General features: G+C 72.6%; 48 protein-coding genes, 1 rRNA gene and 2 pseudogenes (1 of these 51 running past the window's edge). 24 read left to right on the top strand and 27 right to left on the bottom strand.

What is annotated here, in order from left to right; all coding sequences use genetic code 11:
* Both ACWH4W_RS02775 and ACWH4W_RS02780 read right to left on the bottom strand, forming a co-directional pair.
* Positions 1–200: ribosomal RNA gene (locus tag ACWH4W_RS02775) — 16S ribosomal RNA — on the bottom strand (it extends 1,330 nt beyond the left edge of the window).
* A 555-nt stretch (positions 201–755) separates the two neighbouring features.
* Positions 756–1,763 (bottom strand): stage II sporulation protein M, encoded by a 1,008-nt coding sequence (locus ACWH4W_RS02780; protein WP_473074258.1) that lies wholly within the window; start codon positions 1,761–1,763, stop codon positions 756–758.
* 149 nt (positions 1,764–1,912) lie between these two features.
* Between ACWH4W_RS02780 and ACWH4W_RS02785 the strand changes: the two genes are divergently transcribed.
* On the top strand, positions 1,913–2,860 hold the full coding sequence (locus ACWH4W_RS02785; RefSeq protein ID WP_473074259.1) for an RDD family protein: 948 nt from the start codon (positions 1,913–1,915) through the stop codon (positions 2,858–2,860).
* A 20-nt stretch (positions 2,861–2,880) separates the two neighbouring features.
* On the opposite strand, the gene ACWH4W_RS02790 is transcribed toward ACWH4W_RS02785, so the two are convergent.
* From ACWH4W_RS02790 to ACWH4W_RS02830, 9 genes and pseudogenes are all read right to left on the bottom strand, one after another.
* Positions 2,881–3,495 (bottom strand): hypothetical protein, encoded by a 615-nt coding sequence (locus tag ACWH4W_RS02790; protein ID WP_473074260.1) that lies wholly within the window; start codon positions 3,493–3,495, stop codon positions 2,881–2,883.
* 110 nt (positions 3,496–3,605) lie between these two features.
* Positions 3,606–5,063 (bottom strand): adenosylhomocysteinase, encoded by a 1,458-nt coding sequence (gene ahcY, locus ACWH4W_RS02795; protein ID WP_473074261.1) that lies wholly within the window; start codon positions 5,061–5,063, stop codon positions 3,606–3,608.
* 297 nt (positions 5,064–5,360) lie between these two features.
* On the bottom strand, positions 5,361–6,341 hold the full coding sequence (locus ACWH4W_RS02800) for a cation diffusion facilitator family transporter (protein WP_473074262.1): 981 nt from the start codon (positions 6,339–6,341) through the stop codon (positions 5,361–5,363).
* 143 nt (positions 6,342–6,484) lie between these two features.
* On the bottom strand, positions 6,485–7,636 hold the full coding sequence (manA, locus tag ACWH4W_RS02805; protein ID WP_473074263.1) for a mannose-6-phosphate isomerase, class I: 1,152 nt from the start codon (positions 7,634–7,636) through the stop codon (positions 6,485–6,487).
* 83 nt (positions 7,637–7,719) lie between these two features.
* A complete protein-coding gene (locus ACWH4W_RS02810; RefSeq protein WP_473074264.1) occupies positions 7,720–8,850 on the bottom strand; it encodes an SIS domain-containing protein in 1,131 nt (376 codons plus the stop codon).
* 64 nt (positions 8,851–8,914) lie between these two features.
* Entirely contained in the window at positions 8,915–9,085 is a 171-nt protein-coding gene (locus tag ACWH4W_RS02815) for a Trm112 family protein (RefSeq protein ID WP_473074265.1), read from the bottom strand.
* A gap of 115 nt (positions 9,086–9,200) precedes the next feature.
* Positions 9,201–10,565 (bottom strand): phosphomannomutase/phosphoglucomutase, encoded by a 1,365-nt coding sequence (locus ACWH4W_RS02820; protein WP_473074266.1) that lies wholly within the window; start codon positions 10,563–10,565, stop codon positions 9,201–9,203.
* Between the two features lie 173 nt (positions 10,566–10,738).
* Positions 10,739–10,969 (bottom strand): annotated as a pseudogene (locus ACWH4W_RS02825) (L-lactate permease); the annotation flags it as partial.
* A 248-nt stretch (positions 10,970–11,217) separates the two neighbouring features.
* On the bottom strand, positions 11,218–11,640 hold the full coding sequence (locus tag ACWH4W_RS02830; RefSeq protein WP_006134663.1) for a DUF3499 domain-containing protein: 423 nt from the start codon (positions 11,638–11,640) through the stop codon (positions 11,218–11,220).
* Positions 11,641–11,992: 352 nt separating this feature from the next.
* Between ACWH4W_RS02830 and ACWH4W_RS02835 the strand changes: the two genes are divergently transcribed.
* Positions 11,993–12,373 carry a metallopeptidase family protein gene (locus tag ACWH4W_RS02835; RefSeq protein WP_473074267.1) on the top strand — a complete coding sequence of 127 codons (381 nt, stop codon included), beginning with the start codon at positions 11,993–11,995 and terminating at the stop codon, positions 12,371–12,373.
* A 19-nt stretch (positions 12,374–12,392) separates the two neighbouring features.
* Here ACWH4W_RS02835 and ACWH4W_RS02840 read toward each other — a convergent pair whose 3' ends face one another.
* The 3 genes from ACWH4W_RS02840 to ACWH4W_RS02850 form a co-directional block, all read right to left on the bottom strand.
* Positions 12,393–13,985 (bottom strand): DUF5719 family protein, encoded by a 1,593-nt coding sequence (locus ACWH4W_RS02840; protein ID WP_473074268.1) that lies wholly within the window; start codon positions 13,983–13,985, stop codon positions 12,393–12,395.
* Positions 13,982–17,692: a glycosyltransferase family 2 protein gene (locus ACWH4W_RS02845; protein WP_473074269.1), complete on the bottom strand. Its 3,711-nt coding sequence runs from the start codon at positions 17,690–17,692 to the stop codon at positions 13,982–13,984. The genes ACWH4W_RS02840 and ACWH4W_RS02845 overlap by 4 nt, the downstream gene beginning before the upstream one ends.
* A 210-nt stretch (positions 17,693–17,902) precedes the next feature.
* The gene (locus tag ACWH4W_RS02850; RefSeq protein WP_006134669.1) at positions 17,903–18,166 is read right to left on the bottom strand and encodes a WhiB family transcriptional regulator; all 264 of its coding nucleotides are present in this window, start codon (positions 18,164–18,166) and stop codon (positions 17,903–17,905) included.
* A gap of 724 nt (positions 18,167–18,890) precedes the next feature.
* Here ACWH4W_RS02850 and ACWH4W_RS02855 point away from each other — a divergent pair.
* From ACWH4W_RS02855 to ACWH4W_RS02870, 4 genes are read left to right on the top strand one after another with little or no spacing between them, the layout of a single operon-like run.
* The gene (locus ACWH4W_RS02855) at positions 18,891–19,466 is read left to right on the top strand and encodes a cysteine dioxygenase (RefSeq protein ID WP_473074270.1); all 576 of its coding nucleotides are present in this window, start codon (positions 18,891–18,893) and stop codon (positions 19,464–19,466) included.
* Between the two features lie 41 nt (positions 19,467–19,507).
* Positions 19,508–20,467 (top strand): 2-phospho-L-lactate transferase, encoded by a 960-nt coding sequence (cofD, locus tag ACWH4W_RS02860; RefSeq protein WP_473074271.1) that lies wholly within the window; start codon positions 19,508–19,510, stop codon positions 20,465–20,467.
* Positions 20,464–21,771: a coenzyme F420-0:L-glutamate ligase gene (locus ACWH4W_RS02865; protein ID WP_473074272.1), complete on the top strand. Its 1,308-nt coding sequence runs from the start codon at positions 20,464–20,466 to the stop codon at positions 21,769–21,771. The genes cofD and ACWH4W_RS02865 overlap by 4 nt, the downstream gene beginning before the upstream one ends.
* A gap of 51 nt (positions 21,772–21,822) precedes the next feature.
* Complete coding sequence (locus tag ACWH4W_RS02870; RefSeq protein ID WP_473074273.1) at positions 21,823–22,803, top strand: DNA-3-methyladenine glycosylase family protein; 981 nt, start codon at positions 21,823–21,825, stop codon at positions 22,801–22,803.
* Between the two features lie 455 nt (positions 22,804–23,258).
* Here the strand turns inward: ACWH4W_RS02870 and manB are convergent, their stop codons facing one another.
* Entirely contained in the window at positions 23,259–24,341 is a 1,083-nt protein-coding gene (gene manB / locus ACWH4W_RS02875; protein WP_473074274.1) for a mannose-1-phosphate guanylyltransferase, read from the bottom strand.
* Positions 24,342–24,460: 119 nt separating this feature from the next.
* The gene (locus ACWH4W_RS02880; RefSeq protein WP_473074275.1) at positions 24,461–25,990 is read right to left on the bottom strand and encodes a peptidoglycan recognition protein family protein; all 1,530 of its coding nucleotides are present in this window, start codon (positions 25,988–25,990) and stop codon (positions 24,461–24,463) included.
* A gap of 140 nt (positions 25,991–26,130) precedes the next feature.
* Between ACWH4W_RS02880 and ACWH4W_RS02885 the strand changes: the two genes are divergently transcribed.
* The 5 genes from ACWH4W_RS02885 to ACWH4W_RS02905 all read left to right on the top strand — a co-directional run bounded on the left by ACWH4W_RS02885 (position 26,131) and on the right by ACWH4W_RS02905 (position 33,798).
* A complete protein-coding gene (locus ACWH4W_RS02885; RefSeq protein ID WP_473074276.1) occupies positions 26,131–26,892 on the top strand; it encodes a TIGR03089 family protein in 762 nt (253 codons plus the stop codon).
* A 221-nt stretch (positions 26,893–27,113) separates the two neighbouring features.
* Complete coding sequence (locus ACWH4W_RS02890; RefSeq protein ID WP_473074277.1) at positions 27,114–28,322, top strand: LCP family protein; 1,209 nt, start codon at positions 27,114–27,116, stop codon at positions 28,320–28,322.
* A 242-nt stretch (positions 28,323–28,564) separates the two neighbouring features.
* Positions 28,565–30,358 carry an LCP family protein gene (locus ACWH4W_RS02895; protein ID WP_473074278.1) on the top strand — a complete coding sequence of 598 codons (1,794 nt, stop codon included), beginning with the start codon at positions 28,565–28,567 and terminating at the stop codon, positions 30,356–30,358.
* Between the two features lie 82 nt (positions 30,359–30,440).
* On the top strand, positions 30,441–32,078 hold the full coding sequence (locus ACWH4W_RS02900; RefSeq protein WP_473074279.1) for an LCP family protein: 1,638 nt from the start codon (positions 30,441–30,443) through the stop codon (positions 32,076–32,078).
* 145 nt (positions 32,079–32,223) lie between these two features.
* Entirely contained in the window at positions 32,224–33,798 is a 1,575-nt protein-coding gene (locus ACWH4W_RS02905; protein WP_473074280.1) for an LCP family protein, read from the top strand.
* 66 nt (positions 33,799–33,864) lie between these two features.
* Here the strand turns inward: ACWH4W_RS02905 and ACWH4W_RS02910 are convergent, their stop codons facing one another.
* A complete protein-coding gene (locus ACWH4W_RS02910) occupies positions 33,865–34,905 on the bottom strand; it encodes a glycosyltransferase family 2 protein (protein WP_473074281.1) in 1,041 nt (346 codons plus the stop codon).
* Positions 34,906–35,033: 128 nt separating this feature from the next.
* Here ACWH4W_RS02910 and ACWH4W_RS02915 point away from each other — a divergent pair, with 128 nt between their 5' ends.
* Positions 35,034–36,479, top strand: coding sequence for an LCP family protein (locus ACWH4W_RS02915; RefSeq protein WP_473074282.1), 1,446 nt, complete (start codon positions 35,034–35,036; stop codon positions 36,477–36,479).
* Positions 36,480–36,524: 45 nt separating this feature from the next.
* Here ACWH4W_RS02915 and ACWH4W_RS02920 read toward each other — a convergent pair whose 3' ends face one another.
* On the bottom strand, positions 36,525–37,082 hold the full coding sequence (locus ACWH4W_RS02920) for an acyl-CoA thioesterase (RefSeq protein WP_473074283.1): 558 nt from the start codon (positions 37,080–37,082) through the stop codon (positions 36,525–36,527).
* Between the two features lie 118 nt (positions 37,083–37,200).
* Here ACWH4W_RS02920 and ACWH4W_RS02925 point away from each other — a divergent pair, with 118 nt between their 5' ends.
* Positions 37,201–38,460, top strand: coding sequence for an LCP family protein (locus ACWH4W_RS02925; protein ID WP_473074284.1), 1,260 nt, complete (start codon positions 37,201–37,203; stop codon positions 38,458–38,460).
* A gap of 68 nt (positions 38,461–38,528) precedes the next feature.
* Here the strand turns inward: ACWH4W_RS02925 and ACWH4W_RS02930 are convergent, their stop codons facing one another.
* On the bottom strand, positions 38,529–38,894 hold the full coding sequence (locus ACWH4W_RS02930; RefSeq protein WP_473074285.1) for a four-helix bundle copper-binding protein: 366 nt from the start codon (positions 38,892–38,894) through the stop codon (positions 38,529–38,531).
* 179 nt (positions 38,895–39,073) lie between these two features.
* On the opposite strand from ACWH4W_RS02930, the gene ACWH4W_RS02935 reads away from it, so the two are divergent.
* From ACWH4W_RS02935 to ACWH4W_RS02955, 5 genes and pseudogenes are all read left to right on the top strand, one after another.
* The gene (locus ACWH4W_RS02935; protein ID WP_473074286.1) at positions 39,074–40,237 is read left to right on the top strand and encodes a phospholipase D-like domain-containing protein; all 1,164 of its coding nucleotides are present in this window, start codon (positions 39,074–39,076) and stop codon (positions 40,235–40,237) included.
* A 67-nt stretch (positions 40,238–40,304) separates the two neighbouring features.
* Positions 40,305–40,645: pseudogene (locus ACWH4W_RS02940) on the top strand (dihydrofolate reductase family protein); the annotation flags it as partial.
* A gap of 598 nt (positions 40,646–41,243) precedes the next feature.
* On the top strand, positions 41,244–41,435 hold the full coding sequence (locus tag ACWH4W_RS02945; protein ID WP_473074287.1) for a hypothetical protein: 192 nt from the start codon (positions 41,244–41,246) through the stop codon (positions 41,433–41,435).
* A complete protein-coding gene (locus ACWH4W_RS02950; protein WP_473074288.1) occupies positions 41,419–41,943 on the top strand; it encodes a DUF6879 family protein in 525 nt (174 codons plus the stop codon). The genes ACWH4W_RS02945 and ACWH4W_RS02950 overlap by 17 nt, the downstream gene beginning before the upstream one ends.
* Positions 41,940–42,770, top strand: a complete 831-nt coding sequence (locus ACWH4W_RS02955; protein ID WP_473074289.1) for a helix-turn-helix domain-containing protein — start codon at positions 41,940–41,942, stop codon at positions 42,768–42,770. The genes ACWH4W_RS02950 and ACWH4W_RS02955 overlap by 4 nt, the downstream gene beginning before the upstream one ends.
* Positions 42,771–43,040: 270 nt before the next feature.
* Here the strand turns inward: ACWH4W_RS02955 and istB are convergent, their stop codons facing one another.
* Positions 43,041–43,838, bottom strand: a complete 798-nt coding sequence (gene istB, locus ACWH4W_RS02960) for an IS21-like element helper ATPase IstB (protein ID WP_473074290.1) — start codon at positions 43,836–43,838, stop codon at positions 43,041–43,043.
* Positions 43,835–45,085, bottom strand: a complete 1,251-nt coding sequence (istA, locus tag ACWH4W_RS02965) for an IS21 family transposase (RefSeq protein ID WP_473074291.1) — start codon at positions 45,083–45,085, stop codon at positions 43,835–43,837. Before istA ends, istB begins: the two co-directional genes overlap by 4 nt.
* Before the next feature lie 424 nt (positions 45,086–45,509).
* Here istA and ACWH4W_RS02970 point away from each other — a divergent pair, with 424 nt between their 5' ends.
* From ACWH4W_RS02970 to ACWH4W_RS02980, 3 genes are all read left to right on the top strand, one after another.
* Positions 45,510–45,734 carry a DUF397 domain-containing protein gene (locus ACWH4W_RS02970; RefSeq protein WP_086169829.1) on the top strand — a complete coding sequence of 75 codons (225 nt, stop codon included), beginning with the start codon at positions 45,510–45,512 and terminating at the stop codon, positions 45,732–45,734.
* Between the two features lie 91 nt (positions 45,735–45,825).
* A complete protein-coding gene (locus tag ACWH4W_RS02975; protein ID WP_473074292.1) occupies positions 45,826–46,296 on the top strand; it encodes a hypothetical protein in 471 nt (156 codons plus the stop codon).
* A gap of 932 nt (positions 46,297–47,228) precedes the next feature.
* Complete coding sequence (locus ACWH4W_RS02980) at positions 47,229–47,795, top strand: tyrosine-type recombinase/integrase (protein ID WP_473077395.1); 567 nt, start codon at positions 47,229–47,231, stop codon at positions 47,793–47,795.
* Between the two features lie 199 nt (positions 47,796–47,994).
* On the opposite strand, the gene ACWH4W_RS02985 is transcribed toward ACWH4W_RS02980, so the two are convergent.
* A complete protein-coding gene (locus ACWH4W_RS02985) occupies positions 47,995–49,152 on the bottom strand; it encodes an acyl-CoA dehydrogenase (RefSeq protein ID WP_473074293.1) in 1,158 nt (385 codons plus the stop codon).
* 194 nt (positions 49,153–49,346) lie between these two features.
* Here ACWH4W_RS02985 and ACWH4W_RS02990 point away from each other — a divergent pair, with 194 nt between their 5' ends.
* Positions 49,347–50,690 (top strand): UDP-glucose dehydrogenase family protein, encoded by a 1,344-nt coding sequence (locus ACWH4W_RS02990; protein WP_473074294.1) that lies wholly within the window; start codon positions 49,347–49,349, stop codon positions 50,688–50,690.
* A gap of 111 nt (positions 50,691–50,801) precedes the next feature.
* On the opposite strand, the gene ACWH4W_RS02995 is transcribed toward ACWH4W_RS02990, so the two are convergent.
* Positions 50,802–51,308, bottom strand: a complete 507-nt coding sequence (locus ACWH4W_RS02995; RefSeq protein WP_473074295.1) for a CGNR zinc finger domain-containing protein — start codon at positions 51,306–51,308, stop codon at positions 50,802–50,804.
* 108 nt (positions 51,309–51,416) lie between these two features.
* Here ACWH4W_RS02995 and ACWH4W_RS03000 point away from each other — a divergent pair, with 108 nt between their 5' ends.
* Positions 51,417–51,776 carry a VOC family protein gene (locus ACWH4W_RS03000; protein WP_473074296.1) on the top strand — a complete coding sequence of 120 codons (360 nt, stop codon included), beginning with the start codon at positions 51,417–51,419 and terminating at the stop codon, positions 51,774–51,776.
* Positions 51,777–51,791: 15 nt separating this feature from the next.
* Positions 51,792–52,184, top strand: a complete 393-nt coding sequence (locus tag ACWH4W_RS03005) for a VOC family protein (protein ID WP_473074297.1) — start codon at positions 51,792–51,794, stop codon at positions 52,182–52,184.
* A gap of 272 nt (positions 52,185–52,456) precedes the next feature.
* Here the strand turns inward: ACWH4W_RS03005 and ACWH4W_RS03010 are convergent, their stop codons facing one another.
* The 4 genes from ACWH4W_RS03010 to ACWH4W_RS03025 form a co-directional block, all read right to left on the bottom strand.
* Complete coding sequence (locus ACWH4W_RS03010) at positions 52,457–53,584, bottom strand: dipeptidase (RefSeq protein WP_473074298.1); 1,128 nt, start codon at positions 53,582–53,584, stop codon at positions 52,457–52,459.
* A 121-nt stretch (positions 53,585–53,705) separates the two neighbouring features.
* On the bottom strand, positions 53,706–54,884 hold the full coding sequence (locus ACWH4W_RS03015; protein ID WP_473074299.1) for a dipeptidase: 1,179 nt from the start codon (positions 54,882–54,884) through the stop codon (positions 53,706–53,708).
* A gap of 5 nt (positions 54,885–54,889) precedes the next feature.
* On the bottom strand, positions 54,890–55,390 hold the full coding sequence (purE, locus tag ACWH4W_RS03020; RefSeq protein WP_473074300.1) for a 5-(carboxyamino)imidazole ribonucleotide mutase: 501 nt from the start codon (positions 55,388–55,390) through the stop codon (positions 54,890–54,892).
* Between the two features lie 77 nt (positions 55,391–55,467).
* Entirely contained in the window at positions 55,468–56,610 is a 1,143-nt protein-coding gene (locus tag ACWH4W_RS03025) for a 5-(carboxyamino)imidazole ribonucleotide synthase (protein ID WP_473074301.1), read from the bottom strand.
* Positions 56,611–56,614: the final 4 nt, after the last annotated feature.

Here is a 56,614-nt window from a genome sequence, read left to right on the forward strand (position 1 = left end):
TCACCAAGGATGCCCAAGATGATCAGTATCCGGTATTAGACCCCGTTTCCAGGGCTTGTCCCAGAGTGCAGGGCAGATTGCCCACGTGTTACTCACCCGTTCGCCACTAATCCCCTCCCGAAGGAGGTTCATCGTTCGACTTGCATGTGTTAAGCACGCCGCCAGCGTTCGTCCTGAGCCAGGATCAAACTCTCCGTGAATGTTTACCCGTGATCGGGTGCACACATCACGAGAGCGGAACATCGGGAGGAATAGTCCCGACGTTCACAGCGTCCTCGCTGTGTTTTCTTCAAAGGAACCTCGACCATCCGGCAGGACCGGACGGACGGGGTATCAACATATCTGGCGTTGACTTTTGGCACGCTGTTGAGTTCTCAAGGAACGGACGCTTCCTTCGTACTCACCCTCTCGGGCTTTCCTCCGGGCGCTTCCCTTCGGTGTCTCCGACTCTATCAGATCTTTCCGATCCGATTTCCTCGGTGCTTTCCAGGTCGACGCTTTCGCGCTTTCCTTTCCGGCGGTTCCGACTTTATCAGAACTTTCGAGGCGGATTGACCGGCCTTCGATTTCCGACTTGTCGGGGGTGCTTCCGCGGAATCCGTGTCCCGGCGGGAAGCCAGTAGATGTTCACTGTCGCCTTCCGGGTCAGAACCCATCTCCAGGCAACTGTTCTAATCTACCTCCCCACCGGCACCGTGTCAACGGCTCCCGTGGGGCGAAGAGGAGACTAGCAGCTCACCGGAGCCGGTCGCACATCAGGCGGCCATGGGCACGTCGGCGCTGCGTTCGGACGCCTCGAGGTCGCCGGTGGCGCCGGCGCGGGCGGCCCGTCCGCCCAGGATGTAGACGTACGCCAGGAAGGCCAGCTCGGCGACGACGCCGATGGTGATGCGGGCCCAGGTGGGCAGGCCGGACGGGGTGACGAAGCCTTCGATGGCGCCGGAGACGAAGAGCACCAGGGCGAGGCCGATCGCCATGGCGAGGGCGGCCCGGCCCTCCTCGGCGAGCGCGGTCCGCCGGGTGCGCGGGCCGGGGTCGATGACGGTCCAGCCGAGTCGGAGTCCCGTGCCCGCGGCGACGAAGACCGCGGTGAGTTCCAGCAGACCGTGCGGGATGACCAGGCCGAGGAAGGTGTCGAGGCGTCCGGCGGAGGACATCAGGCCGAAGCCGACGCCCAGGTTGAGCATGTTCTGGAACAGGATCCACAGCACCGGCAGGCCGAGGAAGACGCCGAGGATCAGGCACAGGGCCGCGGCCCACGCGTTGTTCGTCCACACCTGGGCGGCAAAGGAGGTCGCCGGGTTGCTGGAGTAGTACGTCTCGTACTGACCGCCGGGGCGGGTCATCTCGCGGAGTTCCGCGGGCGCCGCTATGGAGGCCTGGACCTCGGGGCTGGTGCCTATCCACCAGCCGAACGCGGCGGCCACGGCGGTGGAGATCAGCGCCGTCGGCACCCACCAGTGACGCGCGCGGTAGACGGCGGCGGGGAAGCCGTGGGTCAGGAAGTGCGTGACATCGCGCCAGGACGCCCGGCGGGTGCCCGTCACCGCGCTGCGCGCGCGGGCGACCAGCTGGCTGAGCCGGCCGGTGAGCTGGGGGTCGGGGGCGGCCGACTGGATCACCGAGAGGTGGGTGGCGGCGCGCTGGTAGAGGGCGACGAGTTCGTCGGCCTCCGCGCCGCTGAGCCGGCGGCGTCGCCTGAGCAGGGCGTCGAGGCGGTCCCACTCCGCGCGGTGGGCGGAGACGAAGACGTCGAGGTCCATCGGTGTGCCTGCTCCTCGGCTGTTCGTCGGCGGTCACGCGGACCGCTGGAAGGGCGAGTGTGCTGTCCGGCTGCTCGTACTGCGGTGCGATGTGCCCTCAGCTTGGCAGACTGGCGGTGTCCGGGGCAGACCAGGGAAGGGCGGCGGGCGTGAGTGAGCTGGTGACGGGTGAGGCGGTGGCGTTGGAGCTGCGCCCCGCGAAGCTGCCCAGCAGGGGTCTGGCGGTGCTGCTGGATCTGGTGGCGGCCGTGACCGTGTACATCCTGGTGACCCTCGGGCTGGTGGCGGCGACGGCTTCGCTGGACGAGGCGGCGCAGACGGCGGTGTCGATCGCGACGTTCGTCCTGGTGCTGGCGGGCGGGCCCATCCTGGTCGAGACGCTGACGCACGGGCGGTCGCTCGGGAAACTGGCATGCGGGCTGCGGGTGGTGCGGGACGACGGGGGGCCGATCCGGTTCCGGCACGCGCTGGTGCGGGGGCTGCTCGGAGTGATCGAGATCCTGATGACGTTCGGGGTGGTGGCTTGCGTCGCCTCGCTGGTGTCGGCGCGCGGCCGGCGGCTGGGGGACGTGTTCGCGGGGACGCTGGTGGTGCGGGAGCGGGTGCCGGCCGGACAGGGCGGTCTCGTGCCGCCGCCCCCGCCGTGGCTGGCGGGACGTTTCTCCGGGCTCGATCTGTCCGCGGTGCCCGATGGGCTGTGGCTCGCCGTCCGTCAGTACCTGACGCGGATGCGGCAGCTCGATCCGCAGGTCGGCTGGTCGATGGCGGAGCGGCTGGCCTCGGACGTGGCGGGGCGCACCGGGGCGCCGGTGCCTCCGGGGGTGCCGCCCGCGATGTATCTGGCGGCGGTGCTGCAGGAGCGGCAGGCGCGGGAGGCGCGGCGGACGTTCGGCAGTGGGGGCGTTCCGGCTGCTCCCGCTCCCACCGGTGCGGGCGTGCCGGTGCCGCCGCCCGTCGGGGCGCCCGCCGCCGTGCCTCCGGCGGTTCCGCCGGTCGCGCCGCCCGCGAGCACCGAGGCTCCCCGGCCGACCGGAGCGGGCGGCGGTGCGGGCGGGTCGGCCGAGCGGCCCGCCACGGGGTTCGTGCCGCCCGCGTGACCGCCGTCGTCGGCGCTGCCTCAGCCGAGGTCCGACGGCGGTGAGTCCAGGTCCTCCAGCTCGACCCCGGGCGCCGACAGAACGACGTCGCCGGCCAGGTGCACGGTGTGCTGTTCGCCCGTGTCCAGGGCCGTGACCTGGTACGCGTCCACGATCAGGGGGCCGTTGTCAGTGGCGTGTGTTTCTCTGTCGGCCAGTGCCCAGGACTGGTCCACGGTGCGGGGGGCGAGGACCGGGTCGGTGAAGGCGACGAGGCGTACGCGGGTGGCCGCGGCGGAGGGGGTGAGGCGCAGGAGGCGGGCGGTGGCGACGAGGAAGGCGGGGGACGAGCCGGTGAAGGCGTGGGCGCGCACATTTCCTTCGGTGGCGTGGGTCCCGGTGGGGTCGGTGCGCACCCAGGTGACGCCGTCGAGGGCGGCGCCGCGGACCTGCCAGCTCGCGGCGTGCAGTTCGAGGCGGAGCGGGCGGCCGAGGGCGTCGAGGGTGAGGTCGACCGAGCCCAGGTGATCGCCGGCGGGGGCGGTCAGCTGGGAGACGTAGCGCCAGCCGGAGGGTCCGGGGGCGCAGTGGAAGTGTTCTTCGGCGAGGGGGGTGTGATCGTGCGGATCGTGGAGCGCATAGCGGCCGCGGGGCATGGGGGTCCTGGGTCGTGAGGGGCTGGGCCGGTCGCCGGTCCGCCAACGGGGCAGGCCCCCGACACGGGGGTGCGGGGGCCTGCCTCGGTGCTCGGTGAGGAGCGGTCGGCTCAGTAGCGGTAGTGGTCGGGCTTGAACGGGCCCTCGACCTTCACGCCGATGTACTCGGCCTGGTCCGGGCGGAGCGTGGTGAGCTTGACGCCGAGGGCGTCGAGGTGGAGGCGGGCGACCTTCTCGTCGAGGTGCTTGGGCAGCACGTAGACGCCGGTGGGGTACTCGTCGGGCTTGGTGAACAGCTCGATCTGGGCCAGGGTCTGGTCCGCGAAGGAGTTGGACATCACGAACGAGGGGTGGCCGGTGGCGTTGCCCAGGTTCAGCAGGCGGCCCTCGGACAGCACGATGATCTTCTTGCCGTCGGGGAAGGTCCAGGTGTGGACCTGCGGCTTGATCTCGTCCTTGACGATGCCGGGGATCCTGGCGAGGCCGGCCATGTCGATCTCGTTGTCGAAGTGGCCGATGTTGCCGACGATGGCCTGGTGCTTCATCCGGGCCATGTCCGAGGCCATGATGATGTCCTTGTTGCCGGTCGTGGTGATGAAGATGTCGGCCGTCTCCACCACCTCGTCCAGCGTGGTCACCTGGTAGCCGTCCATCGCCGCCTGCAGGGCGCAGATCGGGTCGATCTCGGTGACGATCACCCGGGCGCCCTGGCCGCGCAGCGACTCCGCGCAGCCCTTGCCCACGTCGCCGTAACCGCACACGACCGCGGTCTTGCCGCCGATCAGGACGTCCGTGGCACGGTTGATGCCGTCGACCAGGGAGTGGCGGCAGCCGTACTTGTTGTCGAACTTCGACTTCGTCACGGCGTCGTTCACGTTGATCGCCGGGAAGAGCAGCGTGCCGTCGCGCTGCATCTCGTACAGGCGGTGGACACCCGTCGTGGTCTCCTCCGTCACCCCGCGGATCTCGGAGGACAGCCGGGTCCACTTCTGCGGGTTCTCGGCGAGGGTGCGGTTGAGCAGTTCCAGGATGACCCGGTGCTCGTCGGACTCGGCGGTGTCCGGGGAGGGCGCCTTGCCGTCCTTCTCGTACTCCACGCCCTTGTGGACCAGGAGCGTGGCGTCACCGCCGTCGTCGAGGATCATGTTCGGGCCGCCGGTGGGGCTGTCCGGCCAGGTCAGCGCCTGCTCGGTGCACCACCAGTACTCGTCGAGCGTCTCGCCCTTCCAGGCGAAGACGGGCACGCCCTGCGGGTTGTCGGGCGTGCCGTTCGGACCGACGGCGATGGCGGCCGCGGCGTGGTCCTGGGTGGAGAAGATGTTGCAGGACGCCCAGCGGACCCGCGCGCCGAGCGCGACCAGGGTCTCGATGAGGACGGCGGTCTGCACGGTCATGTGCAGGGAGCCGGTGATCCGGGCGCCGGCCAGGGGCTGGGCGTCGGCGTACTCCCTGCGGATCGCCATCAGGCCGGGCATCTCGTGCTCGGCGAGGGTGATCTCCTTGCGGCCGAACTCGGCCAGGGAGAGGTCGGCGACCTTGAAGTCCTGTCGGTTGTCGACAGTCGTCATTGCGAGCTGCTCCTCGGAGTTGGGTCGAGGTGGGTACGGCTGGTCTGCGCGGCGGCGGACACAGGGGTGCCCGAGGAGGGCACAGGCATGCCCGCGTACGCGCAGCGCAGTCCGTCGGAGGCCCTCTCTCCCTCGGCCGGTCCGCGGGGGGACCGCCCGACCGCCATCAGCAGCGACGTCTGGCTCCGTCCCAAGCTACACCGACCGGCCGGGCGGTCCCCAGTCCGGCCGCGAACACATCAGGCCGTTCTGGTGCCGCGGTGCGGTCCCGGAACGGCCTGACGGCGGGATCGGGGGTCAGTGCCCGGCGTCCGGCTGGGCGGGGCCACCGGGCGTGGCCTCGAGGTCGGGCCCCTTGGCGGCCGCGGCCTCGCTGAAGATGTCGGGCTCGAGGTAGATCACCCGGGCGATCGGGACGGCCTCGCGGATGCGGACCTCGGCGGCGTCGATGGCGGCGGCGATCTGCGCAGCGGTGTCGTCGTGCCGGACGGCGATCTTCGCGGCGACCAGCAGCTCCTCGGGGCCGAGGTGGAGGGTGCGCATGTGGATGATGCGGGTGACGGTGTCGCCGTCGACGACGGCGGCCTCGATCCTGCGGGTCTCCTCGGCGCCCGCGGCCTCGCCCAGCAGCAGCGACTTGGTCTCGACGGCGAGCACCAGGGCGATCAGGATGAGCAGGACGCCGATGCAGAGGGTGCCGATGCCGTCCCAGACGCTGTCGCCGGTGGCGAGCGCCAGGCCGACGCCGCCGAGGGCCAGGACCAGACCGACGAGCGCGCCGAGGTCCTCCAGCAGGACGACCGGCAGTTCGGGCGCCTTGGAGTGGCGGACGAACTCCTTCCAGGAGCGCTTCCCGCGCAGGGCGTTGGACTCCTGGACGGCCGTGCGGAAGGAGAAGCTCTCGACGATGATCGCGAAGACCAGGACGCCGACCGGCCAGTACCAGTGCTCCAGCTCGTGCGGGTGCTTGATCTTCTCGTAGCCCTCGTAGAGGGCGAACATGCCGCCGACCGAGAAGAGCACGATGGAGACGAGGAAGGCGTAGATGTACCGCTCGCGGCCGTAGCCGAAGGGGTGTTCCGGAGTCGCGCGGCGCTGGGCCCTCTTGCCGCCGACCAGCAGCAGCGCCTGGTTGCCGGAGTCGGCGAGCGAGTGCACGGACTCGGCGAGCATGGACGAGGAGCCGCTGAAGACGAACGCCACGAACTTCGCTACCGCGATCGCGAGGTTGGCGGCGAGTGCCGCGACGATCGCCTTGGTGCCCCCTGAAGCGCTCATGTGTTTCGCGTTGTCCCTTCGTACGCCGTGTGGGTCCTGGGCGGGCGTGTGCGCACGCCGCCGGACGTGGCCCGTGCTATGACGGGGGGCCATTGTTGCAGCCCCGGCCGGCGACGGCGCGTCAGATGCTCGTCACGGCCCGTTCAGAGCACGACGGTGGCCCGGAAGACGGTTCCGGTACCCGAGACCTGGGCCTTCTCACCCGCGGGGACGAAGACGGAGTGTCCGGGCGTCAGGTCGTGCTCGCCGGCCCGGACGGCGCCGGCGGTGCAGAGCAGGATCTGCGGGGCGCCCCGGGTGAGGTCACGGGCGGGGGCGCCCTCGGCGAGCACGTAGCGGGAGAGCCGGAACTCGTCGGTGGGGGTCTCGTAGACCTCCTCGCCGTCCGGGCCGGCCTCGGGGCGCAGTACGCCGGGGTCGGCGGCCTCGAAGCGGACGATGCGCAGCAGTTCGGGGACGTCGACGTGTTTGGGGGTGAGGCCGCAGCGCAGGACGTTGTCGGAGTTGGCCATGATCTCGACGCCGAGGCCGTCGAGGTAGGCGTGCGGGACGCCGGCGCCGAGGTACAGCGCCTCGCCGGGCTGGAGCCGGACGTGGTTGAGGAGCATCGCGGCGATGACGCCGGGGTCGCCCGGGTAGTGGTGGGCGATGCCGGCGTAGGGCGCGTAGGGGCCCCCGAGGCGGTCGCACGCGGCGGCCGTCTCCGCGACGGTGCGGGCCATCTCCTCGGGGTCGGCGGTGAGGACGGCGGTGAGCACCTCGCGCAGCGCCGCCTCCTCGGGGTGGGCGTGCAGCAGGTCGGCGTACGGCTTGAGGGAGTCCACGCCGAGGCCGGCGAGGAGTCCGGCGGCGCGCCGCGGGTGGCGGAAGCCGCACAGGCCGTCGAACTCGGTGAGGGCGCAGATCAGTTCGGGCTTGTGGTTGGCGTCCTTGTAGGTGCGGTGCGGGGCGGTGACGGGGACGCCGCGGCGCTCCTCGTCCTCGTAACCCGCCTGTGCCTGGGCCAGGTCGGGGTGGACCTGGAGGGACAGCGGGGAGCCCGCGGCGAGGAGTTTGAGCAGGAACGGCAGGCGGGGGCCGAACCTGGCGACCGCGGCGGCGCCGAGCTCGCGCTCCGGGTCGGCGTCGATGACCTCGGCGAGGGTGCCCCGGCCGGTGCGCGAGGGCGCGCCGGGGTGTGCTCCCATCCACATCTCCGCCTGGGGTTCGCCGGTCGGCTCGGTGCCGAGCAGCCGCGGGAGGGCGGTGGTGGAGCCCCAGGCGTAGGGGCGGACGGTGTTGTCGAGGCGGTCCATGGGGCTCTTCGCGTTCCTTCTGCCGGTGCTCGTGCGGGCGCGCCGGGCCGGGCGCCCGCGCGGGGGTCAGGGGGCCTCGGGCATCATCGGGGTGCCGAGGCGAGCGCCAGGTAAACGGCGGCGAAATCGGTGACGGCGATCAGTTCCGCGAGGGTCTCCAGTTCGCCGCCCTCCTCCGGTTCCAGCTCGCTGACGGGCGTGTCGTGGGTGAGGGCCAGCTCGCGGGCGGCGGGGGCGGCGGTGAGGCCGCCGAGGGGCCGGTCGCGGAGCAGCACCACGCGTGCGTGCAGGGCGGGCGGCTCCTCCACGCGGTCGCGGAAGAAGTCGTCCGGGTCGGCGCCTGCGGCGAGCGGGCCGGCGAGCAGGGCGCTGTGCGCGGCGAGGGCCTCGGGCAGTTCGGCGACGACGGCGGGGGTGCCGGACAGTTCGGCGAGCGCGGCGGCGAACCGCCGGCCGGCCGGTCCGGCCGAGACGCCCTCGGTCCACACGACGGGCAGCGCGTCGGCGAGTTCGGCGGCGAGGGTCTTGGCCGCGTTGCTGTAGGTGGCGACGGCGGGTCCGCAGCGTTCGGCGACGGCGTCGAGGCGGTCGGCGACCTTCTGCAGGGCGTCCGGCGGCGCGGTGAGCAGGCCGGTGCGGTCCAGCAGGGCGAGCAGTGGGGTGAGCAGCGCCCACAGCACTCCGGGCGCGGAGGCGGCGAGGGGTTCGTCGTGGTCGTAGGGCGCGACGGCCATGGGGACGAACAGGCCGTGGCTGCCGGCGACGGACTCGGCGAGCGGGGTGCCGGCGGGGGCGACGGCGACGACGGTGAGGCCGCGGCGGTACGCCTGCTCGCAGAGCAGGGACAGGCCCGGCTCGGTGCCGTCCGGGGTGGCGATCAGCAGCAGGTCCACGGAGCCGGCCCAGCCGGGCAGTTCCCAGCGCAGGGCGCCCGCGGCGGGTGCGACGCCGGTGGGGGCGAGGCGGGTGACCGGGCTGCCGGCGCCGGCCAGGGTGCCGAGCAGGTCGGCGGTCTGGGTGGCGGCGGCGCCGGGTCCGGCGATGAGCACGGCGCGGGGGCGGCCGTCGGGCTTCAGGTCGCCCACCCCCGCCTCGGCGGCGTGCCGTACCGCGGTGCGCACGCGGGCTCCGGCCTCGGCGGCGCCGCGGAGCAGGGCGCGGTGGTCGGCCTCGGCGAGGCCCTCCGGTGAGTCGAGCAGCGATTCGTCGAGCATGGGCGACAGGCTCCGATCGGCGGGGCGTCGGCGGTACGCGGGGGCTCCGGGGGCGCGGCCTCGGTCACTGCGGGCGGCGGGCCTCGTCGACGAGGAGGACGGGGATGCCGTCGCGGACCGGGTAGGCGAGTCCGCAGTCCTGGCCGGTGCAGACCAGCTCGGTGTCCCGCTCCTCGAGGGGGGAGCGGCAGGCCGGGCAGGCCAGGATCTCCAGGAGGCCGGCTTCGAGAGGCATGAGGGTCCCTTCGCTGGTGGATGTGCTGGTCAGGGTACCGCCGGTGGGGGCCGCGCGGCGGGTCCGGGGCGGTCCGCCCGGGCACCCGCCGCCCCGGCCGTCGCGGCGTGCTCGACTACGCCCTGATCAGGGCGAGGGCCTCGTCGCGGACCCGGACCATCGTGGCCTCGTCGCGGGCCTCGGCGTTCAGCCGGAGCAGCGGTTCGGTGTTGCTGGGGCGGACGTTGAACCACCAGTCGGCGCCGGAGACGGTGAGGCCGTCCAGGTCGTCGAGGGTGACGCCGTCGCGGCCCTCGTAGGCGGCCCGGATCGCGGCGAGGCGGGCGGCCTGGTCGTCGACGGTGGAGTTGATCTCGCCGGAGCCGGCGTAGCGGTCGTACTGGGCCACCAGCGCGGACAGCGTGCCCTGCTGTTCGCCGAGCGCGGCGAGGACGTGCAGGGCGGCCAGCATGCCGGTGTCGGCGTTCCAGAAGTCGCGGAAGTAGTAGTGGGCGGAGTGCTCGCCGCCGAAGATGGCGCCGGTCCTGGCCATCTCCGCCTTGATGAAGGAGTGGCCCACGCGGGTGCGCTCGGGGGTGCCGCCGTTCTCCCGGACGACCTCGGGCACCGAGCGGGAGGTGATCAGGTTGTGGATGACGGTGCCCTTGCCGCCGTTGCGGGCGAGTTCGCGGGAGGCGACCAGGGCGGTGACGGCGGAGGGGGAGACCGGTTCGCCGCGCTCGTCGACGACGAAGCAGCGGTCGGCGTCGCCGTCGAAGGCGAGGCCGAGGTCGGCGCCCTCCTCGCGGACCCGCTTCTGCAGGTCGACGAGGTTGGCCGGGTCGAGCGGGTTGGCCTCGTGGTTGGGGAAGGTGCCGTCGAGCTCGAAGTACATCGGGACGAGGGTGAGCGGCAGTCCGGCGAGGACGGTCGGGACGGTGTGGCCGCCCATGCCGTTGCCCGCGTCGACGACGGCCTTCAGCGGGCGGATGCCGGTGAGGTCGACGAGCGAGCGCAGGTGGGCCGCGTAGTCGTCGAGGGTGTCGCGGCGGGTGACGGTGCCGGGGGCGGCCGCCGGTTCCGGGGCGCCGGTGGCGCTCCACCCCTCGACGAGGGCGCGGATGTCGGCGAGGCCGCTGTCCTGGCCGACGGGGGCGGCGCCCGCCCGGCACAGCTTGATGCCGTTGTACCGCGCCGGGTTGTGCGAGGCGGTGAACATCGCGCCCGGCAGGTCCAGCGCGCCCGAGGCGTAGTAGAGCTGGTCGGTGGAGCACAGGCCGATCTCGATGACGTCGGCCCCCTGGCCGGCCGCGCCGCGGGCGAAGGCGGCGGACAGGCCGGGTGACGAGGGGCGCATGTCGTGGCCGGTGACGACGGCGGTCGCGGCGGTCACCCGGACGAAGGCGGCGCCGAAGAGCTCGGCGAGCGACTCGTCCCACTGGTCGGGGACGACCCCGCGCACGTCGTACGCCTTCACGATCTGCGAGAGATCAGCAGCCACGGCCAGCCCTTCCGGAGTCCTGTCGGTCACCACAAACTACCCGCAGGGGGTGACGCGCCGGTGGGGTGGCCGGGCGGAGCGCGGCCGCCCGGCCCGGTCAGGGCGGCATCCGGCCGGGCACCGCCGTGCTCCGCCCCGTCGCGAGGAGGCGCGAGCAGCGGGCCGGGGGGGTCCAGGGCAGCACCCTGCGCGGCCGTGGTGAGGTTCTGCGGCGGGATCATCGTGCCGAGCACGCCGCCGGAGCCGTTGGCGGCGGCGAGCAGGCCGGGCGAGAGGCCGGACTGCCGGGCGGCGGGGGCCTGGAGGGCGCCGAAGAGGGCGCCGGCGGAGGTGGTGGGGGTGTCGGAGCCGGACACGGCGACGCCGGACCGGTCCGGCACCGGGGACAGGAAGGCGAGGTTCGCGAGGTCGCCTTCCTCCGGACGCCGCCGCGCAGCACCGGCACGATCAGCAGCGGCAGGGTCGCCACCAGGGCGGAGAGGCCGAGCGCTCCGGCGACGGGTTCCCGTCCCTGGGCGTACACGAGCGCCTCCCGGATTCCGCCGTGCGAAAGCGACGTCCCGCGGGTCACCGAAGTGGTCGCGTCCACGCCAAGCGGGCGTCGAGGGGCGCGCGGTGCGGGGATGTGACGGGCCGGCCGGAGCGGACGGCCTCAGTTGTCCGGGGAGCGCAGCACCCGCAGGTGCCCGCGACGGGCGACCTCCATCGGGTCGGCGCCACGCGCTCCGCCGCCGGCTCCGGCCGCCCGCTCCTGGGGGCGGGCCGCCTCACGCACGGCGTTGGCGAGCGCTTCCAGGTCGTCCCCGCTGGGCTGCGCCGGGGCGGACCCGTCGAGCAGGCGGACGACCTCCCAGCCGCGCGGCGCGGTGAGGCGCTCGGAGTGCTCGGCGCACAGGTCGTAGCAGTGGGGTTCGGCGTAGGTGGCGAGCGGGCCGAGGACCGCGGTCGAGTCGGCGTAGACGTACGTGAGCGTCGCGACGGCGGGACGGCCGCAGGCGGTGCGCGAACAGCGACGTACAGGGCTCACGACGTTGGACGGTACCGCACTCTTGAGCGGGCCGCGACGACTCTCCACCAGGTCACTCCCCCGTGTCGGGGTGTGAAACGCCCCACATACCCCAGGAAGCACACCTCTGTGACCAGGCGGGACGCCCGACCGGCGGCTTTCGGCCGGTTCTGATTCCGGTCACCGGTCGGCATAAACACCGTCAAATGCCTTGAGCACTTCGATCCAGGAGAGATACGGAATCGAGTCCAACCTTGGCTGGAATGGTCAGGTTGTGACATGACGTGCGGGTCGGCCGGAAGCCGCGTGGGTGTACGGCGGCGCGACGGCACGACGACTACCCTTCGCAGTGATGGACAGCCCCGTGACCCCTCGCTCCGCAGGCCCCGGGCCCCGCCACCGTGACCGCCACGGCCGGGGCATGCGCGGCCCGATCGCACCACCCCAGGTGCCGCTGGCCGCCAGCCGCGCGGAGACGTTCGCGGACCTGGTGCAGGACTCGGTGGAGCGGCTGGAGCGGCGCTGGCCGCAGCTCGCCGACATCGATTTCCTGGTGCAGGACGTCCCCCGGCTGGACGGCGCGGCGGGATCCGGCTGGGACGAGACGGTCCCGCTGGGCGGGACCGTGGCGGCGCGCGACGGACGCCCCGCGCGCGTGGTGATCTACCGGCGGCCGGTCGAGATCCGCTCCAAGGGCCGCGACGAGCGCGCGGCCCTGGTCCACGAGGTCGTGGTCGAGCAGGTCGCCGACCTGCTGGGGCTGACGCCGGAGACGGTCGACCCCCGGTACGGCGAGGACTGAGGCGCCGGGGGCCGTACGGCTACCGCTGCAGGACCGACAGGTCCTCGCCTGCGGCCGGCACCGCCACCATGCCCCGGTCGTCCGGGAGCGGCTGGACCGTGAAGAACGGCACGCCGCCCTCCGTCGCGGCGAGGGTGCGCGAGGCGTGGACGGGACCGCCCGACCGCAGCTCGACCGTCAGCGCGTAACTGCCCTTCAGCCCCGCCGGCACGGGCACCTCGACGTCCTGCGTCGTCCCCCGCTTGATGCTGTACGTCTTCGTCTGGGGCGTGCCGCCCTTGGTGCCCGCCGACGCCGTCACCCGGATCTCGGCGTCGCCCTCGGGCGCGGTCACCGAGAGGGTGGTCCCCTCGGCGGTGTTGTCCAGCGCCGTCGCGCGCGTCTCCACCGGCCGGGCCGCCGGGATGAACGCCGACTCCTGCTTGCCCTCCTTGCCGCGCAGCACCCGCACGGCCGCCACCACCGGCACGGAGCGGTCCGGTGCGGTCAGCACCAGGGAGCCCGCCTCGCCGCGCGTGAGGTCGCCCAGGTCGAAGGCCGCGGTCATGCCGCCTTTGACGTGCAGCGTCTCGTTGCCGGCCGGGGTGATCAGGCCGGACGGGGAGGCCAGCCGCACCTTCAGGTCGACGTCGGCGTCCCCGGGCGTGAACGCGACCAGGCGCACGGCGGTGGCGTCCTTCGGGATGCCGGGCAGGACCAGGCTGCCCGACGGGTCGGCCGACGCGGACAGCCAGTCGCCGCCCAGCTCGTCGTCCAGCGCCTGCACGGCCGCGCCGACCCTTCCGCTGCGCACCACCACGTGCACGGTGACGTCGGTCTGCTTCTCGGCGGTGAGCGTGGACAGCAGCACCGGCTCGGCGGAGCGCGGCTTGACCGTGATGCCCTCCCCCACGGTGGTCTCGAGCTCCCCGTCCTTGCCGTAGAGCTCGATGTCCACCACGGCCGCGGCGTCGTCCGGGTTGGTCAGGTGGAGGTAGTCGGTGCGGCTGTCGTCGGTGCTGGCGCCGGGGAACCAGAACTGCGTGTCGGCGGGGGAGCAGGCGACGCCCTGGAGCCCGCGGCCGGTCCCCGCGGTGACCTCGGTGGTCTGCTGCGCGGTCCAGCCGGACGCGAAGCGGCCCTCGGCGGTGCCGACGAGGGCTGGGGCGTCGGCCCCGTCGGCCTCGGCGGCCACCGGCTTGCCGGGCTCCCGGAGCTGCAGGACGGGCTCGCCGGCCTCGCCGTCCTTCCCCGCGCCCTTCTCGTCCTTCTCCTCGTTGTCGCCGGACTCGCCGGACTCGCCGGACTCGCCGGACTCGGCGTCCTCGGCGTCCTTCTCGTCCTCGCCGTCGTCGTCCTCGTCCGGGGCCGACTGCTGCGCGGCCGCCCGGAGCACGGCCGTGCCCTTGTCGCCCGCGCCCTCCGTGACCGGGGTGAACGAGGTGTACGTCGTCTCGGCCAGGTCGGAGGCGCTGGGCTGCGGGCACAGCAGCCCGGTGCGCTCCACCGGGAGGGTGGCCGCCCCGGCCTGCTGCTCGGCGGGCCCGGCGTCCGGCGCCGAGACCGCGGCGAAGCCGGTGACGGCGGCGAGCGCGGTGGCGCCCGCGATCAGGGACAGGGTGGTGCGGTTCACTGCTGGCTCCCGTCGGGACGCTCACTGCCCGTGCCGTGGGGGTCGTACGGAGTGTCGTAGCCCTGTGTGTAGGTCGTCTGGTCGTAGCCCTGGGGGTACGTCTGCTCGTAGCCCTGCTGCGGGGCGCCGTAGCCGTACGGGTCGTAGGCGCCGTCCTGCTGCGGGTAGCCGTCCACCGGGTACTGCCGGCCTCCGTGGCCGTCGGCCGGGTACTGCTGGTACGGGGCGCCCGCGTAGGCGTTCTCGTCGTAGCCGGTGTCCCGGTACTGCCCCTGGTCCCAGTCGCCGTGGCCGGCCTGGTGCGGGACGGGCGCCGGGGGCTGCTCCGGCGGGGCGGGCACGTCGGCCTCCGCGTCCGCACCGGCCGGGTCGGCCACGGCCGCGTCCGTGCCGTCCGGGGCGTGGGCGGCCGCCGCGGCGGCCTCCGCCTCGGCCTGGGCGCGCAGCCGGCGGGCGCGGCGGCCCTCGCCGGCCTCCGCCTCGGCCGGGACGGGCGCCTCCTCCGGCAGGTCGTCGTCGATGTCGCGGCGGCCGCCGGGCAGCGCCATGACGACCAGGACCACGGCGAGCAGACCCTGCGCCCACATCCACAGGGTGTGGGTGAACGGCTCCTCGTAGGTGACGACCAGGGCGCCGCCGGACGCGGGCAGTGCGAAGCCCTGGGCCCAGCCGTCGACCGTGGTGGGGGTGAGCGGCTTGCCGTCGAGGGTGGCTCTCCACCCCTCCGCGGCGGAGTCGGCCAGGCGCAGGACGCGGCCCTCCGCGCCGTCCTCGATCTCGGTGTGGATCTCGACCGGCCCCGCGGCCACGGGCTCCGGCTCGCCGCCCTTGCCCTCGGCGGGCACGACGGTCGCGCGGGCGACCTGCCGGTCCACCCGCCACAGCGCGCCCCCCGCCTGCTGGCTGAGCCGGCTCAGACCGGGCGTGGCGTCCAGCACCCGGGTGACCTCGCGCGGGGCGCCCTGGTGCACCAGGACGTAGCGGACGGCGAAGCCGCCGAGCTGATCGGCCTGGTCGGCGCCGGAGCCGGCGACGAGGTTGGCGACGACCTGGTCGAGCAGTTCGTTCCCGCCGCCCTGGGCGGCGATCTCCGCGTCGCCCATGCGGGCCCCGGAGCCGCGCACCAGCACGTAGTCGACACGGTCGGCGGAGTCGGTGTCGAGGACCAGGGTGCGGGCCTGGTCGCGGGTGGCGCTCTCCTCGGCGACGAAGGCCGGCACCTGCACCGGGTCGCGCCGCTCGACGGGTCCGCCGGCGCCGCGGATCATCCAGCCGGCGGCGAGGACCAGCGGGCCGACGGCGCAGGCGAGGGCGATCAGCACGGCGACCGGCTGGCGCCAGCCGAAGCTCTGCTCGGCGACCCGCGAGCGGGCCCCGTCGGCGCCCAGCGTGCCGGCGGCCAGGAGGGCGATGCCGTAGACGAGGGTGGCGGGTCCCGCCCAGGCGGAGCCGTTGGAGAGGACCGCGAAGACGAGGCCCACCAGGGCGGCCGCCCACGCGGCGAGGATGGCCGTGCGGCGCTCGGCGCGCAGCAGGGCGGCCAGCGCGGCGAGGACCAGGCCGATCAGCAGCAGTCCTCCGGCCGTGCCGGGACCGCCGGGGCTCGCGCCGAGCAGGTCGAGCGCGGAGGCGGCCGACGGCCCGTACGGCAGTCCGGCCTCCTGGAAGAAGCCGAACGGCAGCAGGGACAGCGACCAGGGGGCGAGCACCAGCAGCGGGCTGCCGAGCTGCGCCAGGAAGCGCGGTCCGTACGCCGTGAGGTCGGACCGGCGCAGGACCAGCACGCCGACGCCGAGGACCAGCGCCATCGGCCACACGATCGGGGTGAAGGCGGTGGTGACGGTGAGCAGCAGCGCGTACGCCCAGGTGGCGCGCCAGCTGCCGCGGCCGTCCGGGGCGGTGAGGCCGCTCGCGGCGATGCCGGCGCGGGCGAGGAGGGGCAGCAGCACGGCGAGCGCGGCCGTGCCGATACGGCCCGAGGCCAGGGCGCCGGTGGCGGCGGGCAGCAGGGCGTAGGCGACGGCCGCCCACGCGCGCAGCAGCCGGGACTCGACCAGCGGGCGGGAGGCGAAGTACGCGGTGAAGCCGGCCAGCGGCACCGAGCAGACCAGCAGGACGGTGACGGCGAGGCCGGTGGAGCCGAGCAGCAGGGTCGCGAGCGCCGCGACGATCGCCAGGTAGGGCGGTGCGGTGCCGGTGCCGCCGGTGCCGACCGCGTGCCAGACGTCGGTGTAGCGGGCCCACAGGTCGCCCGCGGCGGCGGGCGCGGGCAGCAGGGCGCCCCCGGCCAGCGCGCCGCCGCCGAGGAGCTGACGGCACGCCACCAGCGAGACCAGCAGGAGCGCCAGGAAGAGCACCGGTCCCGGACGGCGGGCGATGCGCTTGAGACGGGCGAACCGCTCGACCTCGATGAAGTCGGTGTCGTCGCCGCCGGGTCCGGACTCCAGGGCGCTGCCGTGCCGTCCGGCGCCGGAGACGGCCTCGGGGTCGGAGCGGCCGACGAGGTTGCCCGCCACCTGCTCCACGGTGACGCGGACGGTCGCGCCGGGCGGCGGGAACAGCGGACGCAGCTCGCCCTTGTCGACCTGGGGGCTGCCGCGGTCGCGGCGTCCGGCGAGGACGCGCTCGGGGCGCAGCAGGACGCCCATGAGGCCGCGGATCTCGTCGACGGCCTGTCCTGGGACCTTGCCGACCAGATAGGCGAGGGTGCGCAGCAGCGTGCCGAGGACGACCCGCAGGAGCACCCAGGGCAGGGCGGCGGTGCGGGTGTTGACGAGGAGGGTGTGGACGGCTCCGGCCTTGTCCACCTTGTGCGGGGAGGCGGCGGTGCGGCCCACGCAGTCGACGGTGCGGCGCTCGCGGGAGGCCGCCTCGGCGTGCCGGACGACCGCCTCGGGCGCGACGAGGACCCGGTAGCCGGCCGCGTTGAGCCGCCAGCACAGGTCGACGTCGTCGCGCATGAGGGGCAGATGCCGGTCGAACCCGCCGAACTGCTCGAAGAGGTCGCGGCGGACGAGCATGCCCGCGGTGGACACGCTCAGCACGGGCCGGACGTGGTCGTGCTGGCCCTGGTCCTGCTCACGGCGGTCCAGGCCGGTCCAGCGGCGGCCGGAGTTGGCGATGGAGACGCCGACCTCCAGCAGTTGCCTGCGGTCGTACCAGCCGCGGAGCTTGGGGCCGACGACGGCGACGTCCTCACGGCCGAGCTCGTACTCGTTCTCCACGACGCGCAGCAGCTCGGCCAGCGCGTCGGGCTCGGGGGCGCAGTCGTCGTGCAGCAGCCACAGCCACTCGACCGGCTCGCCGTACGGCAGTTCGGGCAGGTCGTAGGCGTCGTCGCGCCAGCTGCGGGTGACCGGGTCCCAGCCGCTCGGCCGCTTCAGGTAGGGCAGGTCGTCCGGGGTGAGGTGCGGGGCGCCTCGGTGGCACTCCTCGACCGCCTGGCCGAAGCCGGTGCGCCGGGCGAGGTGCAGGACGCGGTCGTCGCCGAGGGCCTCGGTGACCAGCCGGGCGGAGTCGTCCGCGCTGCCGGTGTCGGCGGCCATGGCGAACTGGGCGGGGCGCTCCTGGCCGAGCAGGCCGGCGAGCGCGTCCGGCAGCCAGCGGGCGCCGTCGTGGGAGACGAGGACCGCGGTCACCACGTGACGCGGGAACTCAGGTGCGGCAGCGGAATCCTGACGGGCTGCCGTGTGGCTGTGCACGGACATCGAGGTACGGGCCCCGGTTCGGTGGACTGTGGGGACGCCCGTGCCCGGTGGGGGCGGCGGGGCGTCTCGGACGAGCGACCACACTATCGGCTGCACGACAAGGGGGCCCGCCGCCTGTGGACAACCACCGGCGACGGGCCTTAAGTGATGTTTGTGCGAAGAAGCGCGCGTTGCCAGGGAGTGCGGCGGGCGGCACCGGGGCGCCGCGCGTCAGACGGCGGCCTTCTTGAGGCGGCGGCGCTCACGCTCGGACAGGCCGCCCCAGATGCCGAAGCGTTCGTCGTGGGCGAGGGCGTACTCGAGGCACTCGGAGCGGACCTCGCAGGCGAGGCAGACCTTCTTGGCCTCCCGGGTGGAGCCGCCCTTCTCGGGGAAGAAGGACTCGGGGTCGGTCTGGGCGCACAGCGCGCGCTCCTGCCAGCCGAGTTCCTCGTCCGCGTCGTCGACCAGCAGTTGCTGCACCAGCTCGGTCATGTACGCCCCTCGTCCGTCTTTCGCGTCCCCGTGATGTAGCCGTTACCGATTCCGGCTGAACGACACGAGTGAAATTACAAGTGTGCTGCTCCGGGCGAGTCAAGCCGAGATCTGCTATTGAGCCCCTTATTCACTCTGCGGAACCAAGGCCGAGCGGAAAGTGTTCAAATCACCCTAAACCTTGACACAGGTGTGGGGCCCGCGAGGGCGTCCGGCCCCACACAGAGCCTCACGAGGGAGGACGCCCGCAGGATCGATCTCGTTCCGACACCCCTGCCGCGGCGAACCGGATCACAGTCGGATCACGGGATCGCAACGACGCGCGGGGCGCCCGGTCGTGCGCACCTTGTGTCCCGGGAACCGGCTGAGCAAACCTTTCGTCTGCCAGATGAACCGGATGAGGTGAACCCGGTCCCACATACCGGGCGTCGAGTTGACTTCAGGGGTGTGAACCGCTCTTCTTGTGGGCATGCTCGCGAATCCGGCACTCACCTCGACCCGCTCCGCCGGGTTCTCCGGTGCTGCCCGCGCTCGCCGTAGCTGTCGCTGTACCGGCTGTTGAGCCACCACGCTCCGGCCACCGCCGCGTCCCCCCGGGGCCCGGCCTCCCTTCGCTGAACCCGCCCTCACCGGGGCTCCCCCAGCCGCCCGCCCGCGACCCGGGCCCCACGCGGCGTGACACCCCCACCGCCCCTCCCTCTCCGCGCCGAGGACCTCCGTACCCATGAACAGCGACAGCGACCTCCAGATCGCCGGCGACCTCCTCGAAGTCCCGCACCTGCTCCAGCCCGAGCCCGAACACCCCTCCACCGTGGCCGAGTTCGCCGGCCTGGCCCGCTCCATCGCCGCCGACCGCGCCCAGTGGGAACCCCTCGTGCGCTACGACGCCGCCAGCCGCTGGTACCACCGGCTGCGCACCGGACCCGGCTACGAGGTGTGGCTGTTGTCCTGGGTGCCCGGCCAGGGCAGCGGACCGCACGACCACGGCGGCTCCTCCGGCATGTTCACCGTCCTGGAGGGCGCGCTGACCGAGCACACCGACCGCGGCACGCGCGTGCTGACCGCCGGCGCCGTGGGGGTCCCCCCGCTCGTGGGGAGCCGGGAGCAGAAAAGGAGCCGGGAGTGGGGAAGGGTCTTCGCGCCCGGCTACACGCACGACGTCGTCAACGACACCCTGGAACCCGCCGTCAGCCTGCACGTCTACCACCCGGGCCTGACCGAGATGCCGATGCGCCCCGCGTCCCGGTTCCGCCCGGCCGCCGCCCCGCACTGCGAGGCACGCCCGGCACCGCTCCGGTGACTGGCTGACGCGATGTCGTGGCGGCCTGCGAGGATGGCCCCATGCGCATTGTGGTTCTGGCAGGCGGCATCGGCGGTGCCCGTTTCCTGCGCGGTCTGAAGCGGGCCGTGCCGGACGCGGACATCACGGTCATCGGCAACACCGGGGACGACATCCACCTCTTCGGGCTGAAGGTCTGCCCGGACCTCGACACGGTGATGTACACGCTCGGCGGCGGCATCGACGAGGAGCGGGGCTGGGGGCGGAGCGACGAGACCTTCCACCTCAAGGAGGAGCTCGCGGCCTACGGCGTCGGCCCGGAGTGGTTCGGGCTCGGCGACCGCGACTTCGCGACGCACATCGTGCGCACCCAGATGCTCGGCGCCGGTTTCCCGCTCAGCGCGGTCACCGAGGCGCTGTGCGACCGCTGGAGGCCCGGCGTGCGCCTCATCCCCATGACCGACGACCGCGTGGAGACACACGTGGCGGTCGAACTGGACGGCGAGCGCAAGGCGATCCACTTCCAGGAGTACTGGGTGCGGCTGCGGGCCTCGGTGCCCGCGCAGGCGGTCGTGCCGGTCGGCGCGGAACAGGCCAAGCCCGCCCCCGGCGTCCTGGAGGCGATCGGCGGGGCCGACGTCATCCTGTTCCCGCCGTCCAACCCCGTGGTGTCCGTCGGCACCATCCTCGCGGTGCCGGGCATCCGCGAGGCCATCGCCGACGCGGGCGTGCCGGTGGTCGGCCTGTCCCCGATCGTCGGGGACGCCCCGGTGCGCGGCATGGCCGACAAGGTGCTCGCCGCCGTCGGCGTGGAGTCCACGGCGGCCGCGGTCGCCGAGCACTACGGCTCCGGGCTGCTCGACGGCTGGCTGGTCGACACCGTGGACGCGGACCGTGCGGAGCGGGTCGAGGCGGCGGGCATCCGCTGCCGGGCCGTGCCGCTGATGATGACCGACGTGGACGCGGCCGCCGGGATGGCCCGGGAGGCGCTGGCCCTGGCCGAGGAGGTCCGTACGGCATGAGCGAGGCGCACCCGTCCTACCGGGTCTGGGCCGTCCCCGGCCTGCCCGAGGTCCGCCCCGGCGACGACCTGGCCAAGCTGATCGCGGCCGCCGCGCCGGACCTCGCCGACGGCGACGTCCTGCTGGTCACCTCGAAGATCGTCTCCAAGGCGGAGGGCCGGATCGTCGAGGCCGCCGACCGGGAGGCCGCGATCGACGCGGAGACCGTACGGGTGGTGGCCCGGCGCGGCCCCCTGCGCATCGTCGAGAACCGGCAGGGCCTGGTCATGGCCGCCGCCGGGGTCGACGCCTCCAACACGGCCCCCGGCACGGTCCTCCTGCTGCCCGAGGACCCGGACGCCTCCGCGCGCACGATCCGGGCCGGCCTCCGCGACGCGCTCGGCGTCGAGGTCGGCGTGATCGTCACCGACACCTTCGGCCGCCCCTGGCGGGCGGGCCTGACCGACGTGGCGATCGGCGCGGCGGGCGTGCGCGTACTGGACGACCTGCGCGGCGGCACCGACGCGCACGGCAACCCGCTCGCCGCCACGGTCGTCGCCACCGCCGACGAGCTGGCCTCCGCCGGCGACCTGGTCAAGGGCAAGGCCGCGGGCCTCCCGGTGGCCGTCGTCCGCGGGCTGGGCCACACGACGGCGTCCGGCGACGGCGAGGGCGCCCGCGCCCTGGTCCGCGACGCGCGCGACGACATGTTCCGCCTCGGCACGTCCGAGGCGGTGCGCGAGGCGGTCACCCGGCGCCGTACGGTACGGGCCTTCACCGACGAGCCGGTCGACCCCGGGGCGGTGCGCCGCGCGGTGGCCGCCGCCGTCACGGCCCCCGCACCCCACCACACGACGCCCTGGCGCTTCGTCCTCCTCGAGTCCCCCGGGAGCCGCACCCGCCTGCTCGACGCCATGCGCGACGCCTGGATCGCGGACCTGCGCCGGGACGGCAGGTCGGAGGAGTCCATCGCCAAGCGCGTCCGCCGCGGCGACGTCCTGCGCAACGCGCCGTACCTGGTCGTGCCCTGCCTGGTGACGGACGGCTCGCACCACTACGGCGACGCCCGCAGGGACGGCGCGGAGCGGGAGATGTTCGTCGTCGCCGCGGGCGCGGGCGTGCAGAACTTCCTGGTGGCCCTCGCGGGCGAGCGGCTCGGCTCGGCGTGGGTGTCGTCGACGATGTTCTGCCGTGACGTGGTCCGCCGGGTCCTCGGCCTGCCCGCCGGCTGGGACCCGATGGGCGCGGTCGCGGTGGGCCACCCGGCCGAGGAACCGCGTCCGCGCCCCGAGCGCGACGCCGCCCGGTTCATCGAGGTGCGGTGAGCAGGGGCCTACCCTCGTAGGAGCCTTTCACTCTCACCCCGGGGGACTCTCGTGGCCGGACGCTTCGCTCCCCGCCCGACACGGGCCACCACGCCCGCGCGGGTCCCGCGCCAGGCGCCGACCGCGCCCCGGGTACGGACGTACGCGCCGGACGGCCCCCTGGACCTCGGCCTCGTCCTCGGCCCGCTGCGCCGCGGCACCGGCGACCCCACGTTCCGTACCACCCCGGACGGCGCCGCGTGGCGGGCCAGCCTGACGCCCGTGGGCCCCGGGACGCTCCGGGTGACCCGGTCGGACGACGGCATCCGGGGCGAGGCCTGGGGTCCCGGCGCGGACTGGCTCCTCGACCGCCTCCCCGACCTCCTCGGCGCCGCCGACGACCCGTCCGCCTTCGTCCCCCGGCACCGGCTGCTGGCGTTCACCCGTCACCGCCGGCCGGGACTGCGGCTGCTGCGCACCGGGCTGGTGCTGGAGTCGCTGATCCCGTCGATCCTGGAGCAGAAGGTCACGACCGGGGAGGCGTACCGGGCGTGGCGGCTGCTGGTCCGCACGTACGGCATGCCGGCGCCCGGGCCCGCCCCCGAACGGATGGCGGTGATGCCGGCGCCGCGCACCTGGGCGCTGATCCCCTCCTGGGAGTGGCACCGCGCCGGCGTCGACGACAAGCGGGCGTCCACCGTGCTGCGCGCGGTGCGGGTCGCCGCGCGGCTGGAGGAGGCGGCGGGGATGCCTCCCGAGGAGGCGCGGGCGCGGCTGGAGCTGGTGTCCGGGATCGGACCGTGGACGTCGGCGGAGACGGTGCAGCGGAGTCACGGGGCGGCGGACTCGGTGACCACGGGGGATCTGCATCTGCCGGGGATCGTGGGGTGGGCGCTGGCGGGGGACCGGGACGCGGACGACTCCGTCATGCTGTCGCTGCTGGAGCCGTACGCGGGGCAGCGGCACCGCGCGGTGCGGCTGATCCTGCTGAGCGGGAGGACGCCTGCGCGGCGGGCGCCCCGTATGCCGCACGGCGACATCGCCCGCCTCTGAGACCCCGTGCGCTGCGGCACCCTGCGTTGTGCTGCGCACCCCCCTGCTTTTCCGTCACCCGGCGTGGGCGCGGGCCGGGGGTGTCGGCGCAACCCGGAGCCAGCGGGGTGCCTCCCCCGGAGGGGGCGCCCCGGAGGGGGTGCCCCCGCCCGGCCGGACGGCAGCCGCGTAGGGCGAGGCGGGGCACCCGGCGTGGGCGGGGCGTAGCCGCGCACGGCGGGGAGGGGACGGAGCGGGGTGGGCGCCCGCGGCGGCCGGCGCGTCCACGCCCTGTGCCGTACACACACGCACTCTCGCGCCGGACCGAGGACGACCACCCCCACCGCGGCCCCGCACCGCCCACCCCCCGTGGGCGCCACACCAGCCCCCACCGCACAGCAACCCTGCGCCGCAGGCGTAGGACCGCAACCCCCACCGGGCCGGACCCCGACCCACCCCTCACCGGGCCGAACCCCCTACTGGTCCGAAGAGAACCGCACCGCCCCCGCCGGAATCCGCGCGTCGCACCACACCCGCACACCCTCCCGCAGCTCGTTGCGGGCCCCGACGACCGCGCCGTCCCCTATGACCGTGCCGGTCAGCACCGACCGTTCTCCCACCCGCGCCCGCGTCCCGATCAGCGAGTCCGTCACGACCGCCCCCGGCTCGATCACCGCGCCCGGCAGGATCGTGGACCCGAACACCCGCGCGCCCTCCGCGACGAACGCCCCCTCGCCCACCACGGTCCCGCCCGCCAGCTTCGCGTCCGGCGCCACCGTCGCCGTGGGCAGCACCAGCCGGTCCCCGCACCGCCCCGGCACGGCAGGCGACGGCGCCTTGCCGAGCACCAGATCGGCCGATCCCCGCACGAACGCCGTCGGCGTCCCGAGGTCCAGCCAGTACGTCGAGTCGACCATGCCCTGAAGGTGCGCCCCCGCGGCCAGCAGCCCCGGGAACGTCTCCCGCTCGACCGACACCGCCCGCCCCGCGGGGATCGTGTCGATGACCGAGCGCCGGAACACGTACGCCCCCGCGTTGATCTGGTCGGTGACGATCTCCTCCGGCGTCTGCGGCTTCTCCAGGAACGCCAGCACCCGCCCCGTCCCGTCCGTCGGCACCAGCCCGTACGCACGCGGGTCGGTCACCCGCGTCAGGTGCAGGGAGACATCCGCGCCCGACGTCTCGTGCGTCCGCACCAGCGCCCGGATGTCCAGCCCCGTGAGGATGTCCCCGTTGAACACCAGCACCGGCTCGTCCGGCCCCGAGCGCAGCCGCGGGGCGACGTTGCGGATGGCGCCGCCCGTGCCGAGCGGCTCCTCCTCCGTGACGTACTCGAGGTGCAGCCCCAGCGCCGACCCGTCGCCGAAGTGCGGTTCGAACACCTCGGCCAGGTACGACGTGGCGAGGACGATGTGCTCCACGCCCGCCGCGCGCGCCCGCGCGAGCTGGTGCGTGAGGAACGGCACCCCGGCCGCCGGGACCATCGGCTTGGGGGTGTGCACCGTGAGCGGGCGCAGCCGCGTGCCCTTGCCGCCGACCAGGAGGATCGCTTCTGTCACCTGTCGTCTCTGCTTCCTGCCGGGTCCGGCCGAACTGTCTTTCGGCCGGTCAGTGTATGCAGAAGGCCCCGGCAGGATCGGAGCGGGCGGCGCTGCGACCGGTCACAGCGCCGGCCCTCTCAGCGGCCCTGGTACCCGGCCGCCTTGGAGCGCACGCTGCCCAGCTTCTCGTACAGCTTCCCCCCGGGGCAGGAGGTGTTGACCCCGTCCCGGTGGCCGGAGATCACCTTCATCTTCACCTTCTTGCCCTTCGCGTACAGGTTGCCCCCGGCGGACGTCAGGGATGTCTTCGCCTTCGGATCCATGCCGTGCAGCCCCAGCTTCCAGGCGGTGAGCCGGGCGACGGCCTTCACCGCCTCGGACGACGGCTTCTCGGAGCCGTAGGAGCCGATGACGGCGATGCCCGTGGTCCTGGAGTTGAACCCGAGGGTGTGGGCGCCCTTGACCGGTTCGGCCACGCCGCCGGCCCGGCCCTCGTAGATGCGGCCGCACTTGTCGACGAGGAAGTTGTAGCCGATGTCCCGCCAGCCCAGGCTCTTGGTGTGGTAGCGGTAGAAGCCGCGGATCAGGGAGGGCGCCTGCGAGCAGGAGTAGCCGTTGCCGGAGGCGGTGTGGTGCACGAAGGCCGCCTTCACCTCGCTGGTGTAGGAGAACTTCTTCTCCCGCAGGCTCTCGTCCGCTCCCCAGCCGTGCCGGGTGACGATGGCGGGGCGCGGCCCGATGTACGGCGTGGCCTGCTGCTGCTCGGTCAGTTCGGCGCCGCGCAGGGTGACGAGCTCCTCGCGCGTCTCCTCGGCGGTCAGCGCGGGGATCTCGGTGGCGCCGAGCGGCGCGAGCGCGGAGTTGGCGGCGGAGGCGGCCTCCGCCTCGGCGGTCATGACGCCCGTGCGGGGCGCCTCGGCGCCGTCGGCGGACCCGGCCTCCCCCGGATCGACCAGGTCGAGCCGCAGCCCGGCCGGCAGGGCGGACACCTCACCCGTCTCCTCCGCCCCTTCCCCGCCTGACGCCCCCTCCCCGCCTGACGCCCCCTCCCCGCCTGACGCCCCTTCCCCGCCTGACTGCCCCTCACCTGACCCGGTGCCGACGGGGTCGACGTCCCCCTTCGGGGCGTCTTCCGGCTCGCCGGACTCCGGCAGCACCCGCGCCTCCACCCCGTCCGACTCCCCCACCCACAGCGGTGCCGTGGCCCCCCGCACCTGCCCGGAGGCGGCCTCCGCGGTGTCCGGGTCCGCCCCGTGCTCGGTGTAGTGGGTCTCGACGTCCTGCCAGCCGGACCACTCCCCCGTGCCGGCCGCACGGGTGCGGACCTGCACACGGCCGTGCAGGGCGGCGGAGGGGTCGTCCCAGACGACGCCGAGGAGGGAGAACGCGGGGACCGTCCGGGGTGTCAGACCGAGGACGGCGCCGGAGGCACGGTCGTGGGTGAGGGGACGCAGGGGCAGCGACCGGGTGCTGCCGGGGACCTCGTCCGGGACCCCGGACGAGGTCCCCGCGCTACGCGTGGCCACGCTCGCCACCGGCACCGGCACCGGCACCGGCGTCCCGGCGGACGCGACGGAGGCGGCGGACGCTGCCGCGGGCGGGGCGAGCGGAAGGGCGAGGGCCGCGGCGCAGGTGACGCCGATTGAGGAAGCAAGGATTCCACGCATGCCCCTGAGCTTGGACACACCCAGACAAATCTGTCCATCGCTCAGTTGACGGCCCGTCGGCCGCCGTTCCCCCGAACCGGTGGCCCGCGCCTGACCCGCACGGAGGGTGCGCGCGGCCGGGGCCGCGTACCCTTGCGCGGGTGAACGCCACCGACCGCACCCCTGCCGACCTGCTGGGTTCCGCGCTCGCCGCGGACCCGGGACGCCCCCTGGTGACCTTCTACGACGACGCCACGGGCGAGCGGGTCGAATTGTCCGTGGCCACCTTCGCCAATTGGGTGGCCAAGACCGCCAACCTGCTCCAGGACGAGCTGTCCGTCGAACCGGGCGACCGGGTGACCCTGCTGCTGCCCGCGCACTGGCAGACCGCGGTGTGGCTGCTGGCGTGCGCGTCCGTCGGCGTGGTCGCGGACGTCGGCGGCGACCCGGCCGCGGCGGACGTGGTGGTGAGCGGCCCGGAGCCGGAGTCGCTGGCGGCCGCCCGCGCCTGCTCGGGCCCCCGCGTCGCCCTGGCGCTGCGGCCGCTGGGCGGGCGTTTCCCGCAGCCGCCGGAGGGTTTCGCCGACTACGCCGTGGAGGTGCCGGGCCAGGGCGACCGGTTCGCGCCGTACGCGCCCGTCGACCCGGAGGCGCCGGCGCTGATCGTGGCGGGCCGGGAGTTCTCCGGCGCGGAGGTCGTCGAGCGGGCCCGCGCAGAGGCGCCGGACCTCGGGCTGACCGGCCCCGGCTCGCGCATCCTCTCGGGGCTGCCGTACGACACGTGGGAGGGCCTCGGCGCCGGGCTGTACGCGCCGCTGGCGACCGGCGGCTCCGTGGTGCTGTGCCGCAACCTCGACCGGCTGGACCCCGAGGCCCTCGACCAGCGCGTGGAGAGCGAACGGGTCACGGCCATCGCCCGCTGACCTGCCCTCGGCGCCCGGCCGCCGCAGAGCACCTCCAAAGCCCCCCGCCTCACCCGTTCGGCGCAGCACCACCCCCCGCCCCTCCCTCGCCCGGGCCACAGTCGTAGGAAGCGGCACGCACCCGAGGGCAGGCGCCCGCGCGGGGCGCACCCGCGCGGCACGCACGGCAGGCCGCACCCGTACGCCGTCCCGGCCCGGACGCAGGGAGGGGTGGAACCGGCATGAGCGACACCGCAGGCGCGACCCCCGGCGGGCAGGGGGCGGCGGGGCGTCCCCTCGGCCCGGGCGCCGGCTCCTCGCCGAGCGGGTGTGGCCGCGGCCGCCGTCGCCGCCGGCGCTGGGGGTGGGGCGTCGGCCTCGGGGTGTCCCTCGCGCTGGCGGGCGCCGCGGCCGCCGGGTGGGCGGTGTACGTGAAGCTGGAGGGGAACATCACCCCGGACGAGGCGGCGGCGGCCGAGCTCGCCCGGTTCGAGAAGGACCGGCCCACCGCGCTGGTGAAGGACGCCCTCAACATCCTGCTGATCGGGTCGGACTCGCGTGCGGGCGCGGAGAACCGCCGTTACGGGCGCGACCCGGGCACCGAGCGCTCGGACACGGTGATCCTGCTGCACCTGTCGGCGGGCCGGCGCAGCGCCACCGCGGTGTCGATGCCGCGCGACCTGATGGTGGACGTGCCCGGCTGCCGCCGCCCGGACGGGTCGCGTTCGGCGCCGATGTTCGCGCAGTTCAACACCGCCTTCGAGGTGGGCGGTTCGGCCTGCACCGTCCGCACCGTCGAGAACCTCACCGACATCCGCGTCGACCACCATGTCGTCGTCGACTTCGAGGGGTTCAAGAAGATGGTCGACGCGGTGGACGGCGTCGAGGTGTGCCTGACCGAGCCCATCGACGACGAGGACGCCCGCCTGCGCCTGCCCGCGGGGCGGGTGACCCTCGACGGCGAACAGGCGCTCGGCTACGTCCGGGTGCGCAAGACCCTCGGGGACGGCAGCGACACCGGCCGCATCGAACGGCAGCAGCGGTTCCTCGGCGCGCTGGTGAACAAGGTCCGCAGCAACGAGATCCTGCTGAATCCGGTGAAGCTGTATCCCGTCCTGGACGCGGCCACCTCGTCCCTGACCACCGACCCCGGACTCGCCAGCTTGCGCGGTTTGTACGAACTCGTACGCGGTGTGCGTGACATCCCCGCGGAAGGTGTGCAATTCCTCACCGTCCCAAGGGAGTCCTACGCCGGGGACGTGAATCGGGACCAGCTCGCCCAGCCCGCCGCCGGGGAACTGTTCGAGCGGCTGCGCAGGGACGAACCGGTACGCGTGGACACGCACGGTGAGCGAAAGGCCACGGAAAAGGAAACAACGGCACCGGCGGACAGCGTGTCCCCGGCTCCGACGTTCTCCGGGAACACCGCCGCCGAGGACACCTGCGCGTAAAGGAAACACAAAGGCAACTCCCGGATTGCGAACTCCTGTCCACAGAAATGGGCGGATTGCCCCTTGTGAAGGCGTGGAATTCGTCACCGGCGTCGCCGGAGACCGATCCGGGCCGTTAGTGTGAGCCATCCGGTGCGTCCGTTCCTTCAGGTCCGTCCTGAGATCCCGCACTGTGTGACCGAGACCCGAGCGCCTGGGAGGGGAAAGGCGCCGCGTGGCCCCGACGGAGGATTCGAGCGACCGTGGACGCGCAAGGCCGTGGGCGGGGGGAGAACATCGATCCCGCAGATCAGTGGGTACTAAATCCGAACACCGGCGAATACGAACTGCGACTGAGCCCTTCCGCACCGCAGTCACCCATTCCGGCCCCGCGCGGGCCGCGGAAGCCGGGGGCAGGGCAGCAGAAGCCGGGTGCGGGACAACCGCGTACCCGGTCGGCGTCGCCCGGCGAGGCGTCCGAGCGCCCCGGCCGCGCCTCCCCGGAGCGTGAGGCGCCCGGGCGGGAGGTGCCGCCGCAGCGCCGCCGCCGGGGCGCGCCGGAGGAGCCGCCGACGGGCCGCCGCGGCCGCCGGCCGGCGAAGAAGAACAAGAAGGCGAAGAAGGCGCTGCTGTGGGGCAGCGGCACCCTGGCCTTCCTGGTGCTCGGCACGGGCGTGGCCGGCTACCTGTACCTGGAGCACCTCAACGACAACATCACGACCGTGTCGGACGACGGCGCGAGCACCGGTGGCTTCAAGAAGGACCAGGCCATCAACATCCTGCTGATCGGCACCGACAAGCGCACCGGCGCGGGCAACGAGGGCTACGGCGACAAGGGCAGCGCGGGCCACGCCGACACCACGATCCTGCTGCACGTCTCCAAGGACCGCACGAACGCGACCGCGCTGAGCATCCCGCGCGACCTGATAGTCGACATCCCGGACTGCCCGACCGAGCAGGAGGACGGCAGCGAGAAGGTCATCCCCGGCTCCACCGGCGTCCGCTTCAACACCAGCCTCGGTCAGAACGGCCGTACGCCGAGCTGCACCATGCGGACCGTGACCGAGCTGACCGGCATCAAGCCGGACAACTTCATGGTCGCGGACTTCAACGCGGTGAAGACGCTGACCACGGCGGTCGGCGGCGTCGAGGTGTGCCTGGCCAAGGACATCGACGACCCGGACTCGCACCTGAAGCTGCCCAAGGGCACGCACCGGATCGAGGGCGAGGAGGCCCTGGCGTTCGTGCGCACCCGTCACTCGGTGGGACAGGGCGGCGACCTGAGCCGGATCGGGCTGCAGCAGCAGTTCCTGAGCGCGCTGATGCGCGAGCTGAAGTCGAGCGACACGCTCACCAGCCCGTCGAAGATGATCAAGCTGGCCGAGGCGGGCACCGAGGCGCTCACCGTCGACTCCCAGCTGAGCAGCATCAACAAGCTCAAGGACCTCGGTCTGGAGCTGGGCAAACTGAACGTCAAGAACCTGACGTTCGCCACGGTTCCGGTGCTCGACAACCCGGCGGAGAAGGTGAAGGCGACCGTCGTGCTCGACCAGTCGAAGGCGCCGCAGGTCTTCGACCTGATCCGCAACGACGTGTCGTTCACCGAGGTCAAGCAGCAGCAGAAGAAGGAGAAGGCCGCCGTCGCCGCCCGCCTGAAGGGCGAGAAGGCCCCGGCGTCCGAGGTGCGGGTGCGCGTCCTCAACGGCGGCGCGCCCGCCGGGAGCGCCCAGTCGACCCTGAGCTGGCTCCAGGTCCAGCAGGGCGTCAGCAAGTCGGAGAACGGGGGCAACGCGCCCGCGGAGCTGGCGAAGACCACCCTCGAGTACGCCCCCGAGCAGGCGGACGAGGCACGTCGGCTGGCCGCCATCATGGGCCTGTCCGGGGCGGCGATGAAGCCCGGCGAGAGCGTCACCAACTCCCAGGGCCTGCCCGCGATGACGCTGACCCTCGGCAAGGACTTCAAGGGCGCGGGCGTGTCGCTCACGCCCCCGGACAAGGCGCCCGACGACATCAAGAAGTCCACGTCCACGGCGGACAAGGTCGTGTGCGCCGCATAGGCGCCTGACGGGCCCGTCTCGCGTTCCACGGGACGCGTACGGGCCCGTCCCGTGCCCAGGGGTGGGGGAGCGACACCGCACGATGAGGCGGAGCGACGTGTACGAGGAGGGGGCACGGCCGGGCGGCGCCCCGCGCCGGTCCGGCCCGCCGGAGGAGGGCCGTCCCGAGGGGCGGCGCGCCCCGGAGGGCGGCGGCACGCACGGCGGGAGACCGCGCGGCGGGCGGGCGCGGCGCGCCCTGTGCTGGTCGGCGACGGCCCTGGCGGTGCTGATACTCGGCACGGCCGGCGCCGGCTGCCTGTACTACGACCACCTCAACGACAACCTGGTGAAGGGCGAGCGCAGCAGCGGCGACTCCAAGGCCGAGAAGTCGGATCCGAACGCGGCCGGGCAGACGCCCCTCACCATCCTGCTGATCGGCTCCGACAGCCGCGCCTCCGACGCCAACGTGGAACTCGGCGGCGGTAAGGCCCACCGCGACAACCCGCCGCTCGGCGACGTGCAGATGCTGATCCGCCTGGCCGCCGACCGGAAGAGCGCGGCCGTGGTGAGCATCCCGCGCGACACCCGCGTCGACATCCCCCGGTGCACCGACCCGGACACCGGGACGGCGTACCCGGCGACCAACGACATCATCAACACCTCGCTGGGGCGCGGCGGTCCGGGCTGCACGCTCGCCACCTGGGAGAACCTCACCGGCGTCTACGTCGACCACTGGATGACCGTCGACTTCGCGGGCGTGGTGCGGATGGCCGACGCGGTCGGCGGGGTCGAGGTCTGCGTCCGGCAGAACGTGTGGGACCGGCCGCTGCCCGGCGTGCCCGGCGGGTCGGGCCTGAAACTGCGGGCCGGGAGGACCGAGGTGGAGGGCGTGCGAGCGCTCCAGTGGCTGCGCACCCGGCACGCGTGGGGCAGCGACGTGCTGCGCACCCGCGCGCAGCGCATGTACCTCACCTCGATGATCCGCACCCTGCGCGGCCAGAACGTCTTCACCGACACCGGCCGGCTCACCGACCTCGCCGAGGCGGCCACCAGGTCGCTCCGGGTCTCCGAGGAGATCGGCTCGGTGAAGAAGCTGTACGACCTGGCGACGCAGCTCAGGACGGTGCCGCCGGACCGCATCACCATGACGACCCTGCCGACCGTCCAGGACCCGCAGAACGCCAACCACCTGCTTCCCGCGGGGGAGGACGCCGAGCGGGTCTGGTCGCTGCTCCGCGACGACGTGCCGTTCGACACGAAGGGCGGCTCGGGCACGTCCGGGAAGCCGTCCCGCGAGGAGCGCACCGCGGACCCCTCCGCCCCCGACGACGAGATCGCGGTGCTGGTGCGCAACGCCACCCGGTCCGCGGCCCAGGGCCCGGTCACCGGCCGGGCGGGCGCGGTCGCCCGGGAGCTGGCCGGGCGGGGCTTCACCCGTGCCGCGCCCGACCTCTCCGCCGCCGGCGCCGAGGAGCGGACCGTCGTGCGCTACCCGGCCGCCGGTCTGCGGGGGGACGCCCGGCGGGTCGCCGAGTCCCTGGGCATCCCTGCGAGTTCGGTCCGCCGGTCGGCCGACGTCACGGGCGTCACCGTGGTGGTCGGCGCGGACTGGCGGGAGGGCGGGAGGTACCCGGAGCCGGAGCCGCCGAAGGCGGGGGACCTGCCGGACGACGCCGACGCCCTGAGCGCGGCGGAGAAGGGCGCCTGCATGGACGTGTACGCGCCGTACCGCTGGTAGCGGCCGCGGCGGAGCCCCCGCCGTTCCTCGGGAAATCGAGGGAGAACCCGGGGCAACTGACGGGCCCGTCGTGCGTCTAACAGGACGCAGGGCGGGGCCTGCGCGCCGGAGCGAGGTGTTTTCCAGGGGTGGGAAGGACAGGGCAGTGACACAGAACGCCACGCGGGAGACGGCCCGCGACGAGGAGCGCGCGCCGGCTCCCGACGACGAGCCGTCCGCCGACGGCACGGGCCCCCGCCCCCGGCGCGTCCGCCGGATACTCGCATGGTCGGCCGCGGTGCTCGCGCTGTTCGTCCTCGCGGCCGGCGGGGCGGGTTTCCTGTACTACCGGCAGCTCAACGACAACATCAAGAAGGACCCGCTGAACCTCGGCGACAGCAAGGTCGCCGAGCCGACGCCCAACGCGGCCGGCCAGACCCCGCTGAACATCCTGCTCATCGGCAGCGACGCCCGGGACAGCGAGGCGAACCAGGAACTCGGCGGTGCCCGCGAGACGTTCGGCTCCACGCCGCTGGCGGACGTGCAGATGCTGGTGCACCTGTCCGCCGACCGCAGCAACATGTCCGTGATCAGCATGCCGCGCGACACCCTGCTGCACATCCCCAAGTGCACCGACCCCGACGACGGCACGGTGTACCCGGCGAGCGAGGGCCGCATGATGGCCAACCAGAGCCTCGGGCACGGCGGTCCGGGCTGCACGGTGGCCACCTGGCAGGAGCTCACCGGCATCCACATCGACCACTTCGTCATGGTGGACTTCGCGGGCGTGGTCGCCATGGCGGACGCGATCGGCGGCGTCCCCGTCTGCGTCGACGCCAACATCCACTCGCGCGACAGCCAGGGACACGGATCCGGGCTGAAGCTGCCGAAGGGCACCCACCCGGTCAAGGGCGAACAGGCCCTGCAGTGGCTGCGCACCCGGTACGGCTTCGAGGACGGCAGCGACCTGGCGCGCGCCAAGGCGCAGCACATGTACATGAACTCGCTGGCCCGGCAGCTGCGCGAGAACGCCACCCTCAGCAGCCCCAACAACCTGCGCCGGCTGGCCGAGGAGGCCACCCGCGCGCTCACCGTCGACCCCGGCCTCGACACGGTGAAGAAGCTGTACGACCTGAGCACCGAGCTGCGGAAGGTGCCGCCGGAGCGCATCACCATGACCACGATGCCCAACCGGTACGTGGGCGCCCGCGTGGAGCCCACCGAGGACGCCGAGAAGCTGTTCCGGCTGGTGCGCGAGGACATCGCCCTGGACGGCAGGGACGCCAAGCCGGAGCCCCGCGTGGAGAAGCCGCCCGCCGATCCGGCCGCCGACGACGCCGACATCGCCGTGCAGGTCCGCAACGGCACCCGCACCGACACCCTCGCGCCCGCCCCGGACCGGGCCGGCGCCATCGCCGGGGAGCTCCGGGAGAAAGGATTCACCGGCGCCACCGCCGACACCGACGGCACCGCCGCCGAGGAGCGCACGGTGGTGCGCTACCCGAGCGCCGACCTGGCGGGCGACGCCCGCCGGGTCGCCGCGGTCCTCGGCATCCCGGCGGACGCGGTGAAGCGGTCCACCGACGTGTCCGGCGTGACGCTCGTCGTGGGCGCCGACTGGCGCGAGGGCACACGGTACGAGGCGCCCGAGGAGGACGACGCCCTGCCCGAGTCGGCGCAGGCGCTCAACGGCGCGGACGACGAGGCGTGCATGCACGTGAACCCGGCCTTCACCTGGTGAGCGCGAAGGCCCCTTCCCGGCGCGGGAAGGGGCCTTCGGCTCCCGGAGGGAAGGGCGGACGGGGCGTCAGGCCGCCTTGGCGTCCTCCGCCCGGACGGCGGGGCGCCGGGAGGCGATGACCTTCTTCGCCAGCGAGCGCGGGCTGGTCAGGAAGCCCCAGCCCCACGACATGTGCATGGTGGCCAGGGCCACCGGGATCCGCAGCCGCGCCTTCAACGGCAGCCCCTTGCCGGCGGGTATGGAGCCCGCCGTGATCGCCGCGAGGTAGCCGCCGGGGACCACGAGGCCCCACGGGGTGAGCGCCGCGCCCACCACGAGTCCGGCCGCGATCGCGCACACCGCGGTCGGCGGGGCGAGGTAGCGCAGGTTGATGGAGCCGGCGTGGTAGCGGGCCACCACGTGGCGCCACCGTCCGTAGTCCTTGTACTGCTTGGCGAGCGCCCGCACGGACGGGCGGGGCCGGTACGACACCCTCAGCTCGGGCGAGAACCAGATGAGTCCGCCCGCCTCGCGGATGCGGAAGTTCAGCTCCCAGTCCTGGGCGCGGATGAACTCCACGTTGTAGCCGCCCTGCCGCTCCAGCGCCTCGCGCCGGAACACGCCCAGGTACACGGTCTCGGCGGGGCCCGCCTCGCCGCCGGTGTGGAAGGCTGCGTTGCCCACGCCGATCTTCGAGGTCATCGCGGCGGCGACGGCGCGCTCCCAGTCGTTCTCGCCCTCGGCGTGCATGACGCCGCCGACGTTCTGCGCGCCGGTCTCCTCCAGGAGGCGTACGGCGGTGGCGATGTAGTTCGGGGAGAGCATCCCGTGGCCGTCGACGCGGACCACGACCGGATGGCGTGAGGCCTTGATCGCCGCGTTGAGGGCGGCCGGGGTGCGGCCGGTCGGATTGGGCACGGTGCGCACCCGCGGGTCCTCGGCGACGAGTTCGGCGGCGATCTCGTCCGTGCGGTCCGTGGACGGACCGAGGGCGATCACGACCTCCATCTCGCCGGCGTACTCCTGGGCGAGGATCGCGCGGACCGCGCCGCGCAGATGCCGCTCCTCGTTGAGGACGGGCATGATCACGGAGACGGCCGGGGGCCGCACGTCGGGATTGGCGTTCATAGGAGCCTCACGTTACCGCGAACGGGGGACACGGTTGCGCGTGCCGGGGTGCTGTGCGCGGGGCCGCAGATCGTATCGGCCTACGGTGCTCACGATTCCACGCTCGGCCGTCGTCCGGAGGTGCCCCCTTGCCCACGCCGCCGCGCTCCCCCCGGCCCCGAACCCCCGACCGGCGCCCGCCCGCGCCCCCGCGCCGCCGGCCGCGCTGGGTCATGCGCACCGTCACCGCGCTGTCGGTCGTGGTGCTCGCGTCCGCCGGGATCGGGCACGCGGTGCTCAGCGGGCTCGACGACGACATCGCACGGGTCGACCCGTTCCGCGACATGAAGAACCGGCCGCGGGCCGGGCACGGCATGAACATCCTGCTGGTCGGCACGGACGGACGGGACAGCGTCGGCGAGGAGGAGCGGGAGAAGTACCGGCTCGGCGGGGCGCCCTGCCACTGCACGGACACGATCATGATCGTGCACATCTCGGAGGACCGGGACCGCGCCAGCGTCGTCAGCCTGCCCCGCGACTCCTACGCCGAGACGCCCCCGCACACCGACCGGGTCAGCGGGCAGCAGCACAAGGGGCATCCACTGAAGCTGAACGCGGCGTACGCGGAGGGCGGGCCGCAGCTCACCGTGCGCACGGTGGAGAAGATGACCCGGGTGAAGATCGACCACTACCTGGAGGTCGACTTCGCCAGCTTCATGAAGACCGTCGACGTCGTCGGCGGTGTGGAGATCTGCACCGACCAGCGGCTGAGGGACAGCCGCAGCGGGCTCGACCTGCCCGCGGGCCGGCACACCCTCAAGGGCGGCGAGGCCCTGCAGTACGTCCGCGCCCGGCACGTCGACGGGGGCTCCGACCTCAGCCGGACGAGGCGGCAGCAGCACTTCCTCGCGGCGCTGGTGGAGCGGGCCACCTCGTCCGGGATCCTGCTGAACCCGATGAGGTTCCGGGACGTCACCCGCGCGGTGCTCGGCTCGGTCCGCGCGGACGAGGGGTTCGGCACCGGTGAACTGCTCGACCTGGGGCGGGCGATGCGGAACTTCTCACCGTCGTCGTCGGAGTTCACCACCGTGCCCGTGGTGACGCCGGGCCCTGTGGTGAAGGGCATCGGCTCGACGCTGAAGTGGGACCCGGAGAAGTCCGAGCGCATCTTCGACGCGCTCCGCCGCGACCGGCCGCTGTCCGCGCGGCCCTCGTCCGGCGCGGCCCTGCGGGTGCCGGTCGACCCGAAGCGGATCCGCGTGCAGGTCGAGAACGGCACCCGCACGTCCGGTCTCGGCCGGCGCGTGGACGCGGCCCTGGCGGCGACCGGCTTCGACACCACCGAGGCCCCCGTCAACGCCGCCCGTCAGGACCACACGCGCACGGTCGTCGCCTACGATCCCCGCTGGGACCGCTCGGCGAAGTCCCTCGCGGCGGCGCTCCCCGGCAGCGAACTCCGCCCGGTCATCGGCCAGGGCCCCACCCTGAAGGTCGTCGCGGGCACCGACTTCGAGAAGGTCCGCAAGGTGCGCCCCCGGGACCCGGGCCAGGGAGAGTTCGGAGTGGTCCGCGGCGACGAGGTCACCTGCGGCTGAGCCGCAGGCCGGCGGGCTGCCGCACCCGGGCTCCGGGCGGGCGCGTCAGTCCTCGAAGCCCTCCGCCGCGCGCTTCTCGCGGAGGTCCAGGATCGCCCGGCGGCGGGCCAGGCGGTGGGTGCGGCGGATCTGGGCCTCCTGGCAGCGGCGGCGGTCCTGCTCGGTCTCCGGGACGACCGGCGGCACCCGGCGCGGCTTGCCGTCGGCGTCGACGGCGGTGAACACGAGGTAGGCGGAGCCGACGTGCGTGGCCGGGGCGGACTCGTTCCAGCGCTCGGCCAGGACCCGCACCCCGACCTCCATCGAGGTCCGGCCGGTCCAGTTGACCTGGGCCTTGACGTGAACAAGATCACCCACGCGGACCGGCTCGAGGAACGCCATCTCGTCCATGGAGGCCGTCACGGCCGGTCCTCCGGAGTGGCGGCCGGCGACGGCGCCCGCCGCGTCGTCGACCAGTTTCATGATCACCCCACCGTGCACGGTGCCCAGGAGATTGGTGTCGCTGTGGGTCATGATGTGGCTGAGGGTGGTGCGGGACGCCGAGACGGGCTTGCCCGGGATCTCCGGACTGTCCGTCTGCGCGGCAGGGGCCTGGTCTGTCATGGCATCCACCTTATGCCGAGGTGACGACCAGCGGTTTTGTGTCAGCTTCGCAACAGCGCGGTCCTGATTTCCGACGACCCGGGTATGGCCGCCCGTCCGGACCTGCACACTGTCTGCCATGAATGATTGGCCCGAGGCATGGTCCGACGACAACCGCGGCCGCCGCTACGGACGCGGGAGCGCGAGCGCACAGCCCGAGAGCGCCCGTGTCATGCGGCAGGTCCGGCGCGGACAGCCCACCCCTCCCGGGCAGGGCGCCCACGGCTCGGTTCCGCAGCAGCCCGGCTACGTCGACGGCCAGGGCCACGGCGGCGGCTACGACAGCGGCTACAACACCGGCCAGGTGTACGGCGCGGGCGGACGCGGCGGCGGTGACGGCCACGGCCCGCAGCGCCCCGCGCCGGACTGGCGACGCCGTGTCAAGTGGACGGCCATCACCCTGGTGACCGTGGTGTTCGTCACCACCGTCGCCACCTACTTCTGGGCCGACTCCAAGCTCAACCGCGAGGTCGACCTGTCGAAGGTGATCGAGCGGCCCGAGAAGGGCGAGGGCACCAACTACCTCATCGTCGGCTCCGACAGCCGCGAGGGCCTGTCCGCCGAGGACAAGAAGCGGCTGCGCACCGGCTCCTCCGAGGGCAAGCGCACGGACTCGATGATGATCCTGCACACCGGGGACAACGGTTCGACCCTCATATCGCTCCCCCGCGACTCCAACGTGGAGATCCCCACCTTCAAGGGCTCCGACTCCGGGAAGGTCTACCAGGGCACCGGCCGCCAGGTGAAGCTGAACGCCGCGTACGCCGAGGACGGCCCCGAACTGCTGGTCCGCACCGTCGAGTTCAACACCGGCCTGTACATCGACCACTACGTGGAGATCGGCTTCGCCGGCTTCGCGAACATCGTGGACGCGCTCGGCGGCGTGGAGATCGACATCCCGCAGGACATCAAGGACACCAAGTCCGGCGCCGACCTCAAGAAGGGCAAGCAGACCCTGGACGGCGAGGAGGCGCTCGCCTTCGTCCGCACCCGCTACGCGCTCGCCGGCTCCGACCTGGACCGCACCAAGAACCAGCAGAAGTTCCTGTCCGCCCTGGCCGACCAGGCGGCCACCCCCGGCACCGTGCTCAACCCGTTCAGGCTCTACCCGACCCTGGGCGCGGGCCTGGACTCCCTGATCGTCGACGAGGACATGGGCCTGTTCGACCTGGCCGACATGTTCTGGTCGATGAAGGGCGTCAGCGGCGGCGAGGGCACGTCGATGAACATGCCGGTCTCCGGGTCCAGCGGCGGCAACCTGCTGTGGGACAAGGAGAAGGTGAAGCAGCTGGTCGACCAGTTGAACAACGACGAGAAGGTCACCGTCAAGGGCGACTGACGCCTCCGCCGGTCACCGTGACGAGGGCACCCCCGCGGGGGTGCCCTCGCGCGTGTCCGGCGCGTCCGTCACATCGGGGCGCCCGCCATCGCACGGCACATCTCGGAGCAGCGGCGGCAGGACTCGGCGCACCGCGTCATCCGCTCGTCGTCCGGCATCGACATGCACGCCTCGGCGCACAGGTCGCAGGCCTGCGCGCACATCATGCACATCTCGTTCGCCAGCGGCGAGCGGCGCATCATCATGTCCGCGCAGATGCGGGTCATCTCCGAACAGTCCAGGAGCGCCCGCATGATCCGCGTCTGGGCCTCGCCGCCCGTCTGCAGACACGCGCTCATGGTCTCCTCGCACACGCCGTGGCAGGCCATGCACGCCTGTACGCAGTCCTGCATCTCCTTGCTCAGCGGTTCCGTGGCCGGCTGCTGCTGGGTCATGGTTCCTCCCGGGGGACGGCGGGGACCGTCGTTCGGCTCCCGCACCTCCCGTCCTACGCCCCTGTGTCCATGACCACCACAGGACGCCGCTTGGCCGGGCCGGGAGCGGCAAGAAGGGGGAGGGCGCCCCTGACCACGGCGCCGAGGGGGAGGCCGGCAGACACCCAGGGGAGAGGGACGTGACACCACAGACGGAGCGGAAACGGCTGCGCAGACGGCTGGAACGGCTCATCGGCATCGCGGCGACCGAGGGCAACGAACTCGTGCCGCTGCGCAACGGCGACCAGATCTTCCCCGCGATGCTGGAGGCGGTCCGCGCCGCGGAGCACACGGTCGACATGATGACGTTCGTCTACTGGCGGGGCGACATCGCGCGGGAGTTCGCCGAGGCGCTGGCCGACCGGGCCCGCGCGGGCGTCCGCGTGCGCCTGCTGCTGGACGGCTTCGGCGCCAGGGAGATAGAGCCGGAGCTGCTGAAGGCGATGGAGGACGCCGGTGTGCACGTGGCGTGGTTCCGCAAGCCCACCCGGCTGTCGCCGATGCGGCAGAACCACCGTTGCCACCGCAAGGTGCTGGTCACCGACGAGCACACCGCCTTCACCGGCGGGGTCGGCATCGCGCAGGAGTGGTGCGGCGACGCCCGCAACCCCGACGAGTGGCGCGACACCCACGTCCGGGTCCGCGGCCCGGCCGTGGACGGCATCGCGGCGGCCTTCGCGCAGAACTGGGCCGAGTGCCACGACGAGCTGTACGACGCGTGCGACCGCTTCACCTCGCAGGAGCAGCCCGGCAACGCCACGGTCCAGGTGGTGCGGGGCTCGGCCAGCTTCGGCTGGCAGGACATGCAGACCCTGCTGCGCGTGGTGATCACCTCGGCGCGGGAGCGGTTCCGGCTGTCCACGGCGTACTTCGCGCCCGACGCCTACTTCGTCGACCTGCTGGCGGCCGCCGCCCGCCGGGGCGTCGAGGTGGAGATCCTGCTGCCCGGGCCGCACACCGACCAGCGCGCCTGCCTGCTCGCCGGGCGGCAGCACTACCAGACGCTGGTGGACGCGGGTGTGGAGGTGCGGGAGTACCAGCCGACCATGCTCCACACGAAGATCATCACGGTGGACGGCGTCTGCTCCCTGATCGGCTCCACCAACTTCAACCGCCGCTCCCTGGAGCACGACGAGGAGGTCATGCTGGCCGTCCTCGACGAGGACTTCACCGCCCGGCTCGACGCCGACTTCGACGCCGACCGCAAGCAGAGCGAGCCGATCGACCCGGCCCGCTGGAGGCGCCGCCCGCTGGGCGCGCGTCTCGCGGAGGCGGCGGTCACCCCGATCCGGCGTTTCCTCTGAACCGGCGGCGATGAGTTCCCCCCGCCCGGGGAGTCCCCCCACTGTCACCCGACCGTCAGGAGGGACAGTGACTCAGCTGCTGCGCGTACAGAACTTCAGCGTCTCGGCCGACGGGGTCGGCGCGGGCGAGGACCAGAGCCTGGAGCGCCCCTTCGGCCATGTGGACCCCGGGGCGCTGTTCGCCTGGGCGACCGCGACCGCGACCGCGAGCCGGCCGGGCCGCACCGCCCCCGGCGGGACCCGGGGCCTCGACGACTGCTTCACCCGTGACTTCTCCCACGGCATCGGCGCGGAGATCATGGGACGCAACAAGTTCGGGCCCCAGCGCGGGCCCTGGCAGGACCACGAGTGGCGGGGCTGGTGGGGGGGGACGAGCCCCCGTTCCACACGCCGGTGTTCGTGATGACCCCCGGCGTCCGAGCGGGACCGAGGGGGGAGGCCGGCGTCAGCCGGGCCCCTTTCCCAGGGGTCACCCGACACGTGTACGACAACAGCCCCCGGCGCGACGCCGGGGGCTGGGTCGTTCGTGCGGGTCAGTGGCTGTTCCCAGCCCGGCGTCCGCCCGGGACTCCCCCGGCGTGGCGCCCGGGGACGGCCCCGGCCGGGCCGCGCCGGGCAGAAGGCCGAGGGGGTCCCTCCGGACCTCCGGAACAACTTCTGGCCTGGAGGAACCCTGCTAGGGAAGGTTCCTGGCCATGACGATCCGCTGGACCTGATTGGTGCCTTCGTAGATCTGCGTGCTTTACAGTCCATACGGCTGTGACCTGCACGAATACCCCTCCCAGAGGGAGCCTCCCCAGCACTTCCCCATGATCATCAAGAGTCTGCCCAGGTGGGACCGGCCGCAGCAGAGGCACAGCCGGAAGGGCAGTGGACGAGCAGGCACGCGGGAGGTTACACGGTTTCCTGTTCCGTCAACCGTGATCGCTTGACCCGCACGCCCGGCCCTCGGGAGCATCGCCCCAGAGTGAGGCACTGGCAGCGGCATGGGAGGGGAACCCAGACCATGAAGGTCACCAAGCTGGTCAGCACGTGCGACATCAAGGACTGTCCGACGATCTACGCGACGGATCGCGGCACCTTCCTGGTGCAGGGCGAGACGCCGACCGACCACGGGCTTCAGATTCCCGCTAACGAAACCCTGGTCGAGATCCCGATGGAACTGCTCCAGAAGGCCGTCCGTGACAACCTCATCTAAGACCCTCGGCGACCTCTTCGACTCGTTCGAGCGTGAGGCTTTCCGCCTAGAGACCCTGGACGACTACAGCAAGTCCGGGAACGTCGACGCATATCACGCCTACCTGGCCGGAGAGCCGCAGCCGGATGACTACAACGCCGGGTGGGTGGAGGAACTGCGCTCGCACACCGAAAACGGGAAGCGGGTCTATAGAGTGCACATTCTGTCGCGCCCACTCACGGACTATCTTTGCTTCGAACTCGGGTGGGGCTACCGGAAGAACATGACCGGGGGCGAAGAGTTTTTCATCCTCGACATCACCGACAAACCAAATCCCCTGCCCGGCGTTCCGGACTTCTGGTGCTTCGACTTGGAGTCCGTGGCCGTGATGAACTACGACGGGGCAGGAAAGTACCTGGGTTCACAGGTGCTGGAATCAGACCGGGCGGCGGAGTTCACCAGGTACCGTGACACGGCACTTGCGCACGCAGAACCATTCACCGAATGGTGGGACAAGTACGGGGCGTGAACAGAGCACAGATTGGGGCCGCGCTGCGGGCGCTGCGAATAGCATCCGGAAAGGAAGCCAAGGCAGTGGCCCGCAGCGCCCTCATGTCTCCGTCCAAGCTGTCCAAGATCGAGAATGCCAAGCTCGCACCGAGCGCCACGGACGTTGAACGCATCCTGACCGCCATCGGCGTCTCAGATGAGGTCAAGGACGAGTACACGGAGGCCGCCCGAGCATCGGCGACGGAAGCGACAGCGTGGCGGCTACTGAAGCGCATCGGCGTCCACAAAGGGCAGCAAGCCGCCAAGGCCCTGGAAGCCCAGATGTCGACGCTGCGGCTCTTTCAACCGGCCCTAGTCCCCGGCCTGCTTCAAACCCCCGAGTACATCCGCGCCGTTCTGAGACGGCACAACCTGAGTGAAGACGCCCTCACACGCACGATCAACGGAAGACTTGAACGGCAAGCGGTTCTCTATGACAGCACGAAATCACTTCAGTTCGTCATCACGGAACCCGTGCTGAGGTGGAGAATTGTCCCCCCGCAGATGATGGCGGCGCAACTCGACCGCATCGCCTCCATATCTCGCCTGCCTCACGTGGATATTCGGGTGGTGCCACTGGCGATTCAGCAGCACGACATCGCCAACCACGCGTTCGTCATTCGCGATGACCACATGGTGACGATAGAGACCGTGCACGCTGAAGTCGTCGTTACGGACCCAAGAGACGTTGGACTGTACGTAGATAAGTTCGACGGGTTCGCAGCCGTAGCTCTGTCAGGCGCCAGAATGCGGGGCTTGCTCGAAGACATCCGAAACAACTTTTTGCGAGAACAGGAAACAGCCTAGAGGCACGCCCCCGGCCAGCCGAAGATGGCGTCATGGGGAGCGAAGAGAGAACTTCCGATCCAGAGTCGACCGCATCGGCAATCAGCGTGATGATGGGGCCAAGTGAGCCGTCTCCTAAGCCTGGTTGCCGTACCTGCCTCTCACTATCGGTCGGTCGCGAGAACGCGCGATCCGCAGGGGACCACAGCGGGGTTTCAGACTGTCGGTAACGGCGCAATCGTGGACCAGAGGCAGCGGATGAAAAGTGGACCGCTTGTCAGTTGATGTTGGTCATTCCCTGGTGTTGGCGGCGGGGACCCGTCCGAGGTCGCGGCCGCGCATGCGGTAGCTGTCTCCCTTGAGGGAGACGACTTCGGCGTGGTGGACGAGGCGGTCGATCATGGCGGCGGCGACGGTGTCGTCGCCGAAGACCTCGCCCCAGCGGCCGAAGGGTTTGTTGCTGGTCACGATGACCGAGGCCCGCTCGTAGCGGCCCGAGATGAACTGGAAGAACAGGTTCGCGGCCTCGGGCTCGAAGGGGATGTAGCCGACCTCGTCGACGATGATCAGCGGGATCCGGCCGAGCCGGACCAGCTCGTCGTCCAGGCGGCCGGTCTCGTGGGCCTTCGCGAGGCGGGCGACCCACTCGGCGGCGGTCGCGAACGCGACCCGGTGACCGGCCTGACAGGCCCGGATCCCCAGACCCGTGGCCAGGTGCGTCTTGCCCGTGCCGGGCGGGCCGAGGAAGATCACGTTCTCCTTGCCCGCGACGAAGTCGAGGGTGCCCAGGTGGGTGATCGTCTCCCGTTTCACCGACCGCTGGTGCTCGAAGTCGAAGTCCTCGAGCGACTTGCGGGAAGGGAACCGGGCCGCGCGGATGCGGCTCTCGGCGCCGTGCGCGTCGCGGGCGGCGACCTCCCGCTGCAGACAGGCCGCCAGATACTCCTCGAAGCCCCACTGCTCGGCCTTCGCCCGCTCCGCCAGCCGGGAGGCTGCCTCCCGCAGGGCCGGGGCTTTGAGGACCCGGGTCAGATAGGCCAGTTCGGAGGTGACGTCCCGGCCTGACGAGGTGGCCGTGGTGGTGGTCATGCGATCTCCTCCTCCTTGCCGAGGCCGCCCTCGATGACGCCGAAGATCCGGTCGTAGGTGTCCAGCGACCGCTGTTCGACCTCGACCTCACCGTCGTCGGCGGCGGGTTCCTTGCAGGCCGCCAGGCGGGCGGCGCCGGCCGCCGCGGAGTGGGCGGGGTCGGTGATGCTCTGGTGGCGGGCCCAGCAGCGGACGTGCCGGGCGACCTCGGTGCCCTCGCAGAACACCAGGACCTCGTCCAGGCCGGCCTTGACCTCGATCCGGCGGCCGATGGCGAGAGGGTGGACGGAGTAGTCGCAGGTGTCGACACGGACGTAGTGGTCGCGCGGCAGCCGCAGCGACGTGCGCCACCAGCCCGGCGGATCGACCGGCGGCAAGGGCAGCATCCCCGCCCGATCCGCGTCGATGCGGTCGACGGGACGCGCCTGCAGAGTGCGGTGGACCCGGCGGTTCGCCCGCCGCAGCCAGTCCTCCAGCTGAATGTTGAAGTCGGTCGGCGAGGCGAACACCCGCCCGGGCAGGAACGAGGTCTCCAGATAGCCGTTGGCCCGCTCGACCAGGCCCTTCGCCTCCGGATCACCCGGACGGCACTGGATGATCCGGATTCCCAGCAGTCCGGCGAACGCGGCGAAGTCCTCCGTCAGCCGCGGCCGCCCGCCCCGCCAGGAACCGACCGCACCCTCGTTGTCCCAGACCAAAGCCCTGGGAACCGCTCCGAGCCCTGACAGCAGCCGCCAGTGCCCCGCGATCAGATCCGCAGCCGACCGGGTCGGCAGCATCCTCGCCATGATCCAGCGCGAGTAACCGCTGACCATCACCAGGACCGGTGGGCTGCCGGTCTGCCCGAACCCCAGCGGAATCTCCGCCGACGGGAACCACAGATCGCACTGGACCAGCTCACCCGGCTCATAAGCCGTCCTGGACGCCGGGTCCGCCGGAACATAGTCCCGGCGCAGGTCCCGCAGCCGGTCCCGCAGGACCGTCATCCCCCGCTGCCAGCCAATCCGCTCGGCCACCACCGTTGCCGGCATGTCCGGCCAGACCTCGAGCAGTTCCCTGATCCTCGGCTCGACCTCATCCACGACCGATCCCTTCGAGGCCCGCTCGTACTTCGGCGGCCGGTCACTGGACACCGCCCGCCGCACCGTCGTCCGCGAGATCCCGAGCTTCCGAGCAATCGCTCTGATCGGCATGCCCTCGGACCGGTGCAACCGGCGGATCTCCGCCCAGTCCTCCACGCTGATCACCCTTCCTCCCTGCCTGGCTCAACGAGCCAGACGGTTCAGACGGGCCACTTTTCATCCGTTGGAGGTGGCACGTTTTCAGGCGTTGCCGACATCAGACGGCAACGTGAGGCTCCGCCGCCACCAAGCGGAGGCGCACGAGTGACGCGCAGGGGAGCAGCGCAGCGGCTGTTCACTGACCGACCGCTGATGACGATGCGCGTTTCCCGTGACTCCGGGCGAACGTGGGAGCCCGAGCGGGCAGTGTCGGCGAGCGACGATCTGGCACCTCTGATGACTTCAACGGGGCCGCCGTGCAAGTGCGCGCGGTGCGCCGAGTCCGGCAAGCGTTCCGACCGCTGAAGCGCGGCTCTCCCCCTTTGACTCCCGCCCATACGGGCGGCGGCGGTCAGCTATGGCCGCGATTAGTTAGCAGGAAGGTGCAGTGATGCTGAACGGAACCGACCTATACGCGCTCGACGTCAACGGGGCCTCGTTCGTGAAGGCGTGTGGCGGCCCCTGCACCGAAGGGTGCGTGACCCTGGCCCGAATCGGTGACGACGCCTGGGCCCTGGGTGACAGCAAGCGGCCGGACGCGCAGCCGCTGCGGTTCACCACGGAGGAGCTGGACGCGGCCGGGATCGACCCGGCGCGGTTCGGTCTGAACGTCTGACCCTCCGCCCTCGCCAACCGGCCCGGCCTCCCCTCCACACAAGCCGGGCCGGTTGGTCCCGCAACCCCCACCATCGAACGGGAATCGACTGGTGCACCACCATCACGGCTATCTGTGGGTCGGCCCGAGAGAACGCTTCGACCAAGAAGCCCTACGGCGGCCCCCGCACCCCGAGCCGCCCCCACCCGGCAGCAAGCCCGAACTGATCCAGCGCTACCGAGAGGTGACCGCGGAGTTCCCCACCTCTGATCTGCCACCGCTGGAAACGGCGTACTGGCTCATCAAGCCCCGTTCGTTAGTTCGTGACACCTGGGATGAAGGCAAGGAAGCAGCGGGATGGATCGGGGAACGGCTGACTGATTTCGCGCCCCGGTTCGCCTCTGAGCGTGACCGGGACACAACCCGCCTGGCCCGACTGGTGAGCGCTGCTGCTGAGCGACTGCACTCGGGTACGGATGTGTCCTACGGCTTCTATCTGGAGCGCCCCTCGTATCTGTCCCTGGCAGTGGTGACGTGCTCCCCGAATCGCTCGATGCCTGAACTGCCCTGCCCAATCGCGTAGTCGAAGCAACAAAAGAAGCCCCGGCCGACGTGGCCGGGGCTTCTGTCGTTGGTCACAGCAGGGCGCGGAAAGGGTTGAAGTCTGTGAGCGGTTCCGGCCCCTTCGGTTGCTGCTCGGCCTGAGAGGCGGCCTGCTTGGGTTCCACACGGTAGGCGTCCAGGCGGACGACCCGAGCACGGTTCTGCTCACGCTCCGCGCTGGCCGGCTGCGCCTCCGCGTGACGGAAGCGTCCCGGTTCTTGTTGCTGTAGGTGCGGGCCGGCTGCGGCGCAGCGTGACGACGGGAAGTGTCATCACGGAGTGAGAAGACGGTGGCCGGTCGGCCGGTCTTCCCCGCCCGTTCCACGGTGACGACGATTCCGGCCAGTGCCTTGACCTCAGCGGCCGTCGCCCCCACGTACGGGAGCACCTGGGAGGAAGTGGCCCGTCCGCCGTGCATTTCGATCCGGGCCCGGACCTTGTCCTCAAGACTCAGCGGCTGCCGCTTCACCTTTGGGGAGGTTGCTCCCTTGGTGATACGGACGGCGTCCTGGACAGACCTGCGCACGAGGGTGAACGCCGCTGACAGCGTCTCTTCCGTGATGTGCTCCGAGCACTCGGACGCTGCCAGGCAGGCCGCAACTCGGAGTGTCTGTTCTGCCGTCCTCTCGATGAACACCGCCTGCCCCTCGGGCAGGGCCTCGCCCAGGATGCGGGCGTAGCGGCGCGCGATCCGCCACAACGGCCGGGCATCCTCCGCGAGCGTGATCACACGCGGCCGGGCTGTGGCCCAACCGTAGGCGTCGGCAAGGTTCCGTCCGTCCACCTCAGGCAGGCTTACCCGGTCGTCATCCAGTAGCGGGACCGAACCGAGCAGGAAGGGAAGGATGCGGTTGTACGAACCGCCCGCCGCTTCCGACTCGCCCACGTACCTGGTCCAGTGCCGGGTGCGGCCTGCGGCTGGGTGAGGCCATCGCGGTGTCCCGCGATCAAATCGACTTCAAGGCCGAGACGCTTCGCGTCGACTTCCAGATTGCGGAGGACGGAGACACCGCATCGGGGAAGAACAGCGCGATCCAGCGTCGGCACATCAAGGCTCGTGACGAAGGCGAGCCAGGGCGTTCCGTCCCCCTCCCGCCGAACGTCGCGTTCGAGCTTCGGCGGCACATCAAGAACCACGGCGTATGGGGGCCGGAACGGCTCCTCTTCCCCAACGTGACGAGGACTGGCTACCTCTACGCGTCGTACTTCTACCCGAAGATCTGGATGGAGGCTCTGGGCAAGGGACAGGTGAAGTACTGCAAGGCTCACTCGCTCCGGCACTACTACGGGTCGCGACTGCTGTACGCCGGAGTCCCCGAGAACGACGTGGCCGACTGGATGGGCCACAGCAGCACTGACGTGCTCAGGGAGCACTACCACTACATCTTCGAAGGGGCCGAGCAGCGCGGCCGTGCAGCCATCGCAACCATGCTGACGCCCGGCGCTGACGACCCTACGGAGGTGTCAGAGGTCGCCTGATCCGCATTCGACAACAACCCCCGGCGTCACGCCGGGGGCTGTGTTGTTTGTGCAGGTCAGTGGCTGTTTTCAGCCCGACATCTGCCCAGGATTCCCCCAGCATGACGCCCAGGAACGGCCCTGACCGGGCCGCAACGGGCAGAAAGCCGAGGGGGTCCCTCCGGACGTTCGAAACAGCTTCTGACCTGCAAAAACCCTGCTAGGGAAGGTTCCTTGCCATCACGATCCGCTGGACTTGGTTCGTGCCCTCATAAATCTGCGTGATCTTCGCGTCGCGCATCATCCGCTCGACCGGGTAGTCGCGGGTGTAGCCGTAGCCGCCGAGGAGCTGGACGGCGTCCGTGGTGACCTCCATGGCGACGTCGGAGGCGAAGCACTTGGCGGCGGCGCCCTGGAAGGTCAGGTCGCTGTCGCCCCGCTCCGACTTGGCCGCGGCGGCGTAGGTGAGCTGGCGGGCGGCCTCGATCTTCATGGCCATGTCGGCGAGCATGAACTGCACGCCCTGGAAGTCGGCGACCGGCTTGCCGAACTGCTTGCGCTCCTTGACGTAGCCCTTGGCGTAGTCGAGGGCGCCCTGGGCGATGCCGAGGGCCTGGGCGGCGATGGTGATGCGGGTGTGGTCCAGGGTGCGCATCGCGGTGGCGAAGCCCGTGCCCTCCTCGCCGATCATGCGGTCGGCGGGGATGCGGACGTTGTCCAGGTAGACCTCGCGGGTGGGTGAGCCCTTGATGCCGAGCTTCTTCTCCGGCGCGCCGAAGGAGACGCCCTCGTCGGACTTCTCCACGACGAAGGCGGAGATGCCCTTGGAGCGCTTCTCCGGATCGGTGACGGCCATCACCGTGTAGAACTCGGACTCGCCGGCGTTGGTGATCCAGCGCTTCACGCCGTTGAGCACCCAGAAGTCGCCGTCGCGGACGGCGCGGGTCTTCATGCCGGCGGCGTCGGAACCGGCGTCCGGCTCGGACAGGCAGTACGAGAACATCGCCTCGCCCTTGGCGAGCGGGGCCATGTACTTCTTCTTCAGCGCCTCGGAGCCGGAGAGGATGACCGGCAGCGAGCCCAGCTTGTTCACGGCGGGGATGAGGGAGGAGGACGCGCAGACGCGGGCCACCTCCTCGATCACGATGACCGTGGCGAGGGCGTCCGCGCCGGCGCCGCCGTACTCCTCGGGGACGTGGACGGCGTGCAGGTCGTTGGCGACGAGCGCGTCGAGGGCCTCGCGGGGGAAGCGGGCCTCCTCGTCCACCGCGGCGGCGTGCGGCGCGATCTTCGCCTCGGCCAGCGAGCGGACGGCGTCGCGGAGCATGTCGTGCTCCTCGGACGGGCGGTACAGGTCGAAGTCAGCCGATCCGGCCAAGGTCTCTCACGCTCCAAAACACTGCGATGCTGATCACGCTAACTACCGTTAAGTAACTCAAATGTTAGCCCTCCCCGGGGGCCGTGAACAGGTGAGCTGGGCGACAGCCGGGCGGCCGCCGGTCAGGGCGGACGCGGACGCCCCGGATATGCTCGGGCGCGCACGTGCCTGCCGCAGACCCCTGGAGCACCCCCATGGCCCTCAAGATCACCGTGATCGGCACCGGTTATCTCGGCGCGACCCACGCGGCGGCCATGGCGGAGCTGGGCTTCGAGGTGCTGGGCCTCGACGTGGTCCCGGAGAAGATCGACAAGCTGCGCCGGGGCGAGGTCCCGATGTACGAGCCGGGGCTCGAGGAGCTGCTGCGCCGGCACGTGGCGGGGATCGAGGGCTCGACCGGCCGGCTGCGGTTCACCATGGACTGGGCCGAGCTGGGCGAGTTCGGCGACGTCCACTTCGTCTGCGTGAACACCCCGCAGCGGCACGGCGAGTACGCCTGCGACATGTCGTACGTCGACGCGGCGATCGCCTCGCTCGCCCCGCACCTGAAGGGCCCCGCGCTGGTCGTGGGCAAGTCGACGGTGCCCGTCGGGTCGGCCGACCGGCTGGCCGCCTACCTCGCCGAGCACGCGCCGGCCGGGGCGGACGCGGAGCTGGCCTGGAACCCGGAGTTCCTGCGCGAGGGGTTCGCCGTGCGGGACACGCTGCACCCGGACCGGATCGTGGTGGGCGTGCGCAGCGAGCGGTCGGAGAAGCTGCTGCGCGAGGTGTACGCCACGCCGGTCGAGGAGGGCACGCCGTTCGTGGTGACGGACTTCCCGACGGCGGAGCTGGTGAAGACGTCCGCGAACTCCTTCCTGGCCACCAAGATCTCGTTCATCAACGCGATGGCGGAGCTGTGCGAGGCCACCGGCGGGGACGTCGCCAAGCTGGCGGAGGCGATCGGGTACGACGACCGGATCGGCCGGAAGTTCCTGCGGGCCGGCATCGGCTTCGGCGGCGGGTGTCTGCCGAAGGACATCCGGGCGTTCATGGCGCGCGCCGGCGAGCTGGGCGCGGACCAGGCGCTGACGTTCCTGCGCGAGATCGACTCGATCAACATGCGCCAGCGCGGCCGGATGGTGGAGCTGACCCGGCAGGAGCTGGGGGGCGGGCCGTTCCTCGGCAAGCGGGTGGCGGTGCTGGGCGCGACCTTCAAGCCGGACTCGGACGACGTCCGTGACTCGCCGGCGCTGAACGTGGCGGGGCAGATCCACCTCCAGGGCGGCCAGGTGACGGTCTACGACCCGAAGGGCATGGACAACGCCCGCCGGCTGTTCCCGACCCTCGGGTACGCCGGCTCGGCGCTGGAGGCGGTGCGCGGCGCCCATGCCGTGCTGCATCTGACGGAGTGGCGGGAGTTCCGCGAGCTGGACCCGGCGGAGCTGGGCGAGGCGGCGGCCGAGCGGGTGGTGCTGGACGGGCGCAACGCGCTCGACGCGGAGGCGTGGCGGCGGGCCGGCTGGCGCTTCCGGGCGATGGGACGTCCCGGGGCCTGACGCACCCGCCCGGGGTCCGGCGGACACAGGCGACGCCGGTTCGGCCGAGGCTCAGTCGGCCGAACCGGCGTCGTGTCGCATTCTGCCCCAACGGGCGCGGCCGTGGCGGGACTACCCCTGCTTCGCCCGGTACCGGCGCATCTTCGCGCGGGCCCCGCACACCTGCATGGAGCACCAGCGGCCGCGTCCGCCGGGGCTGCGGTCGTAGTAGGCCCAGTGGCAGTCGGGGGACTCACAGGCCTTGAGGCGCTGCCAGGTGCCCGCCGTGAGCGCCTCGGCGACGGCGGCGGCGACCCGGCCGAGCAGCGGTCCCTCGTCGACGGGCGCGAGGGCGGCCGAGCCGTCTGCGGGGTCGACGGCGACCACCAGGGGCGCGCGGGCGAGCAGGTCGCCGAGCGGGACGACCGGGCGGTGGGCGGGGTGGCCGGCGTGCGCGAGCAGGGTGGCCCGCAGCGACTCGCGCAGGACGCGGGCGTCGTCGACGGCGTCCTCGGTGAGCCCGAGGGGCGCGCGGCCCCCGGGGGTGTCCAGCGCGTCGTCCCCGGTGGCGAGGTCCACCGTGTTGACCAGATCCTGGATCAGGGCCAGCCGCCCGGGCGGGGCCGCTCTCTCGCTCATGACGCGACGGTACCTCCCTCGATCCCCTTGCGACGTTACCGGTTATGGGGGAGCATGCGGTAACGGTTACCTGTAGACCGCTTCATGCGGTAACTCGAGGAGGCAGTCATGTCCGTAGCCAAGGTGGGCGCCGTCGTCCTGGACTGTCCGGACCCGCGCGCGCTGGCCGGTTTCTACGCCGAGGTCGTGGGCGGCACGGTGGACGGCGAGGGCGACTGGGTGAACGTGGAGGTGCCCGGCGGGCCGACGCTGTCCTTCCAGCGGGCCGGGGGGCACGTTCCGCCGCGGTGGCCGGCCGCGGACCGCTCCCAGCAGTTCCACCTCGACCTGACCGTCGAGGACCTGGACGCGGCCGAGAAGGAGGTCCTGGCGCTGGGCGCGAAGCCGCTGGACACGGAGGACCGTTCGCGCGGCTTCCGGGTTTACGCGGACCCGGCCGGGCACCCGTTCTGCCTGTGCGCCTGCTGAGACCAGGAGGGATACATGGCCCCCGTGGCACGACTGCGCAACGTCGTCCTGGACTGCCCCGACCCGGGTGAACTGGCCGTCTTCTACGCGGCCGTCGCCGGCGGCACGCCCGTGGCGGAGGACGAGGACTGGGTGGTCCTCCAGGTCCCCTCGGGCCCGCGGCTCGCCTTCCAGCGGGCCCCCGGGTTCACCCCGCCGGCCTGGCCGAGCGCCGACCACGACTCCCAGCAGTTCCACCTCGACTTCGACGCGGGCGGCACCTGGGAGGAGGTCGACGCGGCCGAGGAGAAGGTGCTGGCCCTCGGGGCGCGCGTCCTGGACCGCGAGGACGACACGTCCAAGGACTTCCGCGTCTACGCCGACCCGGCGGGCCACCCCTTCTGCCTGTGCCGCATCGAACAGCCGTAGGGCGGCGGCTCTGCCCGTGACCGGCGGCCCGGCGTCCTCGAGGCGACGGGCCGCTCCCCGGGCCGTGGCGGCCGACGGCGGACGAACCGCGTGACCGGTCGGGCCGGCCCCCGCCCGGCCGGAAACGGACGGTGAGGACCGGGCCCCGCCCGCGAAGGTCGAGCCGCCGGCATCTCGCCCGAGCAGGACCGGCCCAGCCCTCCGGGGGACGGGCCACCGGCGCCTCACCCGAGCAGGACCCGCCACCGGCACCGCGCCCGCACGGGCGCGGCTCAGCCCTCGAGGGCGGTGATCGTCGCCGTCGACGGCTTGCGGCGCTGCTGGGCGGTGTGCGCGGCGAAAGCCGCCGCGCGGAGCACCCGCTGGACGTTCCCCCAGGTCAGAAGGGCGACGTCGGACTCGTCCCAGCCGCGCCGGAGCAGCTCGGCGATCAGGCGCGGGTAGCAGGACGGGTCGCGCAGCTCCTGGGGGTGGGCGGTGCCGGTGTCGTAGGCGCCGGAGAGGCCGACGCAGTCCGGGCCGGCGAGGGTGCGGACGTGGTCGAGGTGGTCGGCGACGTCGCGGACGGTCGGCCCGGCCTGCTCGGCGGTGAACGGCACCAGGCACAGCCCCTTCGCCTCGCCCACCGCGGCGAGCAGGTCGTCGGGCAGGTTGGCCGGGTGCGGGCGCAGGTCGCGGGCGCCGGACCGGCTGAACAGCACCGGCGCCCTGGAGACGGTCAGGACACGGCGGACGGTCGGGGTGGAGGCGTGGGAGAGGTCGGCGACCATGCCGAGCCGGTTCATCTCGCGCACGACCTCCTCGCCGAAGCGGGTGAGCCCGGCGGGCCCCGCCCAGGAGGTGCCGGTGAGGGTGAGCACCCGCACGCCGAGCGTGTGCAGCGCGCGCAGGACGCTCAGGGAGTCGCCGAGGGCGGGCGCGCCGGCCGGCCCGAACAGCACGGCGACCCGGCCGCGGTTGCGGGCGTCGACGACTTCTCCGGCGGTGCGGGCGGGGCGCAGTCCCTCGTCGTGGGCGGCGACGACCGCCTGCGCCAGGTCGAGCTGTTCCAGGGTCGCGGCGAGCGCCCGGTCCCCGTCGTGGCCCTCGGGCAGGTGCAGCGACCAGAACACGGCGCCGACCTGCCCCTTGCGCAGCCGGGGCAGGTCCGCGTCGACGGCGCTCTCCCCCAGGTCGAGGTCGTACCAGGGCAGTCCGCGCAGCGTCCACGGCAGGCCGCTGTAGCCGTCGCAGACGGGGTGGGCGGCGAGGACGGCCCGGGCGCGGTCGAGGGGGGCGTCGTCCGGGTCGGAGACGGGCCGGTACTCCTCCGGCCCGACGACCACCGCCTCCTGCGGGTACGGCTCGTCGACACGGCCGACCTCGGCGGCGGTGTGCAGGTCGTCCTGGAGATCGGCCATCACGGGGCTCCGTACGTCGTGACCTCGGCGGTACGGTCACGGTCGCACGGAGCCCCCTCCGGCTTCCTGGTGAACGCGGCGTTCGGGGTAAACCCGAGGGGCCCCGCGCCGTGTGGGCCGGTCAGCCGTCCAGCGCCTCGATGGTGGCGTGGGACGGCGCGCGCGTCGCGCGCAGGCCGCGGGCCACGTCCTCGGCGGCGCCCAGCACGCGGACCGCGTTCTGCCAGGTCAGCTTCGCCACGTCGGCGCGGGACCAGCCGCGGTCCAGCAGCTCCGCGATCAGCCGGGGGTAGCCGGAGACGTCGTCCAGGCCGTCGGGGGTGAAGGCCGTGCCGTCGTAGTCGCCGCCGATGCCGAGGTGGTCGACGCCGGCGACCTCGCGCATGTGGTCGAGGTGGTCGGCGACCGTGGCCACCGTGGCGACGGGGCGCGGGTGGGTCTCCTCGAAGGCGCGGTGCACCTTCATCGCCTCGGCGGTGGTGTCGAGGTGGTGGAAGCCGTGCGCGCGCATGTTCTCGTCGGCGGCGGCCGTCCAGTCGACGGCGGCCTGGAGCACGAACTTCGGCACGAACGTCACCATCGCGACACCGCCGTTGGCGGGCAGCCGCTCCAGCACGTCGTCGGGGACGTTCCGCGGGTGGTCGCAGACCGCGCGGGCCGAGGAGTGGGAGAAGATCACCGGCGCCGTGCTGGTGTCCAGCGCGTCCCGCATGGTGGTGGCGGCGACGTGGGAGAGGTCGACCAGCATGCCGAGCCGGTTCATCTCCCGCACCACCTCACGGCCGAACGCCGACAGTCCGCCCACGCCGGGCTCGTCGGTCGCCGAGTCCGCCCACGCCACGTTGAAGTTGTGGGTGAGGGTCAGGTAGCGCACGCCCAGGTCGTACAACCCCCGCAGGGTGCCGAGGGAGTTCGCGATGGAGTGGCCGCCCTCCGCCCCCATGAGGGAGGCGATACGGCCCTCGCGGCGCGCGGCCTCCATGTCGGCGGCGGTCAGCGCGGGCGCCAGGTCCCGCGGGTACCGGTCCAGCAACCGCCGTACGCAGTCGATCTGTTCCAGCGTGGCCGGCACCGGGTCGGGGGCGTCGGCGCGGACGTACACCGACCAGAACTGCGCGCCGACGCCGCCGGCCCGCAGCCGGGGGAGGTCGGTGTGCAGGTGGGCGGACTGGTCGGCGGCGATGTCGCGGGCGTCGAGGTCGTAGCGGACCTGTTCGCGCAGCGCCCAGGGCAGGTCGTTGTGCCCGTCGACGACGGGGAACTCGGCCAGCAGCGCGCGGGCGTCGTCCAGGGAGGTCACGGGGCTCACTTCCCGAAGCCGAAGCCGTTCGCGGACCCCTCGGCCTTGGCCCGCAGCCGCTTGCCCTTCTCGGTCGCCTGGTCGTTCAGCTCCTGCTGGAACTCCCGCATGCGGGCGAGCAGTTCCTCGTCGTGGGCGGCGAGGATCCGGGCCGCGAGCAGGCCCGCGTTGCGCGCGCCGGCCACGGAGACGGTGGCGACCGGCACCCCGGCCGGCATCTGCACGATGGACAGCAGCGAGTCCATGCCGTCGAGGTGCTTCAGCGGCACCGGCACGCCGATGACGGGCAGCGGGGTCACGGAGGCGAGCATCCCGGGCAGGTGGGCGGCGCCGCCCGCGCCCGCGATGATCACCTTGAGCCCGCGGTCCGCGGCCTGCTCGCCGTACGCGATCATCTCGCGCGGCATGCGGTGCGCGGAGACGACGTCGGCCTCGTAGGCGATCTCGAACTCGTCGAGGGCCTTGGCCGCCGCCTCCATGACGGGCCAGTCGGAGTCCGACCCCATGACGATGCCCACCGAAGGGAAGGGGCGCGCGTCAGCGCTCGTTGAGGGGCGGTGGCCGGGCGACGGGTGGGCGGGACTCATTCGGTGATCGTGCCTCTCAGGTAGCCGGCTGCGTGACGGGCGCGCTCCAGCACGTCGTCCAGGTCGTCGCCGTAGGTGTTCACGTGACCGACCTTGCGGCCGGGCTTCACGTCCTTGCCGTACATGTGGATCTTCAGTCGGGGGTCGCGCGCCATGCAGTGCAGGTACGCGGAGTACATGTCCGGGTAGTCGCCGCCGAGGACGTTGACCATGACCGTCCACTTCGCGCGCGGACGGGGGTCGCCGAGCGGGAGGTCGAGGACGGCGCGCACGTGGTTGGCGAACTGCGAGGTGATCGCGCCGTCCATGGACCAGTGGCCGGAGTTGTGCGGGCGCATGGCGAGTTCGTTGACGAGGAGGCGGCCGTCGCGGGTCTGGAACAGCTCCACCGCGAGGTGGCCGACCACGCCGAGCTCCCGGGCGATGGTCAGCGCCATCTCCTCGGCCTTCAGCGCGAGGCTCTCGTCGAGGTCCGGTGCGGGCGCGACGACGGTGTCGCAGACGCCGTTCACCTGCCGGGACTCCACGACCGGGTAGGCGACGGCCTGGCCGTGCGGGGAGCGCACGACGTTGGCGGCCAGCTCGCGCACGAAGTCGACCTTCTCCTCGGCGAGCACGGGCACGCCGGCCCTGAACGGCTCGGCGGCCTCCTCCACGGAGTCCACGACCCACACGCCCTTGCCGTCGTAGCCGCCGCGGACGGTCTTGAGGACGACGGGGAAGCCTCCCCCGCTCTCCGCCGCGAACGCGGCCACGTCGGCCGGGTCGTCGACGATGCGGTGGCGCGGGCAGGGCACGCCGATCGCCTCCAGCCTCGCGCGCATCACGCCCTTGTCCTGGGCGTGCACCAGCGCGTCGGGGCCGGGGCGGACGGGGATGCCGTCGGCCTCCAGGGCCCTGAGGTGCTCGGTGGGCACGTGCTCGTGGTCGAAGGTGATCACGTCGCAGCCGCGCGCGAAGTCGCGCAGCGTGTCCAGGTCGCGGTAGTCGCCGACGACGACGTCGCTCACCACCTGGGCCGCGGAATCCTGCGGGGTGTCACTGAGGAGCTTGAACCTGATGCCGAGCGGGATGCCCGCCTCGTGTGTCATACGAGCGAGCTGACCGCCGCCGACCATGCCGACTACCGGGAACGTCACGCCC

The organism is Streptomyces sp. DSM 120436, assembly GCF_055778765.1.

Bases quoted from the DNA above. Each gene is read 5' to 3' on its own strand.
- ACWH4W_RS02780 (WP_473074258.1), bottom strand. From the start codon at position 1,763: ATGGACCTCGACGTCTTCGTCTCCGCCCACCGCGCGGAGTGGGACCGC.
- ACWH4W_RS02790 (WP_473074260.1), bottom strand. From the start codon at position 3,495: ATGCCCCGCGGCCGCTATGCGCTCCACGATCCGCACGATCACACCCCC.
- ahcY (WP_473074261.1), bottom strand. From the start codon at position 5,063: ATGACGACTGTCGACAACCGACAGGACTTCAAGGTCGCCGACCTCTCC.
- ACWH4W_RS02800 (WP_473074262.1), bottom strand. From the start codon at position 6,341: ATGAGCGCTTCAGGGGGCACCAAGGCGATCGTCGCGGCACTCGCCGCC.
- manA (WP_473074263.1), bottom strand. From the start codon at position 7,636: ATGGACCGCCTCGACAACACCGTCCGCCCCTACGCCTGGGGCTCCACC.
- ACWH4W_RS02810 (WP_473074264.1), bottom strand. From the start codon at position 8,850: ATGCTCGACGAATCGCTGCTCGACTCACCGGAGGGCCTCGCCGAGGCC.
- ACWH4W_RS02815 (WP_473074265.1), bottom strand. From the start codon at position 9,085: ATGCCTCTCGAAGCCGGCCTCCTGGAGATCCTGGCCTGCCCGGCCTGC.
- ACWH4W_RS02835 (WP_473074267.1), top strand. From the start codon at position 11,993: ATGCGCGGCCCGATCGCACCACCCCAGGTGCCGCTGGCCGCCAGCCGC.
- ACWH4W_RS02845 (WP_473074269.1), bottom strand. From the start codon at position 17,692: ATGTCCGTGCACAGCCACACGGCAGCCCGTCAGGATTCCGCTGCCGCA.
- ACWH4W_RS02850 (WP_006134669.1), bottom strand. From the start codon at position 18,166: ATGACCGAGCTGGTGCAGCAACTGCTGGTCGACGACGCGGACGAGGAA.
- ACWH4W_RS02855 (WP_473074270.1), top strand. From the start codon at position 18,891: ATGAACAGCGACAGCGACCTCCAGATCGCCGGCGACCTCCTCGAAGTC.
- cofD (WP_473074271.1), top strand. From the start codon at position 19,508: ATGCGCATTGTGGTTCTGGCAGGCGGCATCGGCGGTGCCCGTTTCCTG.
- ACWH4W_RS02865 (WP_473074272.1), top strand. From the start codon at position 20,464: ATGAGCGAGGCGCACCCGTCCTACCGGGTCTGGGCCGTCCCCGGCCTG.
- ACWH4W_RS02880 (WP_473074275.1), bottom strand. From the start codon at position 25,990: ATGCGTGGAATCCTTGCTTCCTCAATCGGCGTCACCTGCGCCGCGGCC.
- ACWH4W_RS02890 (WP_473074277.1), top strand. From the start codon at position 27,114: ATGAGCGACACCGCAGGCGCGACCCCCGGCGGGCAGGGGGCGGCGGGG.
- ACWH4W_RS02900 (WP_473074279.1), top strand. From the start codon at position 30,441: ATGAGGCGGAGCGACGTGTACGAGGAGGGGGCACGGCCGGGCGGCGCC.
- ACWH4W_RS02910 (WP_473074281.1), bottom strand. From the start codon at position 34,905: ATGAACGCCAATCCCGACGTGCGGCCCCCGGCCGTCTCCGTGATCATG.
- ACWH4W_RS02920 (WP_473074283.1), bottom strand. From the start codon at position 37,082: ATGACAGACCAGGCCCCTGCCGCGCAGACGGACAGTCCGGAGATCCCG.
- ACWH4W_RS02925 (WP_473074284.1), top strand. From the start codon at position 37,201: ATGAATGATTGGCCCGAGGCATGGTCCGACGACAACCGCGGCCGCCGC.
- ACWH4W_RS02930 (WP_473074285.1), bottom strand. From the start codon at position 38,894: ATGACCCAGCAGCAGCCGGCCACGGAACCGCTGAGCAAGGAGATGCAG.
- ACWH4W_RS02945 (WP_473074287.1), top strand. From the start codon at position 41,244: ATGAAGGTCACCAAGCTGGTCAGCACGTGCGACATCAAGGACTGTCCG.
- istB (WP_473074290.1), bottom strand. From the start codon at position 43,838: ATGACCACCACCACGGCCACCTCGTCAGGCCGGGACGTCACCTCCGAA.
- ACWH4W_RS02970 (WP_086169829.1), top strand. From the start codon at position 45,510: ATGCTGAACGGAACCGACCTATACGCGCTCGACGTCAACGGGGCCTCG.
- ACWH4W_RS02990 (WP_473074294.1), top strand. From the start codon at position 49,347: ATGGCCCTCAAGATCACCGTGATCGGCACCGGTTATCTCGGCGCGACC.
- ACWH4W_RS02995 (WP_473074295.1), bottom strand. From the start codon at position 51,308: ATGAGCGAGAGAGCGGCCCCGCCCGGGCGGCTGGCCCTGATCCAGGAT.
- ACWH4W_RS03000 (WP_473074296.1), top strand. From the start codon at position 51,417: ATGTCCGTAGCCAAGGTGGGCGCCGTCGTCCTGGACTGTCCGGACCCG.
- ACWH4W_RS03005 (WP_473074297.1), top strand. From the start codon at position 51,792: ATGGCCCCCGTGGCACGACTGCGCAACGTCGTCCTGGACTGCCCCGAC.
- ACWH4W_RS03010 (WP_473074298.1), bottom strand. From the start codon at position 53,584: ATGGCCGATCTCCAGGACGACCTGCACACCGCCGCCGAGGTCGGCCGT.
- purE (WP_473074300.1), bottom strand. From the start codon at position 55,390: ATGGGGTCGGACTCCGACTGGCCCGTCATGGAGGCGGCGGCCAAGGCC.